The following is a 57,671-nucleotide window of genomic DNA, read 5'->3' on the forward strand; positions in this document are numbered from 1 at the left end:
ATATATTTTTTGGCCTTTTTTTTTGATACCATATCGAAAATATCGCAAATTCTTAACTAATTATTTAAATCCCCCCTTTTTATGAAAAAAATTCTACTATGTGCATCCTTTTTTATTGGATTTACTTCCTTTGCCCAAGAAACCACTAGCCAACTTTCATTAAATTTTTTAATACCTTCAGTAGAATATGAAACAGCGATTTCGAAAAATTCCACGATTGATCTCAACGTAGGTTTTGGATTTGCTTATCATGATTCTTCTTTTCTAGATGAAGCTGAATACGGTATTTATCCCGGTTTTGAGGCACAATACCGCCATTATTATAATTTAAAGAAAAGGTTAGAAAAAGGCAAAAAGATCTCTGAAAATAGCGGAAACTATATTGCACTTTCAGCGAGTGCTTCAAGTGGAGATCCTATTATTGGGGATATGCGACTTAATAATGATTACAGTGGTTTTGTAGGTCCGGTCTGGGGTTTCCAGCGAGTTTATAAAAGCAACTTTAAACTAAATTTAAATCTTGGTCTTGGGATGGGATTTAGTGATCGACAAGATCCTTATTTGGCCGCGAATATAGGATTGCAGCTTGGTTTTAAACTAGGAAAAGAAAAATAATTAGTAATTCTAACTGAATTTCATTGTTCTAATCAGGTCACTAGATAGTTGAATTGCTTCAAATTTATCCTCTAGTTCTTCCCTAAATTACCCTAAACTAGCTAAATCGTTATCGTAAATATTTGGCTTAATTCGTAATATTTGAAGCATACTATTTCTTGTATTTGTATATTGCGGCTTATAAAAATTTAACCCATATTATGAGTATAATAATAAACATTCACGCTCGTCAAATTTTTGATTCACGCGGAAATCCAACAGTAGAAGTAGATGTATTAACTGATAATGGAATGCTTGGTAGAGCAGCGGTTCCTTCTGGAGCCTCTACAGGTGAGCATGAAGCTGTAGAACTTCGTGATGGCGGGAAAGCATATATGGGAAAAGGCGTTTCCAAAGCGGTAGATAATGTGAATAAAATTATTGCTGAAGAACTTCTTGGGTTCTCAATTTTCGATCAGAATCTGATTGATCAGGTAATGATTGAAATTGATGGTACGCCAAATAAATCTAAATTAGGGGCGAATGCAATTTTGGGTGTCTCCTTAGCTGTGGCGAAAGCTGCTGCGGCAGAACTTGGTTTACCTTTATATAGATATATTGGAGGGGTTAGTGCGAATACGCTTCCCGTACCAATGATGAATATTATTAACGGTGGTTCTCATAGTGATGCTCCTATCGCATTTCAAGAATTCATGGTAATGCCTGTAAAAGCAAAGAGCTTTACGCATGCTATGCAAATGGGGTCAGAGATCTTTCACCATTTAAAAATGGTATTGCACGATAGAGGCTTAAGTACTGCTGTTGGGGATGAAGGTGGTTTTGCACCAACTTTAGATGGAACTGAAGATGCTTTAGAAACTATTTTACTTGCAATAAAAAATGCAGGTTATAAAGGTGGAGATGAAGTTATGATCGCTTTAGATTGTGCTGCAGCCGAATTCTATGTAAATGGAAAATACGATTATACAAAATTTGAAGGGAAGCAAGGAAAGGTTAGAACGAGCGAAGAACAAGCTTCTTATTTAGCGGAGCTTTCAGAAAAATATCCAATCATTTCTATTGAAGATGGAATGGATGAAAATGACTGGGAAGGATGGAAATCATTAACAGATAAAGTTGGAGATAAAGTACAGTTGGTTGGAGATGATCTTTTCGTGACCAACGTAGAAAGGCTCTCTAGAGGAATTAAAGAAGGAATCGCAAATTCAATTTTAATAAAAGTAAACCAAATTGGTACTTTAACTGAAACTATTGCAACTGTGAACATGGCTAAAAATGCAGGTTATACTTGCGTGATGTCACACAGATCTGGAGAAACTGAAGATAATACGATTGCAGATTTGGCGGTTGCTTTAAATACGGGTCAGATAAAAACGGGATCGGCTTCTAGAAGTGATAGAATGGCAAAATACAATCAACTATTAAGGATTGAAGAAGAGCTTGAAAGTGTAGCTTATTACCCACAAATGAATGCTTTTAAGATCTAAATTTTTTAGATATTATTTAATAAAAACTCTTTCTTTTATGGAAAGGGTTTTTTTATGGCTCTTTTTTCTTAAAAAGCTGCCAAAGTTATATTATAAATGAGAAATTCCCTTTGGAATAGACGCTCTTTTATGTGCATATTTCGTACTTTAGCAGTCCGAAAAAATAATCAGAAAAAGTTTTAGAATATATGTCAAAAGTCGCTACGTTAGAGATAGATGGAAAGAAATACGAATTCCCAATTACTATAGGAACTGAAAATGAGGTTGCTATAGATATCAAGAGTCTTAGAGGAGATTCTGGTGTTATCACTTTAGATCCGGGTTTTAAGAACACAGGGAGTTGTGAAAGTGCAATTACTTTTCTAGATGGAGAAAAAGGAATCTTAAGGTATAGAGGATATTCTATTGAGGAGTTAGCTGAAAAAGCTGACTTTTTAGAGGTTGTCTTTTTGTTGATTTTCGGAGAATTACCAAATAAAGAAGAATTAGATAAATTTAAAGAAGATATCAAGCACCAAAGTGAGGTGAATCTTGATATGAAAAAGGTGTTAAGAGGTTTTCCACCTACCGCACATCCAATGGGGATGTTGTCTTCTTTAACAAGTGCTCTTATTGCTTTTAATCCAAAGTCTGTAAATGTAGACTCAGAAGAGGATATGTATAAAGCCATCGTAAAGTTGTTGGCTAAATTCCCAACTCTAGCGGCGTGGACTTTAAGGAGAAAAAATGATACATCTCTAGAAAATAGAGATAATAACTTAGGTTATGTAGAGAGTTTCTTGAAAATGATGTTTCAAGAATCTGGGAAGGAGTATAAGGCAAATAAAAATGTAGTTGCAGCTTTAGATAGGTTGTTGATCTTACATGCAGATCATGAGCAAAACTGTTCTACTTCAACGGTAAGAATCGTTGGTTCTTCTCAAGCGGGATTATTTGCATCAATTTCTGCAGGAGTTTCTGCACTATGGGGGCCACTTCATGGTGGAGCTAACCAGGCAGTGATTGAAATGTTAGAAGCGATTAAAGCCGATGGTGGGGATACTTCAAAATTTATAGCGAAAGCAAAAGATAAAAATGATCCATTTAGATTAATGGGCTTTGGACACAGAGTTTACAAGAATTTTGATCCAAGAGCTAAGATCATAAAAAAGGCAGCAGATGAAGTTTTAGCTGAACTTGGTGTAGAAGATCCTATTTTGGATATTGCTAAAGGTCTTGAAAAAGCAGCCTTAGAAGATGAATATTTCGTAGAGCGTAAATTATATCCTAATGTAGATTTCTATTCAGGAATTATTTACCGTGCAATGGGAATCCCAACCGAAATGTTTACTGTAATGTTTGCAGTAGGAAGATTGCCGGGATGGATCGCTCAATGGAGAGAAATGAGATTAGGAAAAGAGCCAATTGGAAGACCTAGACAGGTTTATATTGGTGAAAACTTAAGATCTTTTAAAGAACTTGATAATAGATAATATTTTGAAATTCATAAATTTAAAAAGCTTCATTTTCCAATGAAGCTTTTTTTATATTTGCACAAAGCACCAAGAAATGTTAGAACTGAATATTAAAAGTGAAACCTCTCGTTTAAAAGCAGTAGTATTAGGTACAGCCAAAAGCAACGGAGGAACACCCGAATATAAAGATGCGTACGATCCCAAATCTGCGGAGCATATCAAAGCAGGAACCTATCCTGTGGAAGAGGACATGGTAAAGGAGATGGAAGCGGTTGCTGCTGTATTTGAAAAATATGATGTAAAGGTCTTTAGACCAAAGATTATAGAAGATTACAATCAGATTTTTACTAGGGATATCGCCTTTGTTATAGATGACAAATTTATAAAAGCAAATATTTTACCAGATAGAGACGAGGAAATTGAGGCGATTAAGCATGTTATAGATCAAATAGATCCTAGCAAAATTTTAACCATGCCTGAAGATGCTCATATGGAAGGCGGCGATGTGATGCCATATAAGGATTACATTTTGGTTGGAACTTACAAAGGCGAAGATTATAAAAACTATATCACCGCTAGAACTAACATGAAAGGGGTGAGGGCTTTACGGGATTTATTCCCGGAAAGAAAGGTTGTATCCTTTAGTTTGAGAAAATCTAATACAGAGGCAAGAGATAATGCGCTCCATTTGGATTGTTGTTTTCAGCCTGTTGGAAAGGATAAAGCGATTATCTATAAAGGAGGATTTTTGATTGAAGAAGAATATAATTGGTTGGTAAATCTTTTTGGGAAAGAGAATATTTTTGAGATTACCCGTGAGGAGATGTATAATATGAACTCCAATATTTTTTCTATTTCTGAAGATGTAGTGATCTCGGAAAAGAATTTTACCAGATTAAATACTTGGTTGAGAGAACAAGGAATTACTGTGGAGGAAGTTCCTTATGCTGAAATTTCTAAACAAGAAGGGCTTTTAAGATGCACCACCTTACCATTAATTAGAGAATAAAACCATGGAGCAAATAACAAATACAATTCTAATGGTTCGCCCGGTGAATTTTAGAATGAATGAAGAAACTTCTGTAAATAATTATTTTCAGGAAGAACTGCAGTTGAAGAATGAAGAGATCAATTCAAAAGCTCAAAATGAATTCGATGCATTTGTAAATAAGTTAAAGGCAGTTGGAGTAAATGTAGTTGTGGTAGACGATAAGAAAGAATTAGATACTCCAGACTCTATTTTTCCTAACAACTGGGTGTCCTTTCATCAAGATGGGAAAGCTGCGGTATATCCTATGTTTGCTGAAAATAGACGAAGAGAGCGAAGAATGGAATTTTTTGAAGCTTTAGAATCAAAAGGTTTCAAGATTTCAGAGGTGGTAGATTATACGGAAGCAGAAGACGAAAAAGTATATTTAGAAGGAACCGGAGTTTTAATTCTGGATAGAATAAATAGAAAAGCCTATTGTGCCCTTTCGGTAAGAGCAGATGAAGAATTGCTTATTGAATTTTGTGAAGATTTTGAATATACTCCTGTTATTTTCCATGCGTTTCAAGAGGTAGAAGGTAAAAGATTACCAATATATCATACAAACGTAATGATGTGTATTGCTGAAGAATTTGCTGTGATCTGTGCCGATTGTATAGATGACGCGAAAGAGAGAAAAAGTGTTTTAAAACATTTAAAGCAAGACGGGAAACAAGTAATCACTATTACCGAAGCTCAAATGCATCAGTTTGCAGGGAATATGTTACAGGTAAAAGGTGCAGACGATAAGAAATATTTGGTGATGAGTGCTACCGCTTATAAAAGTTTAACCGACTCTCAAATTAAAGCGATAGAAAAGCACTGCGAGATATTAAGTTCAGACTTAAACACTATAGAAACCTGCGGTGGCGGAAGCGCGCGCTGTATGATGGCGGAAGTGTTTTTGCCTAAGGCATAATATTATTTAGATAATAAAAAAAAGCAACCTAAAAGTTTAGTTCTTCAGGTTGCTTTTTTTTGCACTTTGAATAGAGTTAATAAAGATTTGAATTACAAGCCTAAATCAATAATTAGCCTTTAGCAATTTTATTCAGCATTCCTTCAAAGATAAAATAGTGAAATGGCAACATGGTGTACCAGTAAAGTCTTCCCCATAATCCTCGAGGTCTAAAAGTGGCTGTTTGGTGAAGGACATTCTCTTCATCGATTTCAAACTCTAACCAAGCTTCTCCAGGCACTTTCATTTCAGCAAATAATAATAATCTTCTTTTTTCCTTGTCAGCTAACAAAACTCGCCAGAAATCCAAAGAATCTCCTGAAGCTATTTCAGAAGCATGTGTTCTTCCTCGCCTTAAACCAACTCCACCAAAAAGCTTATCGAAATATCCACGGATTTTCCATAGCCAATTCCCATAATACCATCCTGTAGTCCCGCCAATAGCCCAAATTCGTTTTAATACTTCTTCTGGGTTTTCAACTTTTATGGACTGGGCATCTTTTAAACAACCAAATGTTGGAACTTGAATATATTTATTGAGATCTTTTCTAAATCTACCGCTGCTCATAGAATCTTTCCAGCTAGAGATCACCTGATTTTGCTCAATTTTATAAAAAGCTAATTCAATTGCTTCTTTATAGGAAATAGGTTCTATTTTTAAGAGTTCTTGTAGTCGTTTGTCATTAGTAATTACTTCAACCTTCATGCTATCTACCAAGTTTTGCGCAAGTTTGTAGGAAGTAGAGGTTACAAAATAAAGCCAATAAGAAGATATTTTTGGGGAAAGCACCGGAACATCGATTATTACAATTTTTAAACCACGAACTTCCGCATATTGCTGCATCATTTGTTTGTAGGAAATAATATCCGGGCCACCAATATCAAAGGATTCATTATATGCTTTTTCCAAACCGATCACTCCGGTTAAGAATTGAAGCACATCTCTAATAGCAATAGGTTGGCATTTTGTTTTCACCCAGCTAGGAGTTACCATTACGGGAAGTTTTTCGCAAAGATCTCTGATTATTTCAAAAGAGGAACTTCCTGAACCTACTATAATTGCTGCTCTTAAAACAGTAATATTAAAATTTCCATTATATAAAATTTCTTCAACCTTTTTCCTGGATTCTAAATGCTTAGAGAGTTCTTCGGTGTTAATTATTCCACTTAGATAAATGACTTGTTTCACACTGGTGTCAGCCATAATCTCATTAAATGTTGTAGCCGCCTGCGCTTCCTTACTGTCAAAATCTGTAGTGGAAGCAGACATAGAATGAATAAGATAATACGCAATATCTATATCTTTAATTTCTTCTGGAATTTTCGCAGGTTGTAGAAAATCTATTTCTACCACTTCTATTTTGTCCAGAAGCTCCTTGTTTTGGGAAAACCGCTTTTTATCTCTAACTGCACACACCACTTCGTGGCCAAGTTCTAATAGTTGTGGTAATAACCTAAGTCCTATATAACCATTAGCACCTGTAAGTAAAATCTTCATTTTCAATATTTAATTCGGTTATAATTTAGGAATTAATTGTTTACTTTCGGTTTAAACAAACCTTAATATAAAATGAATAATACTCTTAAGATTGTACTGTTAGTTGTTGGAGTTGTACTTGTTGGATATGGATTATATACTCTAATAACCCCTGAGGTCGCTTTTGAAGCGGGACCTCTTAAAGTTCAGGCACAAGGAGACCATACGCAGTCTTATGCAATGATTGGTTTAGGGATATTGTCTCTTATCGGGGGGATTGCTTTTAATAAAAGGTAAGCGTTAACTGAAAATCTGGCTTAATACGTTGATAGCAGAGGAACTTATATATTCAATTCCTATTGCGATTACTATAAAACCAATAATTCTTGATATTGCGTTTATTCCTGAAGCACCAAGGATCTTAACGATATAATGTGCGCTTTTTAAAACCGTGAATGTTGCTATACATACAGCCAAAATTGCGACTATGGTTATAATTCTTTGTTCAAAAAATTGATATTCCTCATGCATTCCAATTAATAAAGAGATCGTTCCTGGTCCGGCAAGCATTGGAATAGCTAGCGGAGTTAATGAAACCCCTTCCCGTTGATAGGCATCATCTTTTACGCGCTTATCCATTCCCTTGTGTTTAGAAAAAGAGCCTGTTAGCAGCGCAAAGCCGGAACTCACAATGATGAGCCCACCGGCAATTCTTAAAGAATCGATACTTATTCCAAAGAACTGAAGGATGTATTTGCCCGTAAAAAAGGAAATAATAAGGATTACTAAAATATTTATTGAGGTTAAAAGGGATGTTTTTGAGCGCTCAGCAGGAGAGTCTTCCTGAGTTAAGCCTACAAAAATAGGAACAGTTCCCAGCGGATTCATAACTGAAAATAAAGCAGCAAAAACATAAATAAATAATTCCATTTGTTTTTACAGCAAAATTGCTGCTAAACTGGGAATGGCCGGTTATGCCTTTATGATGCTTGTATTAAATTAAGTGCTGAAAAATTGATGAATTGTAAACAGAATGTTACCTAATGTCTTCTATCTGCGGAAGTGCATTATCTGCCTTATAATCTAAGATCTTTATCATGAATTTATGGATTGCAGGGCTGTCGGCTTTTACTTTTATAAAATAATGGTCTTTGTAAATGGAGTATTCTTGAGCCTTTCCTTTGTAAAGATTAAGTTTATAATAAGGGATTATTAAACCATATGTTTCCAATAAAGATTTAAACATGACAATAATACCTTTTGGGCGCAATTCAATATTGCATGTGTTAGTTTTGGAATCTAAAATTAATAAGTTGTGGATTTCTATACTGGTAGAAGTTATATGTAATTTGGGAGAGCCGCTACCCTTCAATTTTATTCGTTCCATTAAAGTGAAGGGAGTCCCAACTTCTTTATTGATCTTTTCCTTAATTTCTTTATTGTTATAGCTTATATTCAGCAGCATTTTTCGCTTTTTCATAAAGATAGGGATTTGCTCTTAAAGCACTATAGCTTGCAGGTATTTTCTATTATCTTTGCTGCTTGTATTTTCAGCATTAAAAGACAATAAATTTTCCAGAATGAATATTCAGAATAAAATTGAGCAAAAAGTTAAGGAAGCAGTTAAGCATCTACATCAAGTAGAGCTCGCGCAAGTAGAATTTCAACCTACTCGTAAGGATTTTGAAGGAGATATCACCTTGGTAACTTTTCCTATGCTACGCCAGATTAAAACGAATCCGGTTCAGCTTGGAAGCGCTATTGGGGAGTATTTAGTTGAAAATGTTGAAGAAGTACTGCGCTTTAATGTGGTTCAAGGGTTTTTGAATATCGTTTTAAGCAACGAATTCTATTTAAGCTCTTTTGAAGGAATTGCAAATAATGCAGATTTTGGGAAGGCTGAGGTAACTGATGCCTCAGACACTATTATGGTGGAATATTCTTCCCCAAATACTAATAAGCCTTTACACTTAGGACATATTAGAAATAATTTATTAGGATTTTCTGTTGCTGAAATATTAAAGGCGAGCGGAAATAAAGTGTATAAAACACAAATCATCAACGATCGTGGAATCCACATCTGTAAATCTATGTTGGCGTGGGAACGATGGGGGAACGGAGAAACACCGGAGTCTACAGGATTAAAAGGCGATAAATTGGTAGGGAACTACTATGTGTTGTTTGATAAGGAATATAAAAAGGAAATCGCTGCACTTATTGCTGAAGGGAAGACCGAAGAAGAAGCCAAAGCACAAGCACCTATTTTAATTGCTGCCCAAGAAATGCTTATAAAATGGGAAGCTGGGGACGAAGATGTAAAAGGCCTTTGGGAGAAAATGAATCAGTGGGTGTATGACGGTTTCGAAAAAACCTATAATACACTAGGAGTAGATTTTGACAAGAATTACTACGAAAGCAATACCTATTTATTAGGAAAAGACGTGGTTGCCGAAGGTCTTGAAAAAGGGATCTTTTTTAGAAAAGATGATGGTAGTGTTTGGATAGATCTTACTGAAGACGGCTTGGATGAAAAAAATCGTGCTCAGAAGTGATGGTACAGCGGTATATATGACTCAAGATATAGGTACGGCGATCCAGCGTGTAAAGGATTTCGATATTGATGGAATGGTATATACTGTTGGAAACGAGCAGGATTACCATTTTAAAGTGTTGTTTTTGATCTTAAGTAAATTGGGTTACGAATGGGCAAATAACTTATATCACTTAAGTTATGGAATGGTAGATCTTCCTTCAGGAAAAATGAAGAGTAGAGAGGGAACGGTGGTAGATGCAGATGATTTGATAGCTCAAATGACACAAACCGCTAAAACTATTTCAGAAGAATTAGGAAAGCTTGGGGAGTATTCTTCAGAAGAAAAAGATGAATTATATAAGATTATTGGACTGGGAGCCTTAAAATATTACATTTTGAAGGTAGATCCTAGAAAACGAATTTTATTTAACCCTGAAGAATCTGTAGATTTTCAAGGAAATACAGGGCCTTTTATTCAATATACCTATGCAAGAATTCAGTCTATCTTAAGAAAAGCTGATGTAGAAGAAGATAAATTGAATATTCCTGAAGGCTACGAATTGCATGAAAAGGAAAAGGAATTGATTAAGCAGTTGCAAACGTATCCAGACACAATTCAGTTAGCTGCAGAGAATCATAGTCCGGCTTTAATTGCCAATTATACGTATGATTTGGTGAAGGAATTCAATTCTTTCTACCAGAATGTTACGATTCTTGGAACTTCAGATGAGGTAGAAAAGAATTTTAGAGTGCAATTGTCAAAAGCAGTCGGGAATACTATTAAATCGGCATTTGGTTTGTTGGGAATTCAGGTTCCGGAAAGAATGTAGGCTTTCAATTAACAGTTTACAATAAACAATTAGCAATTTTCGAAGAGAAAGTTCAATGTAAAAGTAGGAGGCTCATTTAGTAACCTATTGTTTCCAAATAAAACTTTTCACTTCAGCATCAAATCATTAAATTTGCAATCCGCTGATAGGCGCAGGAATAATAAATTACAGGAAGAATTATGTTTGATAATTTAAGCGATAAGTTAGATAATGCCTTACACATCCTAAAGGGACACGGGCAGATTACAGAGGTAAACGTTGCGGAAACCTTAAAGGAAGTGCGAAGAGCATTGGTGGAAGCCGATGTTAACTATAAAATAGCGAAGGAATTTACAAGCACTGTAAAAGAAAAAGCTTTAGGACAAGATGTATTAACAGCATTGAAGCCAGGGCAATTAATGGTGAAGTTGGTTAAGGATGAACTTACCCAATTAATGGGAGGGGAAGTAGAAGAAATAGATCTTTCCGGCAACCCTTCTGTGATCTTGATGTCTGGTTTACAAGGTAGTGGTAAAACTACTTTTTCCGGAAAACTGGCGAATTTTTTAAAGACAAAAAAGAATAAGAATCCACTTTTAGTGGCTTGTGATATTTACCGTCCTGCAGCGATCAATCAATTGCAAATTGTTGGAGAGCAAATAGGAGTTGAGGTTTTTAGTGACGTAGGAAATCAAGATCCTGTTGCTATTTCCAAAGCTGCGATTGCTCATGCTAAGCAAAACGGATTTAATGTTGTAATTATAGATACCGCCGGTCGTCTTGCTGTAGATGAGGCGATGATGACGGAAATCGCAAATATTCATACTGCAATAAAACCTGAAGAAACCTTATTCGTAGTAGATTCTATGACAGGTCAGGATGCGGTGAATACTGCAAAAGCCTTTAACGATCGTTTAAATTTTGATGGGGTGATCCTTACAAAATTAGATGGTGATACCCGTGGTGGTGCGGCAATTTCGATTAAATCTGTTGTAAATAAACCTATTAAGTTTATTGGTACCGGAGAGAAAATGGATGCTATAGATGTGTTCTATCCTTCTCGTATGGCCGATAGGATTTTGGGAATGGGAGATGTTGTTTCCTTGGTGGAAAGAGCTCAGGAGCAATATGATGAAGAGGAAGCTAGAAAACTTCAAAAGAAAATCGCCAAGAATCAGTTTGGATTCGATGATTTCTTAAAGCAATTGCACCAGATCAAGAAAATGGGTTCTATGAAGGATCTTTTAGGAATGATCCCTGGAGCTGGAAAAATGTTGAAGGATATAGATATTGATGATGATGCATTTAAGCATGTAGAAGCTATTATTTATTCTATGACTCCTGCGGAAAGAAGTACGCCAACTATTATTAATGCGGTTAGAAAGAAAAGAATCGCGGGTGGATCCGGAACTTCAGTTCAGCAAGTAAACCAATTGTTGAAGCAATTCAACCAAATGGGTAAAATGATGAAGATGATGCAAGGTGGTGGAGGTCAAAAAATGATGCAGATGATGAAGGGGATGAAATAGACCAGTATGCAGTCTCTGTTGGCAGTAAAATAGCAGTTATATTTTTCAGTAAATATTCAAATATGGATTTTAAATCTTTGAAGTCTTACCATATTGCTTTTGAGTTGGCCATGAGAATTTTTGAAATTTCAAAAAGATTTCCAAAAGAAGAGACATATAGCTTAACCGACCAGATTAGAAGAAGTTCGAGATCGGTTTGTTCTAATATAGCCGAAGCTTACAGGAAAAGAAGTTATCCCAATCACTTTAGAAGCAAATTAAGTGATAGTGATTCTGAGAATGCAGAAACACAAAGTTGGCTGCACTTTGCCAATGAGTGTGGATATATTACGAAGTTAGAATTTGAAGATTTCAATGCAAAAAGTGAAGAAGTAGGAAAGCTTCTAAATTTTATGATTAATAATCCTGGTAAATTTGGAGTCAAGGTATAATAACTGCCAACTGCAACTGCCAACTGAATACTAAACATATGACTCTACTCGACGGTAAAAAGGTTAGCAATGAAATAAAGGATGAAATTGCTGCTGAAGTTCAGCAAATGAAGAATCGAGGAGAGAAAGTGCCACATCTTGCGGCAATAATTGTTGGGAATGATGGGGCGAGTTTAACTTATGTTAACAGCAAAGTTAGAGCCTGTGAAAGAGTAGGTTTTGAATCTACACTTGTAAAGTTATCTAGTAGCATAAGCGAAACAGAGCTTTTAAAAAAAATTAAAGAATTAAATGAAAATCCGGATATCGACGGATTTATCGTTCAGTTACCGCTTCCAAAACAAATAGATACTCAAAAAGTATTACTTACCGTAAATCCGGATAAAGATGTAGATGGTTTTCACCCTACGAACTTTGGAAAAATGGCTTTGGATATGAGTAGTTTTATTCCCGCCACTCCATACGGAATTTTGGAATTATTGGAACGCTACAATGTAGAGACAAAAGGAAAACATACAGTAGTAATTGGTCGGAGCCATATAGTGGGAAGACCAATGAGTATTTTAATGGGAAGAAAAGGCTTTCCGGGGAATTCTACGGTGACGGTTACTCATAGCTACACTAAAAATATTACCCAGATTACCTCTCAAGCAGATATTATTATCACTGCTCTTGGGAATCCTGAGTTTTTGAAAGCCGAGATGGTAAAGGATGATGTTGTTATTGTAGATGTTGGAATTACTAGAGTGCCAGATGAAGATGCTCCAAGAGGCTATAGAATTACCGGGGATGTAGATTTTGAAAATGTTAGTAAAAAGGCTTCTTTTATTACTCCGGTTCCTGGTGGGGTTGGACCAATGACCATTGCTATGTTGCTTAAAAACACTTTATTGGCAAGAGAAAATCATAGGTTGAATTCATAAAATTAAATTAAGCTATACAAAAAAAGGCTGTCTTGAATAAGACAGCCTTTTTTGTGAAACATTATTAAATATATCGTTCGCCCGTAAAGTATCCTAGACTATAAAAGGACGTCATTCTGAACTTGTTTCAGAATCTCATTACATTCCAATGTAAATAAAAACATTATAAAGACCCTGAAATAAATTCAAGGTGACGAGAAAATTATTAGGACAGAAAATGGATATATATATTAATTACGCATCAGATTCTAACTTCCAATCTAAATAATTGTGGAGATCTGTTTCAATAAAACGAAGACCAAAACTAAGTACAGCCAGATCATCAATGTACCCTAATCCCGGAATGAAATCTGGAATTATATCCAACGGATTTAATACATACAGAAATCCAAAAGCAATAGATGCAATGGTAAACCATGGCACTTCAGTATAAATCCCCTTGCGGTAATCCTTAAGCATCCCAAACATGATTTTTGCCAATTCAGTATACTTTTCCAGCATATTGGAACTGGTAATCTTTTTGTTAATGGCTTCTTCTTTGTCCATCACTACTTCTACATCGTCTTCTTCGATCTTTACGATCTCGTCTTTCATGTATTCTTTATCTATTTCCTCTGTTTTTTTGCTGAATATATTTTTCATAATTAGTTTTTATAAATTGTCGTTAATATTTCCGTATTCTGTTTTGTATATTTTTAATATAAGTAAAAATAAGGAGATAAGTAAAGGCCCGAATATTAGCCCTATAAATCCGAAAAGTGGAACTCCCACAACCACTCCAAATAAGGTGATTAAAGGGTGGACACTGGATAATTTTTCCAGGATATACAACCTAACCAAATTATCTGTAGACCCCACAACTACTACTCCATAAATAAACATTGCCACTGCCTGCCATTCCATGCCTTGAGAAAACAAGAGTATAGTGACTGGTATAATTCCAATTGCGGTTCCAATAAATGGGATCATAGATCCTATTGCGGTAATTACAAACCAGAATAAAGGATCTGGAACTCCGAAAATAAGAAACCCAATTAATGCTATAATTCCTTGAATTAATGCTACTAATGGAATTCCCAATGCATTTGAACGTACAGAAAGGTCACTTTCGTTTCCTATTAATATTATATTTTCCGGAGCCAATGGGATATAAGAGCTTAAAATTCCATTTAATTTTTGCCTGGCTGTAAGCATATAATACAACATGAAATACATGATTCCAATAGCGATAAATGCATTAAAAGTTCCTCCCGCAAAACTTTGCAAATTTGTAGATACCCAATTAGTGATCGAATTACTATCTATATTACTACTAAAGTCGTAACCTAAAACCTCTTCATATCTGTTTACTTGTTCTTTAAAGGCAATTACTACTCTTTCTGAATTTGCAACCGCTTTTCCTATTTTTGAGGTAAGCATGATTACAATAAGAATAACAGGAATTAAAATTCCGATAAATGATGCCAACATAAGAACCCCGGCTGCGATAGATTTTCTCCAGCCTTTATCTACCAATTTTATCATCCACTTGCGCATTAATACATATAATGTAATTGCGCCAAGAACTCCCGATAGGTAGGGAACAATCTCTTTGAAAATTAAGATCGCCAAGAAAACAATAAGCAAAAGAACAAACAGTTGCCTTACTAGCGAGGGACTTAATTTTTTCATAAATGATATTTATTTAGCAAAAAGCTGATCTATGTTTTTGAATGCTTTGAATTCCAATGCATTTCCTGAGGGATCTTTAAAAAACATTGTTGCTTGTTCTCCTGTTTTTCCTTCAAATCGAATGTAAGGTTCAATAACAAATTGGATATTATTACTTTTTAATTTTTTAGAAAAATCTTGAAAAACGTCCCATTCCAAGACAACTCCGAAATGAGGAATTGGCACCTCTTTTCCATCCACCGGATTTCCTTTTCCTTTCGGTTTGGGTTGCGGTTCTTGAACATGAAGAACCAATTGATGCCCAAAGAAGTTAAAATCTACCCAATGATCGCTACTTCTTCCTTCTTCACAACCTAAAACTTCTCTGTAAAAAACCCTGTTTTCTTCTAAATTAGAAACAGGAATTGCTAAATGAAACGGTTGAATTTTCCCCATATTTTAATTATTTCTTAGTGCGTGAATTAACTCCGATTTAGACATTTTAGATCTTCCTGAAATACCTACTTTTTTAGCCATGGCGTATATTTCGGCTTTGGTGCGATCTTCATAATCCTTCGCTTTTCCACCTTTTACTCCGGCATCTGGAGTATTGGCAATTCTAGCAGATTTCTCTTTACTATATCCTTTGTCTAGTAGGGCTTCATATTGAGCCTCATTTTTTATTCGACTTCTTGAAGTTCCCATTTTTCTTTTAAAAATAGAAAGTTCTATTTAAATAATAGCTTCAGTTCCGCTAATTATGTGTTAAGATTTATTTCTACGAGATTTCGATCTACCTGAGAATTTTGGAGTTTCTTTAGGCTTGGTGTTCTTAGAGTGAAATTTCTCTGCCTTTTCTTCGTCGTACTTTGGATCTCTCTTATTTGGTTCTGGAGCTTTATATGTCTTTATAGAATTGGCAACCATTTCATTAATAGTGTTTAATTCCTCTTCAGTAATATCTCTCCATTCCCCAACTGGAACATCCAGTAAAACATTCATAATTCTAACGCGCTTAAGGCTGGTAACTTCATAATCCAGAGCTTCACACATTCTTCTAATCTGCCTGTTCAAGCCCTGGGTAAGAACAATTCTAAAATCGTAATTACCTAATAGTTCTACTTCACATTTTTTGGTAACGGTGTCTAAAATAGAAATTCCCATGCCCATTCTGTCTATAAATGTTGAAGAGATAGGTTTGTTTACGGTAACTACATATTCTTTTTCGTGATTATTACTGGCGCGTAATATTTTATTCACAATATCGCCATCGTTGGTGAGGAAGATCAAACCTTCACTGGCCTTATCTAGTCTACCGATAGGAAAAATTCTTTTAGGATAATTTATGAAGTCAATGATATTGTCTTTTTCTACACCGGAATCGGTGGTGCAAACAATACCTACAGGTTTATTAAAAGCTATATAAACCGGTTTTTCATCTTTATTGGTGATTGTTTTGCCGTTTACACGAACAATATCGCCGGGGGCGATCTTGGTTCCCATTTCAGGAACTTCACCATTTACTGTAACTCTGCCTTGGTCAATTAATTTATCGGCTTCTCTTCGGGAGCAGTATCCCGCTTCGCTTAAATATTTATTGATTCGGGTAAGTTGCATATTAAAAAAAGGATTAGGGTAGCAAAGATAAAGATTCAGCAATTATTATGTTGCTCAATTCAGTATTAATCTATGCTACCCTAAAATTATTTATTCTGCTTTTTTGTTTTCCACAGCAACCTCATCTGTATCCTTGCGATATTTCAGCATTGAGATTCCAGCAATAAAAAACACAAAGCCTAAAATTGCCAAAGCCCATGGATTCATCATTAAAGCTACACTTCCAAAAATTCCCAAAACTCCCATTACTAGGGAAATGGCGCCTCCTATTAACATAATAACGGCTATAATCTTGATCATAATAATAAGTATTGGTTAAGTAGTAAAGGTACTTAAAGAATTGAAAAATGATGAATTATTAACATTTCCTAAAGGTTTTAACATTAAACACTTGTTAATTCTAGCTGTTCATTCATATACGTCATGCTGTCCAGATGCATCGGGGGTTTCAGCATCTCAGTAAGTAATGAAAAAACCCTGAAACGAGTTCAGGGTGTCTATATTCCTATATCAAATGACAAACAAATAATCGATATAATATTAATCCTAAAATCAACCCTTACCAACTTACCATCAGATATTTAATTTTTGCATCATCGGGTATTTGCGATGCAGAGATTCTGGAGTCTGTGTCGTAGCGCAGGCTAGCCGGAAGGTCTTTTTTATCTATAGTGAGGTATAAATTCAGTTCGTCTATAAATACAACAGCAGAATTTAAAGTGTTTTCAATTCTTGAGATTTCATAATTTTTAACTACCTCTCCAAATGTGCTTGCGTTGTTTAGGCCTTTAGCGGTTTGAAACCTGGAATCCATGATTTGAATATATCCTACGGTGCTTGTAGAATCAAATTGTTGGATGGGTTCTAGAATTAATAAGGGTTTTCCATCTTTGTCGAATATCTCTATTTCACTGGTAGAATTGAAGAACTGATTCCCGGAGTTTTTCCGAACTATGGAATCTCCCTTGAAAACAGAATCTAATTGATTAATTTGTATTTCTTTTGTAAGTGAACCTACTCTGGTAGTGTCTATTAAAAATGGATCGGAATCCCGATCGCATGATAGTAAACTAATTGTAAGGCATGCTAATAAACTTAATCTTTTCATATGTTATTCTTGTCTTCTATTTAAATGCTTTGTTCAAAATGCTCATAACTCCTCTAATAAAAGTAGCACTCGTTAAAACTTTAATAACGGCACTTTGAGTTTTATTTGAATTTCTTGTAGTTCTTGAACTTGTTCGAGAAACTTTCTCTCGATCTTCTTTTGCTTTTTCTCTTGCTTCTTCTTGATCTGCCTGAGCGATCTTTTTATTCAATAATTCATATGCACTCTCCCGATCGATCTCTTTATTATATTTAGAAACCAACTTAGAAGAACCTATTAAATCCTTTAATTCTGCTGAAGTTAAAACATCCATTCTGCTCATAGGAGCTCTCATCATGGTGGCTGCTAAGGGTGATGGTCTTCCTTTCTCGTCCAAAGCTGAAATAAAGGCTTCTCCAATACCTAACGAGGTTAAAACTTCTTTGGTATCGTAGTACTCAGAAATCGGATAATTTTCAGCAGTTAATTTGATGGCTTTTCGATCGTTAGCTGTAAATGCTCGCAAAGAATGCTGAATTTTTAAACCTAACTGACTTAATATTTCCTTTGGAACATCTGTTGGATTTTGAGTTACAAAATAAATTCCAACCCCTTTAGAGCGAATCAATTTTATAATACTTTCTATTTGATCCAATAATGCATCGGAAGCTTCTTTAAAAATTAAGTGCGCTTCGTCTATAAAAAGAATTAATTCCGGTCTGTCGCTGTCTCCTTTTTCTGGTAATGTTGAATAAATTTCAGCTAACAAACTCAGCATAAAAGTGGAAAACAATTTCGGTTTATCTTGGATGTCATCCAATCTAATAATATTAACCATTCCACGACCATCTATGTTCGTTCTCATAAGATCTTCTACTTCAAATGAAGGCTCTCCAAAAAATAGATCGGCATCCTGTTGTTCCAAAGCAACGATCTTTCTTAAAATAGAACCGGTAGAAGATTTAGACATTCTACCATAATCCTTTTCAAACTCCTCTCTTCCTTCATCTGTTGCGTAATGAATTATTTTTTTAAGATCCTTTAAATCTAAAAGTGGTAATTGATTATCATCACAATATTTAAAAACAATAGCTAAAATCCCGGTTTGGGTATCTGTAAGATCTAGAATTCTCGATAAAAGAATAGGGCCAAATTCACTCACGGTAGCTTTTAATCTAACTCCTGCTTGATCTGAAAGACTCAAAATCTCTACAGGTGAAGCTTGAGGAGTGAATTCAAAATTTAAAAGTTGGTGGCGAGCATCAATTTTTTCATGTCCGGGAGAAGGTTTTGCAATTCCGCTAAGATCTCCTTTTATATCCATCATCAATACAGGAACGCCTTTTTCTGAAAGGATTTCCGCAATAATTTGTAGTGTTTTAGTTTTCCCGGTTCCTGTTGCTCCTGCAATAAGTCCATGCCGATTCATGGTTTTTAATGGAATCTTCACTTGCGCTTCCGGAATAGGTTTACCATCCAGCATAGCAGCGCCCATATAGATGAAATCTCCTTTTGGAGCATAGCCTTGCTGTATGTGTTCTATGAACTTGTAGGGATCTTTCATTTTAGGTATTCATTTTATAAGTTGAAAATTAAGATATTTAATATACTGCAGGCGATAGCATAGTAATAGTGCCATTATCTGCATCTATAGCAGCATTTATTCCATTTGGAATGGTAGAATTATCATCCACATGTCCAAACATGGCACCGGAATATGCCGGAATCTCTAAAGGTTTAATATAATGATCTATTACTTCTTCCAAAGTTAGAGAGCCATAACCACTTCCGCCGGGATCACAATCGGTGCATTTTCCAAAGACAAATCCGGAAATTTTATCTAGAACTCCTGCCAATTTAAGCTGAGACATCATCCTGTCTATCGCATAAATTTTTTCACCAACTTCTTCCAGATATAGGATCTTATTCTCCCAATTTGGCAGATAATCAGATCCCATAATACCAGATAAAACCGATAAATTTCCGCCTAATAAAATTCCTTCAGCTTTTCCTGAAGTAATGGTGCGAATTCGGTTTTTTACTTGTACTAGATTATCCCCGGTTTCTTTTGTGTTTTCAAAAGTGAAAGTATTTTTATTGAAAAGGATTTCTTTGAAAATGCTATAGCTGAAGTTATTCCAAGTAGAAGTCGCCATTGGCCCGTGAAAAGTTACGAGTCCGGTTTTGGCATAAATCGCCATATGAAGAGCTGTAATATCACTATATCCTATAAATACTTTTGGGTTTTTAGCGATAGCTTCGTAGTCTATTTTATCTAAAATCCTTGCTGCACCGGAGCCTCCCCGTAATGCAATGATAGCATCCACTTCCGGGTCTTTAAACATATTGTTCAAATCTTCAGCCCGCTCTTCATCTGTGCCTGCTAAATGTCCGTAATGTGAGTTGATATATTTCCCGAGTTTCACTTTTAAACCCATTGCTTGAAACGTCTCAACCGCTATCTCGTAAGGTTCCGATTCAAATTTATTTGAAGCAGGACTAATAATCCCGATTGTATCTCCTTCAGAAAGATGTTTCGGAATTAATTCTTTTGTGCTTGTTGTATTTAATTCAGAAGAAAAAGCCACAGGAGCAATAAATGAAGATAATCCTATGGCTAAACTGCCTGTTCCTATGTTTCTTAAAAAATTTCTTCTCTCCATTATATTTTGGTGCTAAATAAATTCTGCTCTAAAATAAATAATTATTGATTGGTTCACTTAGAATTGTGCAGTTTAATAGGAATTTCTAATCTCTAAAAGGATTTTTTCCATTTGTTTTTTAATTACTGAAGAAGGAAGTACATAATTGTTATTCATGAAACTAAAGATCATCAGCTTGCCAGAATTAGTTTCTAAATATCCGCTTAGTGAGTAATTATTCCGAAGAGATCCCGATTTTGCGTAGATGTATGGCTCTGCTGAAGCATCCCAGTTTTTAAGAGTTCCTGTTTTCCCATTAGCTGGGAAGAGCTCAAAAAGTTGCTTTTTTGGCACTTCCTTGAATATCCTTTCAAGAATGGCTATTAAAGTTCTTGGTGTAATTAAATTATAACGGGATAAGCCCGAGCCATCTACCCATTTAATTTCGTCTGGTAGATCATTAAAATAAGCAGATTGTATATAATCTATTGCCGAATTAGTATTTAAGCTGTCACTTATCTTTTCGGAAATAAGTAAAAGTAGCTGTTCTGCTATAAAATTGTCACTTTCTACTAGCATCTCCTTATAAAGGCTGTCTGATGCTACAGAATATATAGTTTGAGTTTTTTTATTAGTAAGTTTCAAATTCTTTGAAATAACAGTAACAGGCTTGCTTAAGGTATCGCTTAATAATTTAACACTCAATTCGGGTGAGGTTTTAAAAGGAATGTTTTTATCTAGAATTTCATTCTTCGGGATGTTGTATTTAAAAGTATTAGAATCTACATCCCTTCGAATTGAATTGGAAGCCTGCATATCCTTGACTAAGAATTCAGAAAAATAGGGTGGAGAACTTATTGGAAGAGTATCAGAAGATCTCCACTTAAAATTTACGAGGTTTCCATAAATTGGAAATTGAGACCGCTCTGCAGAATAGGCATCGTTATAGTCGTCCCAAGCCCAGCCAGAGCCAAGAGAAGGGTTAGTACCAATTGAGGTTGCGAGATATAGCTTTTTAGAGGAATTCTTCAGAAAGTCGAAAACCTTAGAATGGGAAAATTTTGGATTCAAAAAACTTGGATCCCCGGTGCCCCAAAAAACTAAGGAATCTTGAGTGCTATAATATCTAATTCCCGGAATAGTATCTCCTAATTCTTTTAGTGAAGCATAAAAAGTGAGCAGCTTAGTATTGGAGGCGGGCGTAAAGTACTTATTGGAATTCTGTTCTATAACAAATTCTTTCTTTTCTAGATCGTATAATGCAAATCCGGTAAAACTTTGGTTGAATATTTCTGAAGTTAATTCTCGAGAGAGCTCCTTCTTTAATTGTTGCGTGCTAGAGCAAGAAAATAGCGATGAGATTATTGCCAGAAGTAAGAAGAAGTGCAGGATCTTTGATTTCAAACTGAAAGGTTTTACTGTTTAAAAAATTTTAAAAAATTAATTTATAACATTTCTTTTTAGCAGCTCCTTGAAAACCTGTAATTTTTAAAGATTAGATTAAGGTTTTTATCATCTAAAGCGAGGTGCAAAGCGCATTTAAAATATTAAAAGAGAAGAGTAGGCTTGGCCAAAAACATACTTTAGAACTTTAATACTAAGCTATGTTAGGTCTTAAAGAATAGTTATCTTTGCACGCTATGATTACAGGAGATACAAAAGTGTTGGTGGATAAGGGTATTATGCTTCCGTTAATGGAAGAGTTTTATACCATTCAAGGTGAAGGTTTCCATAAAGGAACTGCTGCTTATTTCATTAGAATAGGTGGTTGCGATGTTGGATGTCACTGGTGTGATGTTAAAGAAAGTTGGGACGCATCCTTGCATCCTCCAACTCATATTGGGAAAATTGTAGAAAATGCCGTTTCTTATAGTGATACCATTGTGATCACCGGGGGCGAACCCTTGACTTGGGATATGGGTCCTATCACTAGTCTTTTAAAAGATAAAGAATGCCAGGTTCATATAGAAACATCTGGAGCGTATAAATTAAGCGGGCAATGGGATTGGATTTGTTTGTCTCCTAAAAAAATAAAGCTGCCAACAGAAGAAATCTACGCAGTAGCAAACGAATTGAAGGTAATCGTTTATAATCTCCATGATCTAAAGTTTGCTGAAGAGCAAGCCGCAAAAGTTAATAAGGATTGTATCCTATATCTTCAACCAGAATGGAGTAAGCGGGATTCTGTTATTCCAATAATTGTAGATTATGTGATGAAAAATCCAAAATGGAAAGTATCATTGCAAACCCATAAATATTTAAATATACCTTAATAAAAAACGTTTCAATTCTTAAGGATTGAAACCGTTTTAAGTTTTTAGGTGTTTTTTTTAAAGCTTATTGAACTGCTTTAAAAGGAACTTCAACATACTTGTTATCCCAACCCATTAAAAGATCGGCTCCATCAGCTTTAGTTACAAAAGCCATGGAAAAAGATTCAATAGTGGAAGGTGCATTTCGCACAGGAACTTTAATTCTCACTCTATCTTCTTGATCGGTATACTCATAGGCTCCCCAAGTGTTTGTTCTGTTATTTAAAATTACAGTCCATTCTTTTTCTCCAGGAATTGTATAAATAGTGTACGTTCCAGCTTCCACCATCGCATCAGCTACTTTCATGTCTTTATATAAAGTAAGCTCTGTTGCTTCATTTGCGCCAGTTCTCCAAACTTCATTATAAGGCACAAGTTTTCCAAAAATCTCTCGATCTCTTTTTTGAGGTCTACTATAGATAACTCTAGCTACAACTTCTTCATCCTGATTTTTGTAAACAACTAAATCCATTGGGCTTACATCAACTTTTGCAAAATTGATAGCATCTTTGGTTTTTTCTTGGGCATTTACAGAATTGCTTTGAAGCGTAAAGATTGCTATTGCTGCTAATAAGAATATTCTTTTCATAATATTTAAATTAATTTAATTAAGATATAAAGGTACTATTTCAATAAAATGAGGAATGTTAATGAAGTCTTATAATTTTTTAAAACCCTAAGCTTCTTATTTGATAGTGATATACACAAAATTGATTAGATAAAGTTTCAGTAAAATACTAATTAAATAATTTTAGTTATTAAATGTAATCAATATTTGCTCAAATGTTTTTAATTGAAAATGAATGCTGCAAATTTGTTTATAATTAAAACTGAAAATTATGTGTGGTATATTAGCTGTAATAGGAAAAAAAGAAGATAAGGAGTTGGTTTCTCAGCTTTCTAAAAGAATTAGTCATCGTGGGCCAGATGAAAGTGATGTACATGTTACTGAAACTGGAGCGATCTTATGTCATGAGAGATTGGCTATCATGGATGTAACAACCGGGAAGCAACCTATACAAGGAACTTCTTCGGCATGGATGATTCATAACGGCGAAATATACAATTACAAAGCGCTTAAGGAAAATGAACTAAAAGATCATGAGTATCGTACCACAGGTGATTCCGAAGTGATCGTACACTTATATGAAAAATATGGATATGGTTTTTTAAACAAATTAGACGGAGATTTTGCCTTTGTTGTGGTAGATGGAAAAGAATTTATTGCTGCAAGAGATCCAATAGGTGTAAAGCCACTTTATTATGGTAGGGATGCTGAAGGTGCGCTGTGGTTTGCGAGTGAAATGAAAGTGCTGGCAGATCAATGTGTGGAATTTCAAGCGTTTCCTCCTGGATATTATTATACGCCAACTACCGGATTTGTTCAATATTATAAACCGGAGTGGTATTCTTTGGAGAAGTGTCATGAAGAAGCAGACTTAAAAAGACTTCGAGAATCTTTAATTGCAGCAACCAAAAAACGCTTGATGTCTGATGTGCCTTTAGGTGTATTGCTAAGTGGAGGATTAGATTCGTCTTTAACTTCTTCAATCGCGGCAAGACTACTCAAAGAAAAAGGTAAAAAATTACATTCATTTTCTATCGGCTTAAATGAAGACGCACCCGATTTAATAGCTGCTCGAAAAGTGGCAGAATTTTTAGAGACTGAACATCATGAAATTCATTTTACGGTGGAAGAAGGAATCGGAATTATAAAAAAATTGATCTGGCATTTAGAAACTTATGATGTGACCTCAATTAGAGCAAGTACTCCAATGTATTTCCTTTCAAAAGCAATTACTGAAAAAGGGATTAAAGTAGTGCTTTCCGGAGAAGGTGCCGATGAGATTTTTGGAGGGTACCTATATTTTAAAAATGCACCTTCTGCTGAAGAATTTCAGAAAGAAACAATAAGCCGAGTTAAAAGATTGTCTACTGCAGACTGTTTGCGAGCAGATAAATCTACAATGGCGCATGGATTAGAAGCGAGAGTGCCATTTTTAGACAAAGCCTTTTTGCAAACTGCCATGGGAATTGCTCCTGAGCATAAAATGCCAAAATCTCATGGAGGCGTGGAAAAGTATATTCTTAGAAAAGCATTCGATACGCCAGAACAGGCTTTTCTTCCAGATGAAGTGCTATGGAGACAAAAAGAGCAATTTAGCGATGGAGTTGGTTACAGTTGGATAGATACGCTTATTGAATACACAAAATCTCAGGTAACCGATTTGGAAATGGAAATGGCTTCAGAAAAATACCCGATAAACACCCCTTCCACTAAAGAAGCCTATTTTTATAGAGAGATCTTCAGCGAATATTTCCCACAGGAATCTGCAGCAAAATCAGTAAAAAAATGGATTCCAAAATGGCAAAAAGATCTAGATCCAAGCGGTAGAGCAAGTTCTACTCACGTGGCACAAACCAGTTTTATGGAGGCTCAAAAAGTTTAAGTTCTTTATCAACTAAAAAGCAGGGTTTTTCACAAAAATTGTTAATAACTTAAAGGTATTGAGGTGCGCTCCAAGCTAATAGGAGTAAGGCTTTTGTTATATTTGTCTGTTACATAAAAAGACAAATTTTAACAGAATCATATATGAGCGAAGAAGTTAAGAAAAACAGTTATTCGGCAGATAGTATTCAGGCGCTTGAGGGAATGGAGCATGTGCGCATGCGTCCTTCCATGTATATTGGTGATACTGGAGTTAGAGGATTGCATCATTTGGTGTATGAGGTTGTGGATAACTCTATAGATGAAGCAATGGCTGGCCATTGTGATACTATAAAAGTAACTATTACAAAAGAAGGATCAATCACCACCGAAGATAACGGGCGTGGTATTCCTATAGATTTACATAAAAAAGAAGGAGTTTCTGCCCTAGAGGTGGTAATGACGAAAATCGGAGCCGGAGGTAAATTCGATAAGGATTCTTATAAGGTTTCCGGTGGTTTGCATGGAGTTGGGGTGAGTTGTGTGAATGCACTCTCTAATCATTTAAGCGCTACTGTTTATAGAGAAGGAGTTATTTGGCAGCAGGAATATGAAAAAGGGAAGCCAATGTATCCTGTTAAATCTATTGGTGAGACAGAGCTTAGAGGTACGGTGGTTACTTTTACTCCAGACCCAACTATTTTTCAGCAAACTACAGAATATAGTTACGATACTCTGGCAAGTAGAATGCGCGAGCTTTCTTTTTTAAATAAAGGGCTTAAAATTGTATTAACAGATGAGCGTCAATTAAATGAAGATGGGTCTTTTGTTTCAGAAACGTTTTTTTCTGAAGAAGGTTTGAAAGAATTTATAAAATTCTTAGATCAAAACAGGGATCCTATTATTTCTCATGTAATTTCTATGGAAGGTGAGAAAAATGACATTCCTGTTGAGGTTGCTATGATTTACAACACCTCTTTTAATGAAAATTTACATTCTTATGTAAACAATATTAATACGCACGAAGGTGGTACTCACTTATCTGGTTTTAGAAGGGGTTTAACTACAACGCTTAAGAAGTATGCAGATGCTTCTGGAATGTTGGATAAACTGAAGTTCGAAATTGCTGGTGATGATTTCCGTGAAGGATTAACCGCTATTATTTCTGTAAAAGTTGGGGAGCCTCAATTTGAAGGACAAACCAAGACTAAATTAGGGAACAGAGAAGTGACTTCTGCTGTATCTCAGGCGGTTTCAGAAATGTTAGAGAATTACTTAGAAGAAAATCCTAGTGATGCTAAAACTATTGTTGAAAAAGTAATTCTTGCCGCTCAGGCACGTCACGCTGCTAAAAAAGCACGTGAAATGGTGCAGCGTAAAACAGTAATGAGCATAGGTGGATTGCCTGGAAAATTATCTGATTGTTCTGAGCAAGATCCTACAAAATGTGAAGTATATCTTGTAGAGGGAGATTCTGCAGGTGGAACAGCAAAGCAGGGTAGAGATAGAGCTTTTCAAGCTATTTTACCACTTAGGGGTAAGATCTTAAATGTCGAAAAAGCGATGAGACATCGTGTTTTTGATAATGAAGAGATCAAGAACATCTACACCGCTTTAGGAGTTACCATTGGTACCGAAGAGGATAGTAAAGCCTTAAACCTTTCAAAATTAAGATACCACAAGATAGTGATCATGTGTGATGCCGATGTAGATGGTAGCCACATTGAAACCTTAATTCTTACATTTTTCTTCAGATATATGAAGGAACTAATTGAAAATGGACATATTTACATTGCAACTCCGCCTTTATATTTAGTTAAAAAAGGTCAGAAAAAGCAATACGCTTGGAACGATAAAGAACGAGATGCTATTGCTGAGAGTTACAACGGAAGTGTTCAAATTCAGCGATATAAAGGTTTGGGGGAGATGAATGCTGAACAATTGTGGGATACCACAATGAATCCGGAATTTAGAACGCTTCGTCAGGTTAATATAGATAATAGTAGTGAAGCCGATAGGATTTTTTCTATGTTAATGGGAGATGAGGTGCCGCCACGTCGAGAGTTTATTGAAAAGAACGCCGTCTATGCGAATGTAGATATATAAAGATTTGAAGCCTGCTTTTTTAGCGGGCTTTTTTTTGTTACTGTTAAGTTAAAATGGATTATCTATAATTTAACATACTGTATTTCATTATTTTTACGTTAATACTAAAAACACTATACTGTGAAAAAGCTACTAAAATCTACCTTATTACTATCCCTACTTCTTATTTCTAACCTATCATTCGCTCAAGGAGATGTGGATGCATTAATTGATGACATGCTATTGATTGCAGAGAATTTTGCTGCGCCTGGAGCAGAAGGAGCCACTTTACAATCTAGTGCAGGCTGGTTCTCTTCCGCATCAACATTGGAGAAATGGCAGGTGGAAGTTTCGGTTCATGGGAATGCCTTATTTGTTCCCAGTTCTAAAAAAAATAAGTTAATTAGAGACAATCAATTTAATAATCTATCTATAAGCGGCGCTAGCAATGCGTTATTACCGACTGTTTATGGTGGCGATACAGATGCTGTTTATCAAGGATCTATTTTTGGGCAAGATTTTGAATTTGATGCGATCGACGGGTTGGATAAAGGAGTTGTATTGCACGCCTTCCCACAGATAACCGTTGGCTTACCATTTAAAACGGAAATCGCTGTAAGATATTTACCGGAAGTATTTATTAATGACGTAGGGATTAGTACTTATGGAGTTGGACTTAAACATAATTTCTCTCAGTATATATACAAGAGATTTAAGCCTGAAGATTTTCAATTTGCGTTAATGGCAAATTACAGCAATTTTAAAGCAGATTATAAATTCCTTCCGATAGATATAGAGATTGCAAATCTAAATAGGATCGAGGTAGATGCTAATATGTATAATGTGCAGCTAATAGGTTCTAAGCTTTATGAGAATTTTGAAGTAATGGGAGGTGTTGGTTATACCAATTCGAATTTTGATTATGCCTTTGGAGGAACCGGAGCATCATTATCTGCACTAAATGATCAATTAGGTGCTTTGGGAAATAGCGAAGGGAAGTTTAAAGGAAATATTGGATTTAACTACTATTTCAATAAATTTAAATTTAGCACCGTATTTTCAGCAAGTGGATTATTTAATGCCAATGTTGGGCTTCATTACCGTCTCAACTAGAATACATTTAACCATTCCTTATTATTTAACTAATACATAATTTGTACTTTCGTACAAAATCAATAATTAATATTTAAAATCATATAAAATGAAAGTTACTATCGTTGGAGCAGGTGCTGTTGGGGCAAGTTGTGCTGAATATATTGCCATAAAGAATTTTGCTTCAGAAATTGTTTTAGTAGATATAAAAGAGGGTGTTGCTGAAGGAAAGGCAATGGATCTAATGCAAACTGCAACCCTTAACGGATTCGATTCTAAGATTGTAGGTTCTACAAATGATTATACCAAAACTGCCGGTAGTGATGTAGTTGTTATTACAAGTGGAATTCCAAGAAAACCGGGAATGACAAGAGAGGAATTAATTGGGATTAATGCCGGGATAGTCAAAGAAGTTTCTGGAAATTTAATTAAGCATTCTCCAAATACAGTAATTATTGTGGTGAGTAACCCAATGGATACCATGACATATTTAGTGCATAAAACTACAGGCCTCCCTAAAAATAGAATTATTGGAATGGGTGGAGCTTTAGATAGTGCACGTTTCAAATTTAGATTAAGTGAAGCTTTGGAATGCCCTCCGTCTGATGTAGATGGAATGGTAATAGGTGGGCATAGTGATACCGGAATGGTGCCTTTAACAAGATTGGCAACAAGAAATAGTATTCCTGTAACTGCTTTTCTTTCTGAAGACAGATTGAATCAGGTTTCTGAAGATACTAAAGTTGGTGGTGCTACACTAACAAAATTGTTAGGGACTAGTGCTTGGTATGCACCGGGTGCAGCTGTTTCATCAATGGTTCAAGCGATTGCTTGCGATCAGAAAAAAATGTTTCCATGTTCTGCTTTATTAGAAGGAGAATATGGGTTAAATGATCTTTGCATTGGGGTTCCTGCAATTTTAGGAAAAGATGGTTTGGAGAAAATCGTTGAAATAGAATTGACCGATGCTGAAAAAACTAAGATTAAAGAAAGTGCTGAAGGCGTTAAAAAAACGAATGATTTATTGACGTTTTAAGCATTATTCCTATCATATTTCAGTAAAAACTGAAACTCAAAAAAGACCACTTTTTAAGTGGTCTTTTTTATTGCTAAAAAGTTAAATTTTTCAAAAAAAAATAATTGGCATTTGAATAATGAAGTCCTATATTTGTCCGTTTTAAAAAATGACATTAAATAATAAAGAATAATGCAGAATAAAGGACTGATCAGGATTTTTGCGGTTTTATTTGGTCTGGTATGTATTTACCAGCTATCATTTACATTTATTGCCAGCGGAGTAGAGAGTGATGCAGAGGCATTTGCTAAGCAAAAAATAGGAACTAACGTAGAAGGATATTCTGTCCTGCGAGATGTTGAGGAAAGCAGATATTTAGATTCTATTGGTAATGATGAAATTATTGCTGGGATTACTTACAATTCGGCAAAAGATAAAGAGCTTAATAAAGGACTCGATCTTAAAGGAGGAATCAACGTAATCCTTCAAATTTCCGTAAAAGATATCTTAAAGGGATTGGCTAATAATAGTAACGATCCAGCTTTTAATAGGGCGCTAGCTCAAGCTGATGCTGCTCAAAAAGATAGTCAGGAAAGTTATTTAGACCTTTTTTTCGAGGCTTTCGAGCAAAATGAGGGGGCTAAATTAGCATCTCCAGATATTTTTGCTAATAAAACGCTTAGTGATCAGGTTAATTTTGAAATGACCAATGAGGTTGTTAAGCCTATTATAAGACAAAAAGTAGACGAATCGATCACTTCAGCTTTTGAAGTGTTGCGTAAACGTATCGATAAGTTTGGGGTTGCACAACCAAACATTCAGCGTTTAGGAAACTCTGGTAGAATATTGGTAGAGCTTCCTGGAGCAAAAGATATTGCTCGTGTACAGAAATTACTTCAAAGTACTGCTCAGTTAGAATTCTGGTATGTACATAAAAATACAGATTTCGGAAATTTCTTGATCAACGCAAACAACACTCTTGCGCAAATGGTTAAGAAGGACGATAAATCTGCAGAGGAAAAAGATACGCTTGCCGCTTCAGAAGAAGAGGAAGAGATCGAAGCATTACTTGCAAGTGCAGAGGATTCTTCCGAAGTTCAAACAGCAGACAATCCTTTATTGGATCTAATGGTTTCTCCAGGTTTTCAAGGAAGCCCGGTTATAGCTTCATTTTCTTCAAAAGATACCGCACAGGTTAGAGAGTATTTAAACAAACCTCAAGTGAGATCTCTTTTACCTTCAGAACTTCGTTTTGCAGAATTTGTATGGGGAGTTTCTAAAGACAATGTTTCAGATCTTTATGCTTTAAAAGGAGATCGTGAAATGCTTCCTGCGTTAACAGGAGATGTTATAACAGATGCATCACAAACCTACGATCAGTTAGGAAGAGTGGCAGTATCTATGCAAATGAATGGGAAAGGAGCTAAGATCTGGGAAGAAATGACCGGAAGAGCTTATAATGAAAAAAGCAACATTGCAATTGTTTTAGATAACGTTGTGTATTCTGCACCAGGAGTTTCTACAGGACCAATTAGTGGTGGTAGAAGTGAAATTACGGGAGATTTTGATATCACTGAAGGGCAGGATTTAGCAAACGTACTAAGAGCCGGTAAATTACCTGCTTCTGCAGATATTATTCAGAGTGAGATCGTTGGTCCATCTCTTGGTCAAGAAGCTATAGATAGTGGTGTGAATTCATTTCTTATCGCTTTGTCTATCGTATTGCTTTGGATGATTTTCTATTACGGAAAAGCTGGACTTTTTGCTGATATTGCTCTTGTAGTAAACATCGTCTTTATCTTCGGAATTTTAGCTGGTCTTGGAGCTGTACTTACCTTACCTGGAATTGCAGGTATCGTGTTAACAATTGGTATGTCGGTAGATGCAAACGTGCTTATTTTCGAGCGTATTAAAGAAGAATTAGCAAAGGGAAAATCACAAAAAGATGCGATTAAAGATGGTTTCAACAATGCCCTTTCTTCCATTTTAGATGCCAACATTACAACCGGTCTTACTGGTTTAATATTATTGATATTAGGAACAGGGCCAATTAAAGGTTTCGCGACTACCTTATTAATAGGTATTGCAACTTCATTATTTACTGCAATTTTCATCACAAGATTATTTATAGATGGATATGGGAAAAATGGAAAGTCATTAGCTTTTAGCACTTCTATTACTAAGAACTTATTCACCAACATGAATATTGATTTCTTAAGCAAAAGAAAAATAGCATATACGATCTCTGGAATCTTTATTCTGGTAAGTATTGGATCTTTCTTTTTAAATGGATTGAATCAAGGTGTAGATTTCGTTGGTGGTAGAACTTATACAGTGAGATTTGCAGATGATGTAAATTCATCTGAAGTTGAAAAAGATCTTATTGCTACGTTTGAAAGTGCTGAAGCAAAAACGTATGGTGCAAACAATCAGTTAAAGATCACTACAAAATATAAAGTTGATGATGAGGGAGAGGCTGTAGATACGGAAATTCAAAGAATGATGTATGATGCTTTACAACCTCATTTACCGGAAGATGTATCTTTCGAAGATTTCACAGTGGGTTCTAACGAGCGGGAAATCGGAATCATGGAATCTATGAAAGTAGGACCTACGATCGCCGATGATATTAAAAATGACTCATTCTGGGCAGTTTTAGGATCTCTAATCGTGGTATTCCTTTATATTTTATTGAGGTTTAGAAAATGGCAATACAGTTTAGGTGCTGTAGCTGCAGTATTTCATGATGTACTAATCGTGTTAGGTATTTTCTCTTTAGCTTATAATATCATGCCATTTAGTATGGAGATCAACCAAGCATTCATTGCGGCTATATTAACCGTAATTGGTTACTCTCTGAATGATACAGTGGTGGTGTTCGATAGAATTCGTGAATTTGCGAACGAGCACACAACATGGCCAAGGATGAAGGTGATTAATAGCGCCTTAAATAGTACTTTAGGTAGAACCTTGAATACTTCGTTAACTACTTTATTAGTATTGTTATCAATCTTTATCTTCGGTGGAGAAAGCCTTAGAGGATTTATGTTCGCAATGATCGTAGGGGTTATAGTAGGTACATATTCGTCTCTATTCATAGCAACTCCTGTAATGTTCGATAGTGATAAAAAGAAAGCTGCTAGAGATAGCAGAAAACAAAAAGAAGTTGTTGCTTAATAAATAGCAATCATTTAATATAAAAAAGCTGTTCAGTAATGAGCAGCTTTTTTTTTATTTGATTTATCTGGGAGATGACTCCTAGTTTCGGGATGATAGTATAGTAGAATTGTCACCCAGAATGGAGCGCAGCGAATAAAAGGATCTCACAATACAAGAGGAATAATTTAGCTAGAGATCCCTCCCGGTGGCGGGATGACAAATGTATAAAAATGTTATGCCTTCGTGAGGACTTTCGTGTAGAAGGGTCTTCTAAACTTTGGAGATATATCAATTGTAACTTGTTCTAAGATTTCGTAAAATAATATAACAGATGCTGAAATAAATTCAGCCTTACGCGATTTTAAAGTGTTGACGTCACCCTGTACGAAGGCTTTCGGGATTGTTTAAGGGTCTAAATAAGTAAGATTTTACAGAGAACTAGATGAGATTAGTTTCTGGAAATAATCATTTTATCTCCTTCTGCAAGATTCCATTGCTTTACTTTTCCGGCATTTACTTCTAAGATGAATTGAGCCGGAACTTTAGAGGGAAGCGAAGTTTCATCCAAAGGTTTCGCATTTTCTTGAAAACTGACTATGCTACTATCTTTTCCGAAGAAAATAAGGTCTAAGGGAATATAGGTATTCTTCATATAGAAGCTGTGCATAGCTTCTTCAGAATACACGAATAACATCCCTTGGTTTGCTTCCATTGATCTTCTGTACATCAAACCAGTTTGTTGCTCGTAAGCGGTTTCAGCAAACTCTATATCTAATTGTTGTATGGTGTCTTCAGCTTTTAAAAGAAACAATTCTCCTTCTTTTGTAAACTGAATTTCATCGGTCTCTATCGAAGTGTTCTTTGCTTCATCGGCACAAGAAAAAAATATTCCGAAGATAGCTCCGGCAATAACAATTCTCTTTAACCTTTTCATGCTGCAACTCTTTTTGAAGGTCTCAACATAAAATATAAACCGGCAAGAATAAATGGAATACTAAGCCATTGTCCAGTGTTTATAAGCCAAATTGCTCGTTCTTCTACTTGTGGTTCTTTAAGAAATTCTACAAAGAATCTTACCGTCCATAACAAGACTAGAAATAAACCAAAAAGAAATCCAATCTTTTGTTTTTTATCGGTTTTCCAATACACAAACCAAAGCATTAAAAAGATTAATAAATAGCAGAAAGATTCATATAATTGTGCCGGGTGCCTTGGGAAGGTTTCTCCTAAATTTTCAAATATCACCCCATAGTCACTATTGGTTGGTTTTCCTATGATTTCAGAATTCATAAAATTCCCAATTCTAATAAAAATTGCACCACTGGCAACGGGAATTACCACTCTGTCCAAGATCCATAAAATAGGTTTGTCCAATATATTCTTTCGATAAAGGTACATGGCCACAATAATTCCAATTGCTGCACCGTGACTTGCTAGTCCGCGAAAACCTGTAAATTCAAATTCTGGTTCAAAACGAACCGGAAGAAAAATTTCTAATAGGTGATGCTGGAAATAATCCCAATCATAAAAAAATACATGCCCTAATCTTGCTCCAATTAACGTTGCTAAAACGGTGTATATAAATAGCGGATCTAATTTTTCTTCTGAAACGCCTTCATTCTTATAAATACTTTTCATAATATACCACCCAAGTCCAAAGGCGATAAGGAACATTAAACTGTAATAATGAAGGGTGAAAAATCCTAAATCTAATCCTTCAGAAGGACTCCAGGTTATTGCGTTAAAAAGCATGTATTATTTTTTATAAGTGTATGGTAAAGATACATTTTTGCGCGGTTTGGCAATAATTCTTTAAAATAAATAGCATTATGATTATGGAACGGGATTGTGACCGGAGCCGCCCCAAGGATTACAACTTGCAATTCTTTTTAGACTCATCCATCCTCCTTTAAAAATCCCATATTTTTGAAGCGCAATAAGCGTATATTGCGAACACGTGGGTGTATATCTACAAGTAGCAGGAGTTAAGGGCGAGATCGCTTTCTGATAGAATTTTACCAGTAAAATAAAAGGATATGCCAGCCATCTTTTTAGCACGAGCTATGTTTTAATCTTCAAGAGTGAAAACAGTACCTTCTTTCCCGTCTTTTAATTGAATTCCCAAAGCCATCAATTGATCTCTAATTTGATCACTGGTTGCAAAATCTTTATTATTTCGTGCCTCGGCTCTAAGTTTAATAAGCAATTCTACAGTTCCTGAAAGTTTTTCAGAATTATCCTGATTGCTTACCGTAGTGTCTAACAAGCCTAGCACATCAAATATAAAATCGTGCATGCTCGTATGCAACAGCTCCTTGTCTTTTGCGGTAATTTGTTCGGTACCTTCTTTAATTCCTGTAATGAATTTTACAGCTTCAAATAATGTAGCGATTAAGATCGGACTATTAAAGTCATCATTCATCGCATCATAACAGCGCTGCCTCCATTCAGAAACAGAAAAAGATGAAGTTGATGAAACTGGTAGCTGAGAACTATATCTATATGCGTCCATCATCCTATTGAAACCTTTCTCACTTGCCAACAAGGCGGTGTTAGAAAAATCGAGAATGCTTCTGTAATTAGCCTGAAGCATAAAAAATCTTGCTACAGATGGACTAAAGCCTTTACTTAGATTATCATTATCCCCGGAAAATATTTCATTTGGAAGAATATTATTACCCGTGCTTTTTGCCATTTTTTGCCCGTTAAGGTCAGCATATTGGCATGCATCCAGTAATTTACAGGATTTTTCCCTGTAGAAGCTTCTCCTTGAGCGATTTCACATTCGTGGTGTGGGAATTTTAGATCCATTCCGCCTCCATGAATATCAAATTGTTCACCTAGATATTTGGTGCTCATCACTGTACATTCTAAATGCCAACCGGGAAAACCATCACTCCATGGAGATGGCCAACGCATAATGTGCTGTGTCTCAGCTTTTTTCCAAAGCGCAAAATCTTGTGGATTCTTCTTGTCGCTTTGAGCTGTAAGCTCACGAGTATTGGCAATCATGTCTTCAATAGATCTACCACTAAGTTTTCCGTAGTTATGATCCTTATTGAATTTGATGACATCAAAATAAACAGACCCATTTACTTCATAAGCAAAACCTTTTTCTAGAATAGTTTTAATAGTTTCGATTTGTTCAACAATATGCCCGGTAGCAGTCGGCTCGATGCTTGGCGGTAAATTATTGAATTTTTGAAGAGTATTATGGAAATCTACGGTATAACGTTGAACCACTTCCATAGGTTCTATCTGCTCTAATCTTGCTTTTTTTGCAATTCTATCTTCTCCGCTATCTGCATCATTTTCTAAATGTCCGGCATCGGTGATATTTCTCACGTAGCGGACTTTATATCCCAAATGTTTGAGATATCTAAAAATAAGATCGAAAGATATAAAAGTACGGCAGTTTCCTAAATGAACATTGCTATAAACTGTTGGTCCGCAAACATACATGCCTACATGACCTTCGTTTATTGGTTTAAAAATTTGCTTTTCTCCAGTGATGGAGTTGTAAAGTTTTAAGCTTTGTTCCTTATAAAGAGCCATAAATTATTGCTTCTTAAAATTTGTATTTTTTAACTTAAAATGAAGTGTCTAGCTTAATGTAATCTAGAAATTCTCTTCTTACAGAAGTTTCCTTAAAAGCACCACCAAATTCACTTGTCACTGTGCTGCTTTCTATATCGCGAATCCCCCTACTGTTAACACAAAGGTGTTTAGCATCAATTACACAAGCTACATCTTTTGTTCCTAAAGCTTTTTGTAGTTCTTGAACAATTTGCATGGTCATTCGCTCCTGAACTTGAGGTCTTTTAGCGAAGTAGTCTACAATTCTATTCATTTTGGAAAGCCCTATTACACTTCCACTGGAAATATATGCCACATGTGCTCTTCCAACAATAGGTAATAAATGGTGTTCACAGGTAGAATAAATGGTAATATTTTTCTCTACCAACATCTCTCCGTACTTATATTTATTTTCGAAAGTTGAAGCCTTGGGTTTTCTTTTTGGGTCTAAGCCGCCAAAAATTTCATTAACAAACATTTTAGCAACCCTTTGCGGAGTTCCTTTAAGACTATCGTCTGTAAGATCCATCCCTAAAGTTTGTAAAATATTTTTTACATCTTTATTTATCAAAGCAATTTTTTCTTCATTGCTTAAATCAAAAGCGTCTTCTCTTAAAGGATTATTTGCACTTGTAGAAACATGAGCATCGCCCATTTCATCTATTTTATTTTCCATATGGTCTATCTTCATAGCACTTTATTCAAAACTTGTAGTAATCTATATATTTGGCTTGCAAAGATACATATTTTATGACTCTCGAGGGCAAAGATTCTAAAAAGCCAAGTGTGGTAGTTGCTGTAAAATGTGTAATTTGCAATTGTTTGGTAATCATGATATATGAAGTTTCTAATACATTCTATACTGTTTGTCATTATCTCTCTGATGGGAGTGAGCCAAATTTATGCCCAAGGAGATCGTTGTTCTAGTATTCGGGCATTTTGCGCTGGGGAATCTCAATTTGTATTTCCAAATTCCAATGCTTTTAATGGGGATTTAGCCGTGGCAGAAAGTGGTCCAGACTATAGGTGTCTGGATTTTCAGCCCTATCCGGCATGGTTTTTTTTAAAGGTTAAAGATCCGGGTAGTCTCAATTTTAGAATTAGTCAGACTGTGAATTCTGATGGCACAGGTGAAACTTTAGATGTTGATTTTATTGCATGGGGTCCTTTTAATGAAGGCGACCCACTTTGCGGTTCAAGCGCGCTATCGGCTTCTAGAATAGTCGGGTGTAGTTACTCACCATCGGCTTCAGAAAATTTTATAATTAATAATGCTTCGAGAGGTCAGATTTACGTCGTTCTTATAAATAATTATTCCGAATTGCCAGGTTTCATAAGTTTAGAACAAACAAATTTAGGTTTAGCAAATGCTGGTACAACCGATTGTTCTATAATTAATATTCTAGGCGATGATCGGGCTTTATGTGAAGATATTCCAGTTCAGCTTACGGCTTCCAATGTGGAAGCAACTCGATATGAATATTATATTTTTGATGATAATGCTGATGATTTTGTGCTTTTGTCTAATCAGATTAGTCCTATTTTAACTGTGACCTCATCGGGACGTTTTAAAGTTATTGCAATAAATGATAATACAGGATTAGCGCTTGATGATGAAGTTTTAGTTGAATTTTTTGAAAATCCTATTGCTACAACACCAAATGATCTTTTGGGATGTAGCAATGAAGCAACAGCACTTTTTGACCTATCTCAGGTTTATGGGGAAATAACCGAGGATTCTCAAAATTCAATTTCATCTTTTGTTCTGAATTTTTATAGTGATGAAACAAATTTTGCTAACGATATTGCCATAGAAAATCCGACATCTTTTGAAGGGGAAGATGAGCAAAAAATTATCGCAACTATTACTAATGAAAGATCTGGCTGTGTGTCTAATGCCGTAGCATTTAAATTAAAAATTGCTTCGATCCCTGTGATGGAATTAGAAGCGGAGACAATATTTTGTATAGATGCTGATGGTAACCTGTTAAATACCGAGACAATAGGAAAAGATCTTGGTTCAGAATACATCTATAATTGGAATGTGGCTAATGATCCTGATGGAGATGGGGTGCAAAACCCTGTTTTATCGTTCACTGAAATTCCGGAGAATTCTGATATCTCATTGGAAATTATAAATAAACAAACCGGTTGTTCTAATAATTTTAATACTAAAATCACGTATTATTCGGCACCTAAAAATATTACTTTCGGGATCTCAGGAAACGATTTTGAAGATGGTTATGTGGTTACTGTAAATGCAAATGCCGCTTCAGGCACGACACCTGTTTATGAATATCAATTAGATAATGGTTCTTGGCAAATACAATCTAATTTCAATAATGTAAAACCGGGGCTACATACAGTTTCGGCTAGGGATATATTTGGTTGTGGGATGGCTACTTCTTCAGCATTCAGGCTCATTGGATATGCAAGATTTTTTACGCCTAATGGGGATGGTTTTAATGACACTTGGAATGTGATAAATGACCCTCAAGTTTCTATATCAAAAGTTTTAATTTACGATAGATACGGGAAACTGCTAAAACAACTAGATCCGCAAGGCAGGGGTTGGGATGGCACGTACAATGGAGAGATAATGCCGGCAGACGATTACTGGTTTGTAGTAGATTTAAGAGATCAAAACTCGGGAATAGTTTCAGAATTTACAGGACATTTTACCTTAAAAATGTAATTATTGAAAAATAAAAAAGCTCGGATCTTTTGTAATAGAGACCCGAGCATTTTTTATGAAATTATACTTTACTTAAATCCCGAAACTTAAGGATAGCACTACGCTTGAGAAATCCCTTTGAATATTTGCGGTATTAATAAGTCCTACCTGGTACAATTGAGGATTGTCTGTTCTGGAAGAGTGATCATAAGATAAATCTGCCTTTATAGCTCCAAAATCATATCCAACTCCAGCAGAATACCCATTTAAATCGCCTAAAGTGTTTTCATTTTTATAAGGACTTTCTTCAAATCTATAACCTCCTCTTAAACTCCAATTTTCAATTCTGTATTCTCCACCAATTTTGTAAGTGGATGCAGCTTTAAGGTTCTCTGATATCAAATTATTCTGAAAAATAAACTCAGGATCACTGGAAGGTCTTAATTCAGTGTTTGAAAAATCCTTGTAAGAATAATCAAAACTTACCAATCCATTGTCGCCAAAAAGTACAGCTAAACTTCCTGTTAATTTACCTGGTGTTTTTAAACGGTAGTCCGGGTATACATTTATAACGTTAGGATCTACGATAACCTGATCATTAAATTCGTCACTAAAAGTTTCTAAACGCTGAGTGGTTTGTTCTTCTATTAAATACCATGTTGGCGTATCATAAGTCAAACCTACTCTAACATTATCTGTAACATTAGCAATTGTTCCTAATTGAAGTGAAAATCCGTTCCCATTCGTGCTTAGATTGTTTGAAAAAACAATCTCATTCGTTTCGCTGCCGGCATTAGAATTCTCTTCAAATAATCGAGTTGCTCTATCATAATTTAAAAAATGAGCATTCAAATTGATTCCAAGATGCAGAAAATCTTGATACTTTGTAGCAAAATTGAAAGCGAATTTGCCATTTAAACCAGTCGCTATGTATGAATAGCGCTGATCAAAACTTCCAGATGCTACATTGGAGGTATATGAAGTGTTGCTTGGATCACTGCTAACAGGATCTATTATAAAACCTTGAAATCCTAAAAATGCTTGTTGCGCACCAAAACCTTCACTTTCCCCTAAGAATAAATAAAGATCTGTGATAGTTTCATTATCTATGGTTTCCAAAAGTTCCAACGGCACACCATTGGCAAATTCCAAAAAATAATTATCTATGGAAGTAGAGCTTGTTCCTAGAGCCAAAAAACTATCATCAAACGTGTTATTCTGTGAGTAGTTAACACCTAAAGTAAACCTTTTCCAAGGTGTATTTTCATTCGTACTATTAAAAACTAAAACAGCTCCGGCCTGATCGAAATATACATCAGAATCATCATTAGTAGTTACTCCATTAAAATAACGAGTGTCATTTTGCCTGTTATTATAGCTTAAAGTAACGGTTGCTGCACTGCTTAAAAATACCGCAGATCCGGCAGGGTTAATTGATATGGCTGAAAGGTCTCCCCCGAGTGCACCGAAGGCACCACTCATCGCTCTATACCTGGCAGTTCCCGATAATTGATCTGATGAATATCTCACAGCATCCGTAATATCTTGGGCTTGAGAAAAAGTCATAACCACTAGGGCTATGACTGTAGAATATAGCTTTTTCATAAAATTAAATATGTTTTTTTATTAATTACCTCTTCCTCTGTTGCTAGTTGATCTTGGAGTGGAGGATGAACTAGAACTTCTTCCGGAGCTTGAACTTCTAACTGCGCTAGAACTTCTTCCGGAGCTTGAACTTCTAACTGCGCTAGAACTTCTTCCTGAATTAGAACTTCTAACCGTGGAACTTCTGTTGGAATTTGAATTAGATGATCTTGAGTAGTTTCTACTACTTCTTCTCGGCGTAGAATTAACAGATGAACTCCTACTTCTAGAATACGTACCATCAGAATTGGATCTTGTATTATAGGTTCTAGTAGAAGTACTTCTTCTGGTAATACCATAATCGTCATTAGAACTTCTAATGTTTCGTATAGATCTAGAATATGTGGAAGTTCTTCCTCTGTTTTCTAAGTTAGATGCATTTCTTATAGCAGAATTCCTATTGCTACTTGCGCCTCTACGACCATAATTGTAAGCGACATTTCTTCTAAAATTATGTTGTCTTGAATTATAACTATGATATGGATTATAGTATCCACCACCTCCATAAATAAATGGATGTACAGAAAAACTATCCCATAGCCAAACCCATGACCATAACCGTACCCGTGACCATAGCCAAATCCATAGCTATAAGGATAGTAGAAGCCTGGACCATAAAATGGGCCATAGAAAAATGGGTTGTAAGCATAATATCCTCTCCTCCAAAATGGATAAGGATAGAAACCACCATAAAATCCGTCATTATAGATATTTATGGAATAGCTGTCTGGAGCGTTGCCCCAAGGCGCGTTTCCACCTTGATAAGTGGTGTTTTCGTTATTATAATCGTAGTTTCCAGTAGAGGAATAAGCATCAACATCAGTAAAAATAGCGTCTTCAGCTAAAACTTCTCCGTAAAGAGCAGCTTCTTCTTCAAACATTTTTTTATAATAATCGCCATTTTCTTCTCTCGTACCGTATTCTATTTCAGAAGAAACAACTTCTTCAATTTCATTATCTCCATAAATTCCGTCATTAGAATTTCCGGCGTATTGGTAAGAACCACAAGATGTCAACAAAAGGGTAGACACAGCGGCCATGAAGAAGTATATGGATTTTGGTATATAATTATAAAGTTTCATTAGCAGTTGTTTTAATTGTTGAACATTACAAAATTAGTTAGTTTTGCGCTAACTAGTTGCAACTTGAGTAAAATAGCTACAACGCTATTAAAAGTGCAACATTTATGCCAAATAACAGGAATGGGTAAGAAATTAACTGCTAGGAAAGAAGATTATTCGAAATGGTATAACGAATTGGTAGTCAGTGCCGATTTAGCCGAAAACTCCGCTGTGAGAGGTTGCATGGTAATTAAACCTTATGGTTATGCTATTTGGGAAAAAATGCAAGCTGAATTAGATAGAATGTTTAAGGAAACGGGGCATCAGAATGCTTATTTTCCATTGTTTGTGCCGAAAAGCCTTTTTGAAGCTGAAGAAAAAAATGCGGAAGGATTTGCAAAGGAATGTGCCGTAGTTACTCATTATAGGTTGAAAACAGATCCAGAAAACAGTTCGAAATTAATAGTAGATCCAGAGGCTAAATTGGAAGAGGAGCTTATTGTAAGGCCAACTTCTGAAGCAATTATCTGGAACACTTATAAGGGTTGGATTCAATCTTACAGAGATTTACCTATTTTAATAAATCAATGGGCTAATGTTGTGCGTTGGGAAATGCGTACCAGATTGTTCCTTAGAACTGCTGAATTTTTATGGCAAGAGGGGCATACTGCTCATGCAACAAAACAGGAGGCAATTGAAGAAGCGGAGCAAATGAATAATGTATATGCTGAATTCGCTGAAAATTTTATGGCTATTCCTGTAATTCAAGGAACCAAAACAGCAAACGAACGTTTTGCAGGAGCAGAAGAAACTTATTGTATAGAAGCTTTAATGCAAGATGGAAAAGCCTTGCAAGCAGGGACATCTCACTTCTTAGGACAGAATTTTGCTAAGGCTTTCGATGTGAAATTTGCATCAAAGGAAGGTAAATTAGAGCATGTTTGGGCTACTTCTTGGGGTGTTTCTACCCGATTAATGGGAGCCTTAATTATGACGCATAGTGATGATCAAGGATTGGTTTTACCTCCAAATTTAGCGCCTATACAGGTTGTAATTGTTCCTATATATAAAGGAGAGGAGCAATTAGATCAAATTTCTGAGGTTGCAAATCAGTTAGTTGCAGATCTAAAAAAAGTAGGAGTGAGTGTTAAATATGATAACAGAGACACTTATAAACCGGGTTGGAAGTTCGCACAGTATGAATTGCAGGGAGTGCCGGTTAGAATTGCTATAGGACCTAAAGATCTTGAAAAGGGAAGTGTTGAGCTGGCAAGAAGAGATACTTTGACCAAGGAATACGTATCTCAGGAAAATGTTGTAGAGAAGGTTAAAGGCCTAATGATTGAAATTCAGGAAAACCTACATAATAGAGCGAGAGAGTATCGAGATTCTCATATTACAGAAGTGAATACTTTTGAAGAATTTAAAGAGGTATTAAAATCTAAAGGGGGATTTGTTTCGGCTCATTGGGATGGAACTTCAGAGACAGAATTGAGAATAAAAGATAAAACTAAGGCTACAATTCGTTGTATCCCTATGGATCAAAAACAAGAAGATGGGAAGTGTGTTTTTACAGGGAATCCGTCTTCGCAGCGTGTTCTTTTTGCTAAAGCATACTAAGGAAAATTTAATTGTTGCTTTCTTAAAAGTTTTATAGTTGTTTTTTGAAAACAAAAAACAGGATAAAATTATATATTTTTGTAAGCTGAAGCTCTAAATAACTAGGTTATAGTAGCATTGTTGATATTTTGAGAGTATAAGTTTTTCGATGAAAAAGAAAGCTTTAAATATTTTCAGAAAAATATACATCAACATTTGCGTCATTAAAAAATAGTTGTATTTTTGCATCCGCATTAAAGCAAAAGCTGGTCCGTTCGTCTAGGGGTTAGGACGCATGGTTTTCATCCATGTAACAGGGGTTCGATTCCCCTACGGACTACAAAGCAATCTTAAGATTGCAAAACTTATAGAAATATAAGTTGGCCTGTCGAAAAACAGGTGTTTTTTGAAACAATAATGGTCCGTTCGTCTAGGGGTTAGGACGCATGGTTTTCATCCATGTAACAGGGGTTCGATTCCCCTACGGACTACTTTAAAAATAATTAAATACATTAGTAATGGCAAATCATAAGTCAGCGTTAAAAAGAATTCGTAGCAATGAGACCAAACGTCTTAGAAATCGCTACCAACATAAAACTACCAGAAACGCTATCAAGAAGTTGCGTGAGGCAGACAAAAAGGATGCTGAAACATTATATCCTTCTGTTGCTTCAATGATTGACAAATTAGCGAAGAATAACATCATACACGATAATAAAGCTGCTAACTTAAAGTCTAAATTGGCTAAGCACGTAGCTGCACTATAGTTTATAATTAGTGTTTAATATTTTTGGAACTGTTGAAAATGAAAATTTTCAGCAGTTTTTTTGTTGCTTGATTTTCTGGAAAGTTTTTAAATTTTAACTCGTCACCCTGAACTTGTTCCAGGGTCTCTACATAAGTATCTGGGATGCTGAAACAATTCTGAAGCTATCGGAACAGCATGACGATAACCTTGAATAATTCTATAAAAGCGAGATTTCTGAAATAGGGAAAAGCTAGATCTTCAGGAAAAAACTTAAACTTAATTGGAGATAAACTGATTGTTTAAGTTCTCGATATACTTAAGCACTTCTTCTCTTCCAAGATCATTTGTAGAACTGGTAACAAAATATACCGGCATTTCTACCCAGATTTCCAGCATTTTCTCTTTATATACTTCAATATTTCTCGTTAAAGCATTCGGCTTAAGCTTATCTGCTTTGGTAAAGATGATGCAAAATGGAATTCCGTGCTCTCCTAACCACTGCATGAACTCAAGATCTATGGGTTGTGGATTGTGCCTGCTATCTATAAGAACAAAAGCACACAGCATTTGCTCTCTATGCTCAAAATATTGGGTGATAAATTTTTGAAAAGTCTTCTTGATGGATTTTGAAACTCGAGCGTAACCATATCCCGGTAAATCCACTAAATGCCATTCTTTATTGATCAAAAAATGATTTATCAGCTGAGTTTTTCCTGGTCTTCCCGATGTTTTGGCGAGACTTTTTCTGGCCGTAAGCATATTGATGAGAGAAGATTTCCCCACATTACTTCTGCCTATAAAAGCATATTCCGGTAATTTACTGTTTGGGCATTTTGCAACATCGCTGTTGCTTACTACGAATTCAGAAGATTTTATAATCATTACTTAAATCTTAGAAAGATCTCTTTTGAAGCCACTCGAATAATAGCTCATTAAATGTATCTGGATGTTCCATCATTGCTGCATGTCCACATTCGTCTATCCAATAAAGATCTGAATCTGGTAGCAATTTATTAAAATCTTCAGCAACATCCGGTGGCGTAACATTGTCATTTCTACCCCAAATTATACAGGTTGGAGTTTGCATGTTCGGAAGATCATTTGCCATGTTATGACGAATGGCACTTTTGGCAATGGCTAAGGTTTTTACCAACTTGTTTCTGTCGCCAATAGTGTAGTAGACTTCATCTACAATTTCCTTAGTGGCAACCGCAGGATCGTAAAAAACATTTTGTGCTTTCTTCTTTATAAACTCATAATCACCACGTCTTGGGTAGCTTTCGCCCATTGCATTCTCATATAAGCCTGAACTTCCAGTAATCACCAAACCTTTTACTAATTCGGGATACATTTTTGTGCAAAGAAGGGCAATATGACCACCTAAGGAATTCCCTAGAAGAATCACTTCAGAAAAGCCTTTGGACTCAATAAAATCTTTGAGATATTTCGCAAAAGTTCCTACACTCGTTTTGAGTAAAGACATATTATAAAGTGGTAATTCTGGGATTAAAACTTTATAACCTCTTTCCGGGAAATAATTTACAACGCCATCAAAGTTACTTAGGCCACCCATGAGTCCATGTAAAATAACTATCGGTGTTCCTTCCCCTTTTTCCAGGTAAGTAAATTTTCCTTCTTGCTGTAAATCGTGTTCCATGAATGCCATTTGCAATTAGCAATCGCAAATATAGCGATTTCAGTACAAGTATAATCATTTTTACTTAATACACAGCTTTATTGAGGAACGCATTTACTCATTAAAAACACAAATTTTTCCTATTAAAATTTGCTTAAAATTTTCAATGAAAACCAAGAGTCTGAAACATAATGAACTAGCTCTATTTAGAAGTGTTTCAGCACAATAGGTGGAAAAACTTATCAACAAAGTGGTAAAATGTGGTAAAATGTGGTAATAATTTCAATATATTTGACTCTATAAAGTTATTGAGTGGTAAATCTAATTGGAACATACGAATGTAAAGTAGACGCTAAAGGGCGTCTTATGGTTCCGGCTGCCTTAAAAAAGCAGCTGACTCCGGTTTTACAGGAAGGTTTTGTTTTAAAAAGATCTGTTTTTCAGCCTTGTCTAGAATTATACCCTATGCAGGAATGGAATGAGATGATGAAAAAAATAAATGGATTAAACCGATTTGTAAAGAAGAATAATGACTTTATACGAAGATTTACAGCTGGTGTTAAAACAGTAGAAGTAGATGCTAACGGACGTTTGTTAATTCCGAAAGACCTTTTTGGCTTTGCTGAAATGGATAAGGAGATCGTTCTTTCTTCTGCGATTAACATTATTGAGATCTGGGATAAAAATAAATATGAAAATACCATAGATGCTTCTGCGGATGACTTTGCAGATCTGGCTGAAGAAGTTATGGGTAACGATGATTTTAATGGAATATCATAATCCTGTCTTATTAAAAGAATCTGTAGATGGTTTAAACATTAAGCCGGATGGAGTATATGTAGATGTGACTTTTGGAGGTGGTGGACATTCCGCTGAAATTTTGAGCAGGCTAAGTAAAAAAGGGAAATTATTTGCGTTCGATCAAGATGAAGATGCTTTAGATAATGCCATGGATGATCCTCGCTTTACGCTAATTAATGAAAACTTCAGATTTATAAAGCGTTTTTTGAGATTCCACGGAATAAAAAAAAGTTGACGGAATTCTTGGAGATTTTGGAGTTTCCTCTCATCAATTCAATGTAGCAGAGCGCGGTTTTTCAACCAGATTTGAGGCGAAATTGGATATGAGGATGAGCAAGAAAAGTAGTTTGAGCGCTTACGAGGTGATTAATGAGTACGATCATGAGCAGCTTAAAAAATTGTTTTACGAGTATGCTGATTTGAGAAACGCGGGAAAAATTGCTTCAGAAATAATTAAAGCTAGAGAAGTTGCTCCAATAGAGAGTAGCGATCAATTAAAAGAAGTTTTGAAGCCTTTTCTTTTTAAGGAAAAGGAACATAAAATATTAGCCCAGATCTATCAGGCAATTCGGATAGAGGTAAATCAGGAAATAGAAGTTTTAAAAGAGTTTTTGCTGCAAACTGAAGAATTACTGGATAAAGGTGGGAGATTAAGTCTTATTTCTTATCACTCTTTAGAAGATAGGTTGGTAAAACGATATATAAGAAGTGGTCTTTTTGAAGGAGAGCCTGAAAAGGACTTTTATGGAAATATATCGGTACCATTTAAAAAAGTAAAAGGCTTAATAGTTCCTTCAGCAGAAGAAATTTATAAAAACAATAGAGCTCGAAGCGCAAAATTAAGAATAGCTGTAAAGTTATAGTTCTGATTAGTTTCAGAAATAATTCATAGCAAGGCGGAAATGAAAAAAGGAATATATAACATTTTAAAAGCCGATTTCTTAATAAGCAACGATGCTATTAAGAACTGGCGATTTATTGTGTTCTGTACATTTCTAGCTATTATCATGATTGCCTGCTCACATAGTGCCGAGCGCAAGGTTCACAATATTGCTAAGTTAAATACTGAAGTGCGCGAATTGCGAAGTGAATTTGTAGATATGAGATCTGCTCTTATGAAACTTAAAATGGAATCTACCATTACCAATAAAATGGCTGCAAGAGGAGTAAAACCTTCGGAAACGCCACCATATAAAATAAAAATTAATATAACAGACTAAGGAAACCTTTGGCAACCAACGAAAAGCACATATTAAACCGATTGTACTTTGTAGCCGGATGTATGTTCATCTTTGCGGTGGCGGTAGCTGTGCAGTTGCTAAATATTCAGTTTGTAGAAGGTGAAAAATACAAGCAGCTTTCAGAAGAAAGAACTTTAAAAAACTTCACCATTCCTGCTAATCGTGGAAATCTATACGACTCCAATGGTAATTTATTGGCTACTTCCATACCCAACTACGACATAAGGTTTGATGCGGTAACAGTATCCGATAAAAATTTCGAGGAAAATATAGTGCCTCTTTCCAAAGAGCTTCATAAAATGTTTGGTAAGAGCGTCGCTTATTGGTCTTTGTCTTTAAGAACGGCAAGGGTTAATAAGCACAGATACTTTTTGATTGCAAGAAATTTAGGTTATTCAGATTATATGAAGGTAAAGAGTTTTCCTCTTTTTAATCTTGGAGCTTATAAAGGTGGAATTATCGTTGAACAAAGGACTGTTCGGGAGCATCCCCTTGGAGAAATTGCTGCGAGAACTGTTGGGTATGAACGTAAAGATAAACAAGGCTATTATACAAGAGTAGGTTTGGAAGGTGCTTTCGGTCCATTTTTAGAAGGAACAGATGGGCATAGATTGAAACAAAAAAATCGCAAAAGGACAGTGGAAGCCGATAAGCGATAATAACGAAGTAGAGCCAAAAGATGGGTATGATGTGATTTCTACTATAGATGTGAATATCCAAGATATCGCGCATCATGCATTGTTGGCTCAGTTAGAGAAATATGAAGCTGATCATGGAACAGTAGTGGTGATGGAAACCAAAACGGGTGAGATTAAAGCAATTTCTAATCTAGGAAGAACTTCTGAGGGTACTTATTACGAAAAGTTAAACTACGCGGTTGGCGAAACACATGAGCCGGGTTCTACGTTTAAATTAATGGCAATGGTTGTTGCTTTAGAAGATAAAGTGATAGATACCAGTACCGTTGTAGATACTGAAAATGGAATCATGAGTGTGCGAGGTTATAAGGTTAGAGATTCTCGCCGTGGAGGTTACGGTAAAATATCGGCAGCTAAATCTTTTGAGGTTTCTTCAAACGTAGGAGTGGTTAAGTTGATCTACGATAATTATAAGGACAATCCTCAAAAATTTATTGATGGCTTACAGAGAATGAATCTGAACCAGAAATTAGGGATTTCTATTAAGGGTGAAGGCGAACCATATATTCCGAAGCCGGATGATAAAAAATGGTCTGCACTTTCGTTGCCCTGGATGGCATACGGCTATGGAGTAGAAATAACTCCATTACAAACCTTATCCTTTTATAATGCAATAGCCAACAATGGAGTTTTGCTAAAACCTCGTTTTATCAAAGAAGTTCGAGAGTGGGATAAAGTAATAGAAAAGAATGAACTGACTGTTTTAAACCCTTCAATCTGTTCTCAGGAAACAGTAGATAAGGTAAAGGCAATGATGGAGAATGTATTAGTGCGCGGAACTGCAAAAAGTTTATACTCTCCTAATTTCTCTATGGCCGGAAAAACTGGTACTGCGCAAACCGAATATTGGATGGAAGGGTGGAATTCTAACCCTCGATATATTTCATCTTTTGTGGGATATTTTCCTGCCGATAACCCAAAGTACACAAGCATTGTAATTATTCATAAACCAAATAATAAAGTGGGGTATTATGGAGCAGATGTAAGCGGACCTGTATTCAAAAGAATTGCTCAGAAAATATATACAGACACTCCTATAGAAGATGCAATAGAATCTTTGGAGGTGAAGAATGATGCTAGTTCTAAAGACTTCGAAAAATATTATGCGGCCGCGCAGAGCGCTAAAAAGTTAATGCCTAATGTAGTAGGAATGCCCGCGATGGATGCACTCTCTTTACTAGAAAACCTAGGTTTATCTGTGCGCATAAACGGGAAAGGAAAAGTGAAAAATCAATCTATTCCTGCGGGACAAAAAATTAAGAATAATCAACAAGTAGCACTTAGTTTAAGTTGAAGATATTAAAAGACATATTATACAAAGTTCCTATGGATACCGTAATCGGTAACACCGGAATCACTGTTAATTCAATTCATTTCGATTCCAGAAAAGTCGAATTGAATGATGTATTTGTGGCTATAAAAGGAACTTTATCAGATGGACATAAATTTATAACCACGGCTGTTAACCAAGGTGCATTAGCGGTGATTTGTCAGGAAATTCCGGAGCAAATTATAAATGGCGTTACTTATATAAAAGTTGCAAATTCTCAAAAAGCTTGGCAATTATGGCGGCAAATTATTACGATTCGCCTTCAGAAAACTTAAAATTAGTTGGAGTTACAGGAACTAATGGGAAAACAACCGTAGCTACTCTATTATATCATTTGTTCAATAAAGCGGGCTTTAAAGTTGGGTTGCTTTCTACTGTAAATATTATGGTGGGAGAAAAAACGTATTCAGCTTCTCATACAACCCCAGATTCGTTAACCATTAATTCGTATTTGAAGTTGATGAATGACGAGGGAGTTGAATATTGTTTTATGGAAGTGAGTTCTCATGGGATCGCACAGGATAGAACTACAGGATTAAAATTTGCCGGTGGAATTTTTACCAATCTATCACATGACCATTTAGATTATCATAAAACCTTTGCAGAATACCGCGACGTGAAAAAGCTATTTTTCGATCAGCTGCCGGCATCTGCCTTTGCCTTGGTGAATGGAGATGACAAAAACGGAGCAGTGATGCTTCAGAATACAAAAGCTGAAAAGAAAACTTATGCATTAAAGTCTTTCGCAGATTTCAACGCAAAGATTTTAGAAAACCAATTTGGCGGATTGTTGCTGAAAATAAATGGAGATGAGGTTTGGACCAAACTGATTGGAAATTTTAACGCTTATAATATTCTTGCAATCTATGCTGCGGGAGAATTATTAGGACTTGAAAAGCAAGAAAACTTAAGGCTCATAAGTGAATTGGATTCCGTGAGTGGAAGATTTCAGTATTTGGTTTCTAATAAAAAGATCACCGCCATTGTAGATTATGCGCATACTCCAGATGCATTAAAAAATGTGTTGGAAACCATTAATGCAATTCGCACCAAAAACGAAGAATTAATCACTGTAGTTGGTTGTGGTGGAGATCGGGATAAAACTAAAAGACCAAAAATGGGAAATATCGCTGCGGCTTTAAGTACCAAAGTAATTTTTACCAGTGATAATCCAAGAACTGAAGATCCCGAAGCAATTTTAAAAAATGTTGAAGCAGGTGTAGATCCAACAGATTTTAAAAAGACCATGACTGTTGTAAGCAGAAATCAAGCGATTAAAACTGCTTGCCAATTGGCTAACCCAAATGATATCATTTTAATTGCCGGGAAAGGCCATGAAACTTATCAGGAAGTTAATGGAGTACGATCAGATTTTGATGATTATAAAATTGTAAGTGAATATTTAAGACAACTGGAAAAATAGAATTCCCAACTAATAGTAAGGGATTAGAGGAAAAGATATGTTATACTATTTGTTTGATTTTTTAGATAGAGAATACCAAGTTCCCGGTGCGGGTCTGTTCGAATTTATTTCGTTCCGGTCGGCCATGGCTATTATTTTATCCTTGGCGATATCTACCATTTATGGAAAGAAAATCATCAACTATCTTTTAAGAAAACAAGTAGGAGAAAGTGTTCGAGATCTTGGTTTAAAAGGACAAAGCGAAAAGGCTGGAACTCCAACCATGGGTGGTCTTATTATCATTATATCTACCCTTATTCCGGTATTATTGTTCGCCAAATTAGATAACATTTATGTTATTTTATTAATAGTTACCACCCTTTGGATGGGAACTATTGGATTTATAGACGATTATATTAAAACCTTCAAAAAAGACAAGGAAGGTTTAAAAGGAGTTTTTAAAGTACTTGGACAAGTTGGTCTTGGTCTTATTGTGGGTGGTACTATGTATCTGCATCCGGGGATTACAATTAAGGAAGATGTTAATATACCCGCTTTTAATATTGAAAAAGTTGAAAATAGCGGACAGGAAATTAGTACAGGGGTTGAAGAGAAGTCAACTAAAACAACAATTCCGTTCGTAAAAAATAATGAATTCGATTATGCAAGTTTGATTAGCTGGATCAATCCATCTCTAGTGAACTATGCGTGGTTAATTTTTATTCCGATTGTAATTTTCATTGTCACAGCTGTATCTAATGGAGCAAATTTAACCGATGGAATAGACGGGCTTGCGGCAGGCTCTTCAGCAATTATAGTGCTTACTCTGGGAATCTTTGCATGGGTTTCTGGTAACATCATATTTTCAGATTATCTCAATATTATGTATATCCCACGCTCTGGGGAGATGACCATATTTATTACAGCCTTCGCGGGAGCTTTGGTTGGATTCTTATGGTACAATACCTTTCCCGCGCAAGTTTTTATGGGCGATACAGGGAGTTTGACTATTGGGGGAATTATCGCTGTAATCGCTATTGCAACCAGAAAGGAGTTACTGATTCCAATTCTATGTGGAATTTTTCTCTTGGAAAATCTATCAGTTGTAATGCAAGTTGGATGGTTTAAGATCACCAAGCGAAAATATGGCGAAGGCCGAAGAATATTTTTGATGTCTCCACTGCATCACCATTATCAGAAAAAAGGTTTGCACGAAAGCAAGATCGTAGTTCGGTTTTGGATTGTGGGGATTTTTCTTGCAATCGTAACCATTATTACTTTGAAAGTTAGATAAAATGAGCAAAAACAAAAAAATAGCAATTCTTGGAGGTGGAGAAAGCGGTGTTGGTACTGCTATTCTTGCGCTTAAGCAGGGCTATGATGTTTTTGTTTCAGATTTTGGAAAGATAAAAGATAAATATAAGGCTGAGCTTGAAAAATTAGGAGTAGCCTGGGAAGAATCGGGACATACTGAAGCTAAGATCATGGATGCTTCGGTAGTGATGAAAAGCCCCGGAATTCCGGATACCGCGCCTTTGGTTAAAAAGATCAAGGAACATGGAATTCCTGTGATTTCTGAAATTGAATTTGCTGCAGAATATACTTCAGCAAAAATTATAGGAATAACTGGAAGTAACGGAAAAACCACTACTACTAAATGGATACATCATATCCTGAAAAATGCTGGATTAAAGGTGGCTATGGCTGGAAATGTAGGAGATAGTTTTGCAAAACAAGTGGCTGGAGATCCTGTAGATTGTTTCGTTTTGGAGTTAAGTAGTTTTCAGTTAGATGGTATCGTGAATTTTAGACCGGATATCGCCTTGCTTATGAACATCACTCCAGATCATTTGGATAGATATAATTATAACATTGAAGAATACATCGCATCTAAATTTAGAATTACAATGAATCAGAAAGAAGGAGACTTCTTTATTTATGATGCCGACGACGAATTAATTTCAAAATGGCTTGAATCTAATTCAGTAAATGCCGAAAAATTGCCTTTTTCACTTCAGAAAAAACTAGAAAAAGGCGCATATGTAGAAGATAACAATATTAAAATAAACCTCAACAACACCCAATTTATTATGCCAACATCATCCTTAGCACTCGAAGGTAAACACAACACTAAAAATGCAATGGCAGCCTCTACGGTTTCCCAATTATTAAGAATTAGAAAAGAAACCATCCGTGCGAGCATGGAGAATTTTCAAGGAGTAGAACACCGATTGGAAAAAGTGCTTAAAATTAACAACGTGATGTACGTGAACGATTCTAAGGCAACCAATACTAATGCAACTTACTATGCTTTGGAAAGTATGGAAACTGAAACGGTTTGGATCGTTGGGGGTGTAGATAAGGGAAATGTGTATTCAGAACTGTTGCCTTTGGTGAATGAAAAAGTGAAGGCCATTATTTGTTTAGGGGTAGATAATTCCAAGATTTTTGAGGCTTTTGGAAATTGTGTAGATACCATTGTAGAAACACATTCTATGAAGGAAGCTGTTGGGATGGCATATAAATTAGCTGAAAGAGGAAATACCGTATTGCTTTCTCCGGCCTGTGCGAGTTTCGATTTATTCGAAAACTACGAGGATAGAGGAAGACAGTTTAAAGAAAGTGTAAGAAACTTATAATAAAAGTAAGAGTAAAACTGAATGAACGACTTTTTTTCAAATATAAAAGGGGATAAGGTTATTTGGGCTACCACGGCATTGCTGGCGATTTTTTCGTTTTTGCCGGTGTATAGCGCAAGTAGTAACCTTGCCTATTTATATGGAGATGGAAGTACAAGCAGCTATTTAGTTGTGCATTTTTTTCATTTAGTTTTAGGATTCTGTGTATTGTTTGCAATCCACAAGATTCCATATCATTATTTTAAAGGGCTTTCCATTTTAATGCTACCCATTGTCTTTTTGTTGCTTATTTATACAGTTGCGCAAGGAACTACGATAGATGGGGCTTATGCGAGTAGATGGATTCAGATTCCTGTGGTGGGAGTCACTTTTCAGACTTCAACATTGGCGGCAGTAGTATTAATGGTTTATGTTGCGAGATATCTTTCTAGAATAACTGAAAAAACAGTCACATTTAAGGAAACAATTTTGCCATTATGGATGCCGGTTTTTGTTTTTCTGATACTGATTTTACCTGCAAACTTTTCTACCACCGCTATCATTTTTACAATGGTAATTATGTTGGTTTTTCTTGGGGGCTACCCTTTGAAATATTTAGGGGTTATTGTTGGAGCTGGTTTATTATTGCTAACCATGTTCATATTAACAGCTAAAGCATTTCCGGGTTTGATGCCGAATAGGGTGGATACTTGGGCTAGCAGAATTGAGAATTTTACAAATGACGAAGATACCGAAGCCGATTACCAAATAGAAAAGGCAAAGATCGCAATTGCTAGAGGAGGTGTTGCAGGAGCTGGAATAGGGAAAAGTATCCAACGAAATTTTTTACCACAATCATCTTCAGATTTCATTTATGCGATCATCGTTGAAGAAATGGGATTAATTGGTGGCTTTGCGGTAATGGCGGCTTATTTAATGTTGTTATTCAGGATTGTTATTGTGGCAACAAAAGCAAATACAATCTTTGGGAAATTATTGGTTATTGGAGTTGGATTGCCTATTGTGTTCCAAGCTCTGGTAAATATGGCGGTAGCGGTAGAATTATTTCCGGTAACAGGACAAACCTTGCCATTAGTTAGTAGTGGAGGTACATCTATTTGGATGACATGTTTGGCGCTAGGAATAGTATTGAGTGTAAGTGCTAAAAGAGAAGAAGAAATAAAGTTATCTGAGGAATCTGATAGAGAACGAGAGGAAGAAAATCCTTTGGATATTTTAAGCGAAGCGATATGATGGAACAGTTAAAAGTAATAATATCTGGTGGAGGAACAGGAGGACATATTTATCCTGCGATCTCCATTGCCGATGAAATTATAAGACGCTATCCCTCTGCTGAGATTCTTTTTGTTGGTGCGAAAGATAGAATGGAAATGGATAAAGTGCCACAAGCTGGTTATAAAATCGAAGGGCTTTGGATCTCTGGGATAGACAGAAGTTTAACCAAAAGGAATCTAAGTTTTCCTTTTAAGGTAATTAGCAGTCTTTGGGAGTCTAGAAAGATTATCAAAAAGTTTAAGCCAGATGTGGTAATAGGAACCGGTGGTTTTGCAAGTGGACCTTTGCTGAAAGTTGCAAATACCATGAATATTCCAACCTTAATTCAGGAGCAGAATTCTTATCCGGGAATTACAAATAGATTGTTAGGGAAAAATGCTGATGCTATCTGTACGGCCTACGATAATTTAGAAAATTATTTTCCTTTAGCCAAAACTGTAAAAACAGGAAATCCTGTAAGACAGGATATTTTAGATGTTGCAAGTAAAAGGGAGGAAGCGCAGGAATTTTTTAAGCTGAAAAAGGAGCGAAAAACATTATTGGTATTAGGTGGAAGCTTAGGGGCAAGAAGAATAAATCAGCTAATGGAAGCTTTTGTGGATATTTTTGAAAAAGAGGATATACAGCTTATTTGGCAAACAGGTTCTTTGTATTACGAGGAATATAAAAAGTTTGATAACGAGTTTGTGCAAACCCATGCATTTTTGAGCAGAATGGATCTTGCCTATGCAGCAGCCGATGTTATTGTATCTCGTGCAGGAGCAATTAGTGTTTCAGAATTGTGCATAGTAGGAAAACCGGTAATATTTATTCCGTCTCCCAATGTTGCTGAAAATCATCAGGCAAAAAATGCCTTAACGGTTGCCAATGAAGATGCTGCTTATGTTTTGAATGAAAAGGACTTAGCGAAGGAATTTTCAGAAACCATATTATTGGTTTTAAAATCTGAAAAGGTGCAGAAAAATCTTTCAGAAAACATTAAAAAATTGGCACTACCGGGAGCAACAGCTGCTATTGTAAATACTATGGAAAAAATTATAAAGAAGGAGAAGTTAAATTAATGAATCATTTTAAAAATATAGAAAACCTTTATTTTATCGGCATTGGCGGAATAGGAATGAGTGCGTTAGCGCGATATTTCAATTCTCTTGGAAAACAGGTTGCCGGCTACGATAAAACTCCAACTTCTTTAACGAGATCTTTGGAAGAGGAAGGGGTTCAAGTTTTTTATAAGGATGAAATTGAGGTAATTCCGGAAAGCTTCAGCAATACTGAAAACACATTAATTATTTATACTCCTGCAATCCCAAAGGACAGTAAGCAATATAACTATTTTATTCAGCAGGAATTTCAGCTTAAAAAGCGGGCAGTAGTTTTAGGGATGATTACTGAAGGTGTATTTACACTGGCTGTGGCGGGAACGCATGGTAAAACTACTACTACAGCTATTTTGGGTCATTTGTTGAAAGAAACAGGAGCGAAGGTGACTGCTTTTCTTGGTGGGATAAGCGAAGATATCCAGAGCAATCTTATTCTTAATGGCAATGAGGTGATGGTTGTGGAGGCAGATGAGTTTGACAGATCTTTTTTGAATTTATCGCCAAATATTGCCGCGATCACTTCTATGGATGCCGATCACTTAGATATTTATGGCGCTCCCGAAGAATTGATTAAATCTTTTAAAGATTTTGCCGCCTTAATACCGGAGAATGGTACCCTTTTTGTAAAGAATGGACTACCACTTAAAGGTGGAACTATTGGAATTGAAGACAACGCAGATTATTCTGCTCAAAATATTACAGTAAAGAACGGAACTTATCATTTCGATCTGATCACCCCGACAATTACTATTGCAAATTTAAAGTTTAGCCTCCCAGGCAAACACAATTTATTAAATGCTATAACTGCCCTGGCGATTGCCATTCATTATGGATCCCCAACCAATGAACTCGCCAGGGCATTATATAGCTTTAAAGGTGTAAAACGCAGGTTTACATATCGATTGAAAACAGCAGATAGAGTTTTAATAGATGATTATGCGCATCATCCGGCAGAAATTGCCGCGGTGCATCAAGCTGTTCGTGAGATGCACCACGGAAAAAAGGCGATTGCAGTTTTTCAGCCACACTTATTTAGCAGAACTAAGGATTTTGCTGATGAATTTGCTGAAAGTTTAAGCAAGTTCGATGAGGTGTTGTTGTTGGATATTTATCCGGCGAGAGAACTTCCTATGGAAGGAATTACTTCTGAATGGTTATTACATAAAATTAAGAATCAGCATAAGAAATTAATACAAAAAGAAGAGATTATAAATGAGTTGAATCTTTCAGAATGCCCTGTTATTGTTATGATGGGCGCTGGAGATATTGGAGAAGAGATCATTAAAGTTGAAAAAAATTTTAAGGATGAAAATTAACTTCAATTACATAAAAGGATTTTTGTTATTGGCTGTAATTGTCTTCTTTTATGGCTTTGCGGAAAAGCGAAATAACGATAGAAAATTGGAAAAAATTGAAGTACAATTTACCCAATTTGAAAACCTGTATGTGTCTGAAGAATCGGTTAATAAATTGTTAATACAAAATAACATTGAGGTCTCAAGTATAGCTAAAGAAACTTTAGATTTGAATAGGGTAGAATCACTGTTGAACAAACACGAGATGATAGAAAATGCAGAAGTGTTTCTTACGCTGGATGGAATTCTAAAAACCAAAATAAGTCAACGCCGCCCTATCGGTAGAGTTTTGGGGAATAACGCCTTTTATTTAGATAGGTCAGGCAGGAAGATGCCACTTTCTAAAAGCTATTCGGCTAGAGTTCCGGTTTTGGTTAATATGAAAGAAATGGATCTTGAAGAAGCCTTTCCATTAGTAGACTATATTAACAAAGACGAATTTTTGACTCAACATATTACAGCTATCACTCGTTTGAATGGTGGTTATTATCAATTAGAACTAAGACAAACAGATTTCAATATTTTCTTCGGAAAAGTGAACCGGATAGATGAGAAATTCAAC

At 35.7% G+C, this 57,671-nt stretch carries 49 protein-coding genes, 2 tRNA genes and 5 pseudogenes (1 of these 56 running past the window's edge); 32 read left to right on the forward strand and 24 right to left on the reverse strand.

Annotated features, from left to right (window positions below; genetic code table 11):
* The first annotated feature begins 81 nt into the window (after positions 1 to 81).
* The 5 genes from ON07_RS04710 (at position 82) to ctlX (ending at position 5,502) form a co-directional block, all read left to right on the forward strand.
* Positions 82 to 615, forward strand: a complete 534-nt coding sequence (locus tag ON07_RS04710) for a hypothetical protein (protein WP_050915848.1) — start codon at positions 82 to 84, stop codon at positions 613 to 615.
* A gap of 200 nt (positions 616 to 815) precedes the next feature.
* Positions 816 to 2,102: a phosphopyruvate hydratase gene (gene eno / locus ON07_RS04715; RefSeq protein ID WP_010228624.1), complete on the forward strand. Its 1,287-nt coding sequence runs from the start codon at positions 816 to 818 to the stop codon at positions 2,100 to 2,102.
* A gap of 188 nt (positions 2,103 to 2,290) precedes the next feature.
* Positions 2,291 to 3,574, forward strand: a complete 1,284-nt coding sequence (locus ON07_RS04720) for a citrate synthase (RefSeq protein ID WP_010228626.1) — start codon at positions 2,291 to 2,293, stop codon at positions 3,572 to 3,574.
* A gap of 76 nt (positions 3,575 to 3,650) precedes the next feature.
* The gene (locus ON07_RS04725) at positions 3,651 to 4,565 is read left to right on the forward strand and encodes a dimethylarginine dimethylaminohydrolase family protein (protein ID WP_010228628.1); all 915 of its coding nucleotides are present in this window, start codon (positions 3,651 to 3,653) and stop codon (positions 4,563 to 4,565) included.
* A gap of 4 nt (positions 4,566 to 4,569) precedes the next feature.
* Positions 4,570 to 5,502, forward strand: coding sequence for a citrulline utilization hydrolase CtlX (gene ctlX, locus ON07_RS04730; protein WP_010228630.1), 933 nt, complete (start codon positions 4,570 to 4,572; stop codon positions 5,500 to 5,502).
* A 112-nt stretch (positions 5,503 to 5,614) separates the two neighbouring features.
* On the opposite strand, the gene ON07_RS04735 is transcribed toward ctlX, so the two are convergent.
* Positions 5,615 to 7,039 (reverse strand): SDR family oxidoreductase, encoded by a 1,425-nt coding sequence (locus tag ON07_RS04735; protein ID WP_010228632.1) that lies wholly within the window; start codon positions 7,037 to 7,039, stop codon positions 5,615 to 5,617.
* A 72-nt stretch (positions 7,040 to 7,111) separates the two neighbouring features.
* On the opposite strand from ON07_RS04735, the gene ON07_RS04740 reads away from it, so the two are divergent.
* Positions 7,112 to 7,315, forward strand: a complete 204-nt coding sequence (locus tag ON07_RS04740; protein ID WP_010228634.1) for a hypothetical protein — start codon at positions 7,112 to 7,114, stop codon at positions 7,313 to 7,315.
* Between the two features lie 3 nt (positions 7,316 to 7,318).
* Here the strand turns inward: ON07_RS04740 and ON07_RS04745 are convergent, their stop codons facing one another.
* Positions 7,319 to 7,948 carry a MarC family NAAT transporter gene (locus tag ON07_RS04745; RefSeq protein WP_010228636.1) on the reverse strand — a complete coding sequence of 210 codons (630 nt, stop codon included), beginning with the start codon at positions 7,946 to 7,948 and terminating at the stop codon, positions 7,319 to 7,321.
* A 106-nt stretch (positions 7,949 to 8,054) separates the two neighbouring features.
* The gene (locus ON07_RS04750) at positions 8,055 to 8,483 is read right to left on the reverse strand and encodes a hypothetical protein (protein WP_010228638.1); all 429 of its coding nucleotides are present in this window, start codon (positions 8,481 to 8,483) and stop codon (positions 8,055 to 8,057) included.
* 115 nt (positions 8,484 to 8,598) lie between these two features.
* On the opposite strand from ON07_RS04750, the pseudogene argS reads away from it, so the two are divergent.
* From argS to ON07_RS04770, 4 genes and pseudogenes are all read left to right on the forward strand, one after another.
* Positions 8,599 to 10,381: pseudogene (gene argS / locus ON07_RS14560) on the forward strand (arginine--tRNA ligase).
* 179 nt (positions 10,382 to 10,560) lie between these two features.
* Positions 10,561 to 11,889 (forward strand): signal recognition particle protein, encoded by a 1,329-nt coding sequence (gene ffh / locus ON07_RS04760; RefSeq protein WP_010228640.1) that lies wholly within the window; start codon positions 10,561 to 10,563, stop codon positions 11,887 to 11,889.
* Positions 11,890 to 11,951: 62 nt separating this feature from the next.
* On the forward strand, positions 11,952 to 12,320 hold the full coding sequence (locus ON07_RS04765; protein WP_010228641.1) for a four helix bundle protein: 369 nt from the start codon (positions 11,952 to 11,954) through the stop codon (positions 12,318 to 12,320).
* 38 nt (positions 12,321 to 12,358) lie between these two features.
* Entirely contained in the window at positions 12,359 to 13,243 is an 885-nt protein-coding gene (locus ON07_RS04770) for a bifunctional 5,10-methylenetetrahydrofolate dehydrogenase/5,10-methenyltetrahydrofolate cyclohydrolase (protein WP_010228642.1), read from the forward strand.
* A gap of 234 nt (positions 13,244 to 13,477) precedes the next feature.
* Here ON07_RS04770 and ON07_RS04775 read toward each other — a convergent pair whose 3' ends face one another.
* From ON07_RS04775 to dacB, 10 genes are all read right to left on the reverse strand, one after another.
* Positions 13,478 to 13,885 carry a YkvA family protein gene (locus tag ON07_RS04775; protein WP_010228643.1) on the reverse strand — a complete coding sequence of 136 codons (408 nt, stop codon included), beginning with the start codon at positions 13,883 to 13,885 and terminating at the stop codon, positions 13,478 to 13,480.
* A 9-nt stretch (positions 13,886 to 13,894) separates the two neighbouring features.
* A complete protein-coding gene (locus tag ON07_RS04780) occupies positions 13,895 to 14,914 on the reverse strand; it encodes an AI-2E family transporter (protein ID WP_010228644.1) in 1,020 nt (339 codons plus the stop codon).
* Positions 14,915 to 14,923: 9 nt separating this feature from the next.
* Complete coding sequence (locus ON07_RS04785; protein ID WP_010228645.1) at positions 14,924 to 15,349, reverse strand: VOC family protein; 426 nt, start codon at positions 15,347 to 15,349, stop codon at positions 14,924 to 14,926.
* A 3-nt stretch (positions 15,350 to 15,352) separates the two neighbouring features.
* Positions 15,353 to 15,598, reverse strand: a complete 246-nt coding sequence (locus ON07_RS04790; RefSeq protein WP_010228646.1) for a DUF7218 family protein — start codon at positions 15,596 to 15,598, stop codon at positions 15,353 to 15,355.
* Positions 15,599 to 15,658: 60 nt separating this feature from the next.
* On the reverse strand, positions 15,659 to 16,510 hold the full coding sequence (gene rluF / locus ON07_RS04795) for a 23S rRNA pseudouridine(2604) synthase RluF (protein WP_010228647.1): 852 nt from the start codon (positions 16,508 to 16,510) through the stop codon (positions 15,659 to 15,661).
* A 90-nt stretch (positions 16,511 to 16,600) separates the two neighbouring features.
* Complete coding sequence (locus tag ON07_RS04800) at positions 16,601 to 16,810, reverse strand: hypothetical protein (protein ID WP_010228649.1); 210 nt, start codon at positions 16,808 to 16,810, stop codon at positions 16,601 to 16,603.
* Positions 16,811 to 17,069: 259 nt separating this feature from the next.
* Entirely contained in the window at positions 17,070 to 17,618 is a 549-nt protein-coding gene (locus tag ON07_RS04805; protein ID WP_010228651.1) for a hypothetical protein, read from the reverse strand.
* A gap of 16 nt (positions 17,619 to 17,634) precedes the next feature.
* The gene (locus ON07_RS04810; RefSeq protein WP_010228653.1) at positions 17,635 to 19,161 is read right to left on the reverse strand and encodes a helicase HerA-like domain-containing protein; all 1,527 of its coding nucleotides are present in this window, start codon (positions 19,159 to 19,161) and stop codon (positions 17,635 to 17,637) included.
* A 37-nt stretch (positions 19,162 to 19,198) separates the two neighbouring features.
* Entirely contained in the window at positions 19,199 to 20,260 is a 1,062-nt protein-coding gene (locus ON07_RS04815; RefSeq protein ID WP_010228655.1) for a S66 peptidase family protein, read from the reverse strand.
* Positions 20,261 to 20,332: 72 nt separating this feature from the next.
* Positions 20,333 to 21,643 (reverse strand): D-alanyl-D-alanine carboxypeptidase/D-alanyl-D-alanine endopeptidase, encoded by a 1,311-nt coding sequence (gene dacB / locus ON07_RS04820; protein WP_010228657.1) that lies wholly within the window; start codon positions 21,641 to 21,643, stop codon positions 20,333 to 20,335.
* 236 nt (positions 21,644 to 21,879) lie between these two features.
* Here dacB and ON07_RS04825 point away from each other — a divergent pair, with 236 nt between their 5' ends.
* Positions 21,880 to 22,512 (forward strand): 7-carboxy-7-deazaguanine synthase QueE, encoded by a 633-nt coding sequence (locus ON07_RS04825; protein WP_010228658.1) that lies wholly within the window; start codon positions 21,880 to 21,882, stop codon positions 22,510 to 22,512.
* Between the two features lie 64 nt (positions 22,513 to 22,576).
* Here ON07_RS04825 and ON07_RS04830 read toward each other — a convergent pair whose 3' ends face one another.
* On the reverse strand, positions 22,577 to 23,140 hold the full coding sequence (locus ON07_RS04830) for a DUF2911 domain-containing protein (RefSeq protein WP_010228659.1): 564 nt from the start codon (positions 23,138 to 23,140) through the stop codon (positions 22,577 to 22,579).
* A gap of 250 nt (positions 23,141 to 23,390) precedes the next feature.
* Here ON07_RS04830 and asnB point away from each other — a divergent pair, with 250 nt between their 5' ends.
* From asnB to secDF, 5 genes are all read left to right on the forward strand, one after another.
* Positions 23,391 to 25,001 (forward strand): asparagine synthase B, encoded by a 1,611-nt coding sequence (asnB, locus tag ON07_RS04835; RefSeq protein WP_010228660.1) that lies wholly within the window; start codon positions 23,391 to 23,393, stop codon positions 24,999 to 25,001.
* Positions 25,002 to 25,144: 143 nt separating this feature from the next.
* Positions 25,145 to 27,085 carry a DNA topoisomerase (ATP-hydrolyzing) subunit B gene (gene gyrB / locus ON07_RS04840; RefSeq protein WP_010228661.1) on the forward strand — a complete coding sequence of 647 codons (1,941 nt, stop codon included), beginning with the start codon at positions 25,145 to 25,147 and terminating at the stop codon, positions 27,083 to 27,085.
* A gap of 120 nt (positions 27,086 to 27,205) precedes the next feature.
* On the forward strand, positions 27,206 to 28,177 hold the full coding sequence (locus ON07_RS04845) for a DUF6588 family protein (protein ID WP_010228662.1): 972 nt from the start codon (positions 27,206 to 27,208) through the stop codon (positions 28,175 to 28,177).
* An 88-nt stretch (positions 28,178 to 28,265) separates the two neighbouring features.
* Entirely contained in the window at positions 28,266 to 29,192 is a 927-nt protein-coding gene (gene mdh / locus ON07_RS04850; protein WP_010228663.1) for a malate dehydrogenase, read from the forward strand.
* A gap of 171 nt (positions 29,193 to 29,363) precedes the next feature.
* Positions 29,364 to 32,348, forward strand: a complete 2,985-nt coding sequence (gene secDF / locus ON07_RS04855; protein ID WP_010228664.1) for a protein translocase subunit SecDF — start codon at positions 29,364 to 29,366, stop codon at positions 32,346 to 32,348.
* 430 nt (positions 32,349 to 32,778) lie between these two features.
* Here the strand turns inward: secDF and ON07_RS04860 are convergent, their stop codons facing one another.
* The 5 genes and pseudogenes from ON07_RS04860 to folE form a co-directional block, all read right to left on the reverse strand.
* Positions 32,779 to 33,264 (reverse strand): DUF192 domain-containing protein, encoded by a 486-nt coding sequence (locus ON07_RS04860; protein WP_010228665.1) that lies wholly within the window; start codon positions 33,262 to 33,264, stop codon positions 32,779 to 32,781.
* Entirely contained in the window at positions 33,261 to 34,082 is an 822-nt protein-coding gene (lgt, locus tag ON07_RS04865; protein WP_010228667.1) for a prolipoprotein diacylglyceryl transferase, read from the reverse strand. The genes ON07_RS04860 and lgt overlap by 4 nt, the downstream gene beginning before the upstream one ends.
* 81 nt (positions 34,083 to 34,163) lie before the next feature.
* Positions 34,164 to 34,388 carry a membrane protein insertion efficiency factor YidD gene (yidD, locus tag ON07_RS16150; RefSeq protein WP_010228669.1) on the reverse strand — a complete coding sequence of 75 codons (225 nt, stop codon included), beginning with the start codon at positions 34,386 to 34,388 and terminating at the stop codon, positions 34,164 to 34,166.
* A gap of 10 nt (positions 34,389 to 34,398) precedes the next feature.
* Positions 34,399 to 35,885: pseudogene (gene cysS / locus ON07_RS14565) on the reverse strand (cysteine--tRNA ligase).
* Between the two features lie 34 nt (positions 35,886 to 35,919).
* Positions 35,920 to 36,597 carry a GTP cyclohydrolase I FolE gene (gene folE / locus ON07_RS04875; protein WP_193360279.1) on the reverse strand — a complete coding sequence of 226 codons (678 nt, stop codon included), beginning with the start codon at positions 36,595 to 36,597 and terminating at the stop codon, positions 35,920 to 35,922.
* Positions 36,598 to 36,744: 147 nt separating this feature from the next.
* Between folE and ON07_RS04880 the strand changes: the two genes are divergently transcribed.
* Positions 36,745 to 38,601, forward strand: a complete 1,857-nt coding sequence (locus ON07_RS04880; protein ID WP_155807140.1) for a T9SS type B sorting domain-containing protein — start codon at positions 36,745 to 36,747, stop codon at positions 38,599 to 38,601.
* A gap of 72 nt (positions 38,602 to 38,673) precedes the next feature.
* Here ON07_RS04880 and ON07_RS04885 read toward each other — a convergent pair whose 3' ends face one another.
* From ON07_RS04885 to ON07_RS15885, 3 genes are all read right to left on the reverse strand, one after another.
* Positions 38,674 to 40,185 (reverse strand): OmpP1/FadL family transporter, encoded by a 1,512-nt coding sequence (locus tag ON07_RS04885; RefSeq protein ID WP_010228675.1) that lies wholly within the window; start codon positions 40,183 to 40,185, stop codon positions 38,674 to 38,676.
* Complete coding sequence (locus ON07_RS15880; RefSeq protein WP_050915849.1) at positions 40,182 to 40,523, reverse strand: hypothetical protein; 342 nt, start codon at positions 40,521 to 40,523, stop codon at positions 40,182 to 40,184. Before ON07_RS15880 ends, ON07_RS04885 begins: the two co-directional genes overlap by 4 nt.
* A gap of 84 nt (positions 40,524 to 40,607) precedes the next feature.
* A complete protein-coding gene (locus ON07_RS15885; protein WP_155807141.1) occupies positions 40,608 to 41,306 on the reverse strand; it encodes a hypothetical protein in 699 nt (232 codons plus the stop codon).
* Between the two features lie 120 nt (positions 41,307 to 41,426).
* On the opposite strand from ON07_RS15885, the gene proS reads away from it, so the two are divergent.
* The 4 genes from proS to rpsT all read left to right on the forward strand — a co-directional run bounded on the left by proS (position 41,427) and on the right by rpsT (position 43,651).
* Positions 41,427 to 42,905: a proline--tRNA ligase gene (gene proS / locus ON07_RS04895; RefSeq protein ID WP_010228680.1), complete on the forward strand. Its 1,479-nt coding sequence runs from the start codon at positions 41,427 to 41,429 to the stop codon at positions 42,903 to 42,905.
* Between the two features lie 247 nt (positions 42,906 to 43,152).
* Positions 43,153 to 43,224, forward strand: a tRNA-Glu gene (locus tag ON07_RS04900).
* A 79-nt stretch (positions 43,225 to 43,303) separates the two neighbouring features.
* A tRNA-Glu gene (locus tag ON07_RS04905) sits at positions 43,304 to 43,375 on the forward strand.
* Between the two features lie 27 nt (positions 43,376 to 43,402).
* Complete coding sequence (gene rpsT / locus ON07_RS04910) at positions 43,403 to 43,651, forward strand: 30S ribosomal protein S20 (RefSeq protein WP_010228681.1); 249 nt, start codon at positions 43,403 to 43,405, stop codon at positions 43,649 to 43,651.
* Between the two features lie 257 nt (positions 43,652 to 43,908).
* Here rpsT and yihA read toward each other — a convergent pair whose 3' ends face one another.
* Together yihA and ON07_RS04920 are read right to left on the reverse strand one after the other, a co-directional pair.
* Complete coding sequence (gene yihA, locus ON07_RS04915; RefSeq protein ID WP_010228682.1) at positions 43,909 to 44,514, reverse strand: ribosome biogenesis GTP-binding protein YihA/YsxC; 606 nt, start codon at positions 44,512 to 44,514, stop codon at positions 43,909 to 43,911.
* Positions 44,515 to 44,524: 10 nt separating this feature from the next.
* Positions 44,525 to 45,289: an alpha/beta fold hydrolase gene (locus ON07_RS04920; RefSeq protein ID WP_010228683.1), complete on the reverse strand. Its 765-nt coding sequence runs from the start codon at positions 45,287 to 45,289 to the stop codon at positions 44,525 to 44,527.
* A gap of 291 nt (positions 45,290 to 45,580) precedes the next feature.
* Here ON07_RS04920 and mraZ point away from each other — a divergent pair, with 291 nt between their 5' ends.
* The 11 genes and pseudogenes from mraZ to ON07_RS04975 form a co-directional block, all read left to right on the forward strand.
* Positions 45,581 to 46,048: a division/cell wall cluster transcriptional repressor MraZ gene (mraZ, locus tag ON07_RS04925; protein ID WP_010228684.1), complete on the forward strand. Its 468-nt coding sequence runs from the start codon at positions 45,581 to 45,583 to the stop codon at positions 46,046 to 46,048.
* Positions 46,035 to 46,932 (forward strand): annotated as a pseudogene (rsmH, locus tag ON07_RS14575) (16S rRNA (cytosine(1402)-N(4))-methyltransferase RsmH). Before mraZ ends, rsmH begins: the two are co-directional and overlap by 14 nt.
* A 39-nt stretch (positions 46,933 to 46,971) precedes the next feature.
* Positions 46,972 to 47,289 (forward strand): FtsL-like putative cell division protein, encoded by a 318-nt coding sequence (locus ON07_RS04935; RefSeq protein WP_010228685.1) that lies wholly within the window; start codon positions 46,972 to 46,974, stop codon positions 47,287 to 47,289.
* Positions 47,290 to 47,297: 8 nt separating this feature from the next.
* Positions 47,298 to 49,302: pseudogene (locus ON07_RS14580) on the forward strand (penicillin-binding protein).
* Positions 49,299 to 50,761 (forward strand): annotated as a pseudogene (locus ON07_RS14585) (UDP-N-acetylmuramoyl-L-alanyl-D-glutamate--2,6-diaminopimelate ligase). The pseudogenes ON07_RS14580 and ON07_RS14585 overlap by 4 nt, the downstream one beginning before the upstream one ends.
* A 37-nt stretch (positions 50,762 to 50,798) precedes the next feature.
* Positions 50,799 to 52,034, forward strand: coding sequence for a phospho-N-acetylmuramoyl-pentapeptide-transferase (gene mraY, locus ON07_RS04950; RefSeq protein WP_010228686.1), 1,236 nt, complete (start codon positions 50,799 to 50,801; stop codon positions 52,032 to 52,034).
* 1 nt (position 52,035) lies between these two features.
* Entirely contained in the window at positions 52,036 to 53,379 is a 1,344-nt protein-coding gene (murD, locus tag ON07_RS04955; protein WP_010228687.1) for a UDP-N-acetylmuramoyl-L-alanine--D-glutamate ligase, read from the forward strand.
* Between the two features lie 21 nt (positions 53,380 to 53,400).
* Positions 53,401 to 54,612, forward strand: coding sequence for an FtsW/RodA/SpoVE family cell cycle protein (locus ON07_RS04960; protein ID WP_010228689.1), 1,212 nt, complete (start codon positions 53,401 to 53,403; stop codon positions 54,610 to 54,612).
* Positions 54,609 to 55,715, forward strand: coding sequence for an undecaprenyldiphospho-muramoylpentapeptide beta-N-acetylglucosaminyltransferase (murG, locus tag ON07_RS04965; RefSeq protein ID WP_010228690.1), 1,107 nt, complete (start codon positions 54,609 to 54,611; stop codon positions 55,713 to 55,715). Before ON07_RS04960 ends, murG begins: the two co-directional genes overlap by 4 nt.
* The gene (gene murC / locus ON07_RS04970) at positions 55,715 to 57,070 is read left to right on the forward strand and encodes a UDP-N-acetylmuramate--L-alanine ligase (RefSeq protein WP_010228691.1); all 1,356 of its coding nucleotides are present in this window, start codon (positions 55,715 to 55,717) and stop codon (positions 57,068 to 57,070) included. The genes murG and murC overlap by 1 nt, the downstream gene beginning before the upstream one ends.
* Positions 57,060 to 57,671, forward strand: partial view of a cell division protein FtsQ/DivIB gene (locus ON07_RS04975; RefSeq protein ID WP_010228692.1) — the 5' portion only. It continues 105 nt past the right edge of the window; the window shows 612 of its 717 coding nt (coding positions 1-612); its start codon is at positions 57,060 to 57,062; its stop codon lies off the right edge, out of view. The genes murC and ON07_RS04975 overlap by 11 nt, the downstream gene beginning before the upstream one ends.

The organism is Gillisia marina, from assembly GCF_000258765.1.
Lineage (GTDB): Bacteria > Bacteroidota > Bacteroidia > Flavobacteriales > Flavobacteriaceae > Gillisia > Gillisia marina.

What these genes read in the sequence shown, in the direction of transcription:
- ON07_RS04710 (WP_050915848.1), top strand. Translation starts at nt 82, where the DNA reads ATGAAAAAAATTCTACTATGTGCATCCTTTTTTATTGGATTTACTTCC.
- eno (WP_010228624.1), top strand. Translation starts at nt 816, where the DNA reads ATGAGTATAATAATAAACATTCACGCTCGTCAAATTTTTGATTCACGC.
- ON07_RS04720 (WP_010228626.1), top strand. Translation starts at nt 2,291, where the DNA reads ATGTCAAAAGTCGCTACGTTAGAGATAGATGGAAAGAAATACGAATTC.
- ON07_RS04725 (WP_010228628.1), top strand. Translation starts at nt 3,651, where the DNA reads ATGTTAGAACTGAATATTAAAAGTGAAACCTCTCGTTTAAAAGCAGTA.
- ctlX (WP_010228630.1), top strand. Translation starts at nt 4,570, where the DNA reads ATGGAGCAAATAACAAATACAATTCTAATGGTTCGCCCGGTGAATTTT.
- ON07_RS04735 (WP_010228632.1), bottom strand. Translation starts at nt 7,039, where the DNA reads ATGAAGATTTTACTTACAGGTGCTAATGGTTATATAGGACTTAGGTTA.
- ON07_RS04740 (WP_010228634.1), top strand. Translation starts at nt 7,112, where the DNA reads ATGAATAATACTCTTAAGATTGTACTGTTAGTTGTTGGAGTTGTACTT.
- ON07_RS04745 (WP_010228636.1), bottom strand. Translation starts at nt 7,948, where the DNA reads ATGGAATTATTTATTTATGTTTTTGCTGCTTTATTTTCAGTTATGAAT.
- ON07_RS04750 (WP_010228638.1), bottom strand. Translation starts at nt 8,483, where the DNA reads ATGCTGCTGAATATAAGCTATAACAATAAAGAAATTAAGGAAAAGATC.
- ffh (WP_010228640.1), top strand. Translation starts at nt 10,561, where the DNA reads ATGTTTGATAATTTAAGCGATAAGTTAGATAATGCCTTACACATCCTA.
- ON07_RS04765 (WP_010228641.1), top strand. Translation starts at nt 11,952, where the DNA reads ATGGATTTTAAATCTTTGAAGTCTTACCATATTGCTTTTGAGTTGGCC.
- ON07_RS04770 (WP_010228642.1), top strand. Translation starts at nt 12,359, where the DNA reads ATGACTCTACTCGACGGTAAAAAGGTTAGCAATGAAATAAAGGATGAA.
- ON07_RS04775 (WP_010228643.1), bottom strand. Translation starts at nt 13,885, where the DNA reads ATGAAAAATATATTCAGCAAAAAAACAGAGGAAATAGATAAAGAATAC.
- ON07_RS04780 (WP_010228644.1), bottom strand. Translation starts at nt 14,914, where the DNA reads ATGAAAAAATTAAGTCCCTCGCTAGTAAGGCAACTGTTTGTTCTTTTG.
- ON07_RS04785 (WP_010228645.1), bottom strand. Translation starts at nt 15,349, where the DNA reads ATGGGGAAAATTCAACCGTTTCATTTAGCAATTCCTGTTTCTAATTTA.
- ON07_RS04790 (WP_010228646.1), bottom strand. Translation starts at nt 15,598, where the DNA reads ATGGGAACTTCAAGAAGTCGAATAAAAAATGAGGCTCAATATGAAGCC.
- rluF (WP_010228647.1), bottom strand. Translation starts at nt 16,510, where the DNA reads ATGCAACTTACCCGAATCAATAAATATTTAAGCGAAGCGGGATACTGC.
- ON07_RS04800 (WP_010228649.1), bottom strand. Translation starts at nt 16,810, where the DNA reads ATGATCAAGATTATAGCCGTTATTATGTTAATAGGAGGCGCCATTTCC.
- ON07_RS04805 (WP_010228651.1), bottom strand. Translation starts at nt 17,618, where the DNA reads ATGAAAAGATTAAGTTTATTAGCATGCCTTACAATTAGTTTACTATCA.
- ON07_RS04810 (WP_010228653.1), bottom strand. Translation starts at nt 19,161, where the DNA reads ATGAAAGATCCCTACAAGTTCATAGAACACATACAGCAAGGCTATGCT.
- ON07_RS04815 (WP_010228655.1), bottom strand. Translation starts at nt 20,260, where the DNA reads ATGGAGAGAAGAAATTTTTTAAGAAACATAGGAACAGGCAGTTTAGCC.
- ON07_RS04825 (WP_010228658.1), top strand. Translation starts at nt 21,880, where the DNA reads ATGATTACAGGAGATACAAAAGTGTTGGTGGATAAGGGTATTATGCTT.
- ON07_RS04830 (WP_010228659.1), bottom strand. Translation starts at nt 23,140, where the DNA reads ATGAAAAGAATATTCTTATTAGCAGCAATAGCAATCTTTACGCTTCAA.
- asnB (WP_010228660.1), top strand. Translation starts at nt 23,391, where the DNA reads ATGTGTGGTATATTAGCTGTAATAGGAAAAAAAGAAGATAAGGAGTTG.
- gyrB (WP_010228661.1), top strand. Translation starts at nt 25,145, where the DNA reads ATGAGCGAAGAAGTTAAGAAAAACAGTTATTCGGCAGATAGTATTCAG.
- mdh (WP_010228663.1), top strand. Translation starts at nt 28,266, where the DNA reads ATGAAAGTTACTATCGTTGGAGCAGGTGCTGTTGGGGCAAGTTGTGCT.
- secDF (WP_010228664.1), top strand. Translation starts at nt 29,364, where the DNA reads ATGCAGAATAAAGGACTGATCAGGATTTTTGCGGTTTTATTTGGTCTG.
- ON07_RS04860 (WP_010228665.1), bottom strand. Translation starts at nt 33,264, where the DNA reads ATGAAAAGGTTAAAGAGAATTGTTATTGCCGGAGCTATCTTCGGAATA.
- lgt (WP_010228667.1), bottom strand. Translation starts at nt 34,082, where the DNA reads ATGCTTTTTAACGCAATAACCTGGAGTCCTTCTGAAGGATTAGATTTA.
- folE (WP_193360279.1), bottom strand. Translation starts at nt 36,597, where the DNA reads ATGAAGATAGACCATATGGAAAATAAAATAGATGAAATGGGCGATGCT.
- ON07_RS04880 (WP_155807140.1), top strand. Translation starts at nt 36,745, where the DNA reads ATGAAGTTTCTAATACATTCTATACTGTTTGTCATTATCTCTCTGATG.
- ON07_RS04885 (WP_010228675.1), bottom strand. Translation starts at nt 40,185, where the DNA reads ATGAAAAAGCTATATTCTACAGTCATAGCCCTAGTGGTTATGACTTTT.
- ON07_RS15880 (WP_050915849.1), bottom strand. Translation starts at nt 40,523, where the DNA reads ATGGTATTACCAGAAGAAGTACTTCTACTAGAACCTATAATACAAGAT.
- ON07_RS15885 (WP_155807141.1), bottom strand. Translation starts at nt 41,306, where the DNA reads ATGAAACTTTATAATTATATACCAAAATCCATATACTTCTTCATGGCC.
- proS (WP_010228680.1), top strand. Translation starts at nt 41,427, where the DNA reads ATGGGTAAGAAATTAACTGCTAGGAAAGAAGATTATTCGAAATGGTAT.
- rpsT (WP_010228681.1), top strand. Translation starts at nt 43,403, where the DNA reads ATGGCAAATCATAAGTCAGCGTTAAAAAGAATTCGTAGCAATGAGACC.
- yihA (WP_010228682.1), bottom strand. Translation starts at nt 44,514, where the DNA reads ATGATTATAAAATCTTCTGAATTCGTAGTAAGCAACAGCGATGTTGCA.
- ON07_RS04920 (WP_010228683.1), bottom strand. Translation starts at nt 45,289, where the DNA reads ATGGAACACGATTTACAGCAAGAAGGAAAATTTACTTACCTGGAAAAA.
- ON07_RS04935 (WP_010228685.1), top strand. Translation starts at nt 46,972, where the DNA reads ATGAAAAAAGGAATATATAACATTTTAAAAGCCGATTTCTTAATAAGC.
- mraY (WP_010228686.1), top strand. Translation starts at nt 50,799, where the DNA reads ATGTTATACTATTTGTTTGATTTTTTAGATAGAGAATACCAAGTTCCC.
- murD (WP_010228687.1), top strand. Translation starts at nt 52,036, where the DNA reads ATGAGCAAAAACAAAAAAATAGCAATTCTTGGAGGTGGAGAAAGCGGT.
- ON07_RS04960 (WP_010228689.1), top strand. Translation starts at nt 53,401, where the DNA reads ATGAACGACTTTTTTTCAAATATAAAAGGGGATAAGGTTATTTGGGCT.
- murG (WP_010228690.1), top strand. Translation starts at nt 54,609, where the DNA reads ATGATGGAACAGTTAAAAGTAATAATATCTGGTGGAGGAACAGGAGGA.
- murC (WP_010228691.1), top strand. Translation starts at nt 55,715, where the DNA reads ATGAATCATTTTAAAAATATAGAAAACCTTTATTTTATCGGCATTGGC.